This is a genomic window from Bradyrhizobium sp. CCH5-F6 (genome assembly GCF_001556045.1).
Lineage (GTDB): Bacteria > Pseudomonadota > Alphaproteobacteria > Rhizobiales > Xanthobacteraceae > Bradyrhizobium.
Genome location: NZ_LSIC01000188.1, coordinates 1 through 53424, shown reverse-complemented (window position 1 = coordinate 53424; position 53424 = coordinate 1). Strand labels below are relative to the sequence as shown.

Sequence of the window (53424 nt, the reverse complement as noted above, 5' to 3'; positions counted from 1 at the left end):
TGCAAAACTCGCAACAGTCAGCGCGCTAAAGGACACCTTCTCGCGCGTAACCTAAGCCGTTGCCGGTCGAGGTGAAGGTGCCGATGGTCGCCATTGTCGTGTCCATTCAGTTTTCCGGGCCGCCCATCGCGGCCTCGATGGCTGGCGACAGACCGGAGGCGATCGACCCGCACCCCGAAGGGGCCGGCACGCAGTAGAGGGCAGCCAGGGCACGACTTTCTTGGCTTGCGCGAGGAATGGCGCGCAGCGGCCAGGGGAAGAAAGTTGTAACCGGCTGTTGCGGGGATAAGAGCGAGGCGGCGCTCAAGCGACGGCGCCCTTCGGTCAGACATGCCAATCGAGGACGACGTGGGTGTGCCAGAAGAAACGGCCGAGGAAAACGACAATGGCGACCATCGAAACCTTGACCGACGAAACAACCCGATCACCGCTCGCGGCACACATCTTTCAACTACTCAGGCTTACGGGTCGATGCCCGAAATGAGAGGGAAGGCGTGCTACTCTGCCTTCAAGAGAGCCACGCGGCCCGAAAGTGAATCGGGAGGCCGCGAGCGAGATTTGCTCGGCACAGCGAAGACCTGTGCAAAGTCAGAACGTCCTCCTCGAACGACGGCACGCAAGGCCACAATCAGGTGGCGCAGCACGAGCAATGAACGGACTCCGGCCCTCGAGCAGCCAACAAGGCCGGATCTCTGCGCTGAATCACCGGATAGCTAAGGGCCGGCAAGCGCCGGCCCCAATCACGTTATGCGCTCATCATGTATCATGCTGCCTCTTCGACCTCAGCGGCCTTCGGCTGCTGGTCGTGCAGATAGGCGACGGCGCGTTGCGCATGCGCAGCAGCCGAGAAGATAAAGCGCTTCTCACTCGACAAAACTTCCAACCACGATGCGAGGTAGCTTGCATGATCAGGTCGCGGTTCGAGTTCGGGAGAGATCCCGAGATCCGCGCAGAGGAAACAGCTCCCGAGTTCCGCGACATATCCTGACAGTCCAGCCCTTTTTTGAAATTTTACCCTGTTGGGGATGGTGGTGATCATGCCGCCATCTCCTCGGTCCGAGGCTGCTGGGCATGCATCCAGTCAGCCGCCTGCTGGGCTTTGCTGGCGGCGGTGAAGATGGCGCGAGGGTCGTCCTTGAGGAGGCGCAACCAGGATGCCACGTAGGCGGCGTGATCGGGCCTGGGATGATGGGCGACGCCCAAATCCGCCAGGATGAAGGAAGCGGTCAATTCGGCGGTGGCTTCTTCGATCGGCAGCCAATCGCGCTTGAACCGTTCCTGGAAGTTCCGGTCGAGCCGGTGCTTTGCGCCAGTGGCGTGAGCTGCTTCATGTATTAACGTGCCGGCATGGGCGGCTGGGCTCGTGAATGCCGCGTAGTCCGGCATGAAGATCGTGTCGATGTCGATGCGGTAGTGCGCATTGTAATTGCCGGTGATGATCGGGATCTTCAGCGCATCGATGAACTCGCCGACGTGAGTAAGGCGATCGATCTCTGGAAGCTCCTCGATGACCTGAGGTTCGTAGCCATCGACTTGGGCGACATTGAACACCGTGAATGCACGTGCAAAGACGCGGCGACGAACGTCATCGTCACCATCATCTGCATCGTCGTTGGCGGCCGGCTTTGCCTGCTTCCAGAGAACAACCGTCGTTCCTCGTTCGCCCTTGCGTACCTGCGCGCCGATAGCCAGCCATTGCCGATAGGTTCCCCAGAGGCCGTCGGCATAGCCATGAGCTTGCGCAGCGATCCAGAGTGCGAGCACGTTGACGCCGCGGTATCGATTGCCTGACGAGACGTTCTGAGGACGGGTGATGGCAGTGCCGTCGTGATGCCAGGGCATGCGCCATTCGCCGGCGCCAGCTTCGATCGCGGCGACGATCTCGGCGGTGATGCGGGTATAGACATCGGCGCGGTCCGCCGAACTCGATGTATAGGACATGGGAGAATCTCCGCGGCCGGCGGAGCAAGCCTCTCTCACTCCCTCAACCGGCCGCCCGATTCCGGCCCTCCTCGTCCTCTCCCGCCGCCCGACAGGGCGGCCGTCTTTGGTTTTGTGCTGTCTCATCATGATGGGTGTTCCCGTTCGGCCGGGGTCCGTCCCCGGCGGCGGAGCAGCCACCTGCGATGCCTGAAAGCGCGACCGCGCACTCGCAGAGCCGAAGCGATAGCGGAGGACGGCGATCAGCCGTTGCGCGGCCGTGCGGGGCATCGCGCGCTCCGACCTGGCCGGGGCGGACGCCGGCGAGAACCAGCCGGCGCGGCCGCAACCTCAGGTCCGGAGCTCTGACGTCAGTTGCTGCGATCGATATCGTCGAGGACAGCCTCGATGCGTGCGAGATCCTGTTGCAGGGCGGAGCGCTGTAGCGAAGACAACCGCTTCTCTTTGAGGACAGCTCTCGCCTCGTCTGCGGAACGTGCCCATGCTGGCCGGTGCCTGGCGGTGATGCAGGCGTTTGGACACCGTGTCGGTTGGCAAAGCACGGTCAGCGGCATCTTGTTGTTGTCGGCGTTGGTTGCCTGCTTCAGGCACAGGGCGGTCCCGGGATCGAAGAAGCAATCGGCGAGCACGCCGACGTGCAATGTGCGCGCGAGACTGGCGAGCATCGTGCGAAGCCGCGCGCGATCTGCAATTATGACTGGAAGGGGGCTAAGTTCTACCGCTGCAGCATCAAGCGCCTTCGATATGCGTGGTGCCGCTGGTCCGGAAAGCGTCGAACCAACTTGCCGCTCATCGAAGTAAACCAGCAGGTCATCGAGTTGCCCAAGAGCACGCTGGTTCTCGACCTCGGCGCGGAAGCCAGACTTGCTGGAGCCGGCATAGCCCTCGAAGGCCGCGACGGAGGCATGCTTATACTGGATCATGCCGGCGATCGTACCGAAGGGACGGTTGGCGATATGCCATGCAATCGTTCGGCGAAATTGCCGTGTTGTGATTCGCCAAGGCTTGCCTTCGGAACTGTTGGGAATAACCGGCTCGTTGATCGTGCCGAACAGTTCATTGAGGTGATCGCGATAAAGATTGAGCTGGCGTACTATCTCGGCAGAGAGGTGATCCTTGCACACGGATTTAGCGGCCAGGACCGGCCAGAGTGTCGTGAGGCCGCGGGCCGATGCGGCCTGGAACGAGAGGCGTTCCAGCACACCGATGGCCTTGGCGACAGGCTCGATCGTGACCCAATCGGCTGCTTCGCCATGGCTCGATTTGCCTTTGTAGGCAACTGACCGGACGCGATGGCGCATGATCAGGCCATCTTCACTGCGGGATATAGCAAGGCATCCACGCTGCATTGCCTGAACTTCGCAGTCGCGCATGCCGGTCAGATACGCACACAGAATATATGCTGCTGATTGCAGCATCCGTTCTTCCTGGGCGAGCGTCTTGGCGTCGAATCGAGGTCGCCACGGAAGGCCCGTCTCGGGCAGAAGAGAGATGCACGTATCCATGCCGCCAGTCTCAACGCCGAGTTGGCGTATGGCTGCATCGATCAGATCGGGCGCTCCACTCGCAAGCTGAATATGCATCCTCGACTCTGCGCGGGCATCGATCCCGATATGAAGATGAAGCAGGTGCGAGTTGACAGGAGGCGATACGTCCCCTGTATCTGGAAGCCGCATAGTGGCGCCATTGTGAGCGGTCCCCCAGATCGGCACACCGCGCTCTTCACGTCGTCGCCGCTCAAAGTAGTCCATGAGACGCCGGCGCTGTCGGGCACGGCGCTGTTTGCGGTCAAGGGCCTGATCTGATTGAACAAGCTTGGCGCAATGGGTCTCCAATCGATCAAGCTCGTCGCGAGCGGCGAGGATATCGGGCGCAAACTCGGTGACGTAGCGGATCGACCAGGCCAACAGTGGGGCGATGACTTCTTCCGGCATTCGTGGGGTGCGGTTCTCGCGGACGTGACGATAACCAGCGACGCGGGCTGGAGCGCGTCCGCTCCACGGCTGGAACCGCAGCCCTCCGGAGGGAAGATGATCGCGAAAAGCATAGAGGTCGACCGGCACCTCGAGAAGGTGACCGACGATGACAGGCCGTCGGCTGCAACCGGTCTGGAGATGGCGCGCGTAGCGGTCGAGCAATTGCTGATCGATCCGCGAGAGATCGACGGCGCTGAGTTCGCCGCGGACGAACTCGAAGAAGCGACGCGCTCGGTTGAATATCTGCCGAACACAGACAGGCGGGAGCTTCTTGCGATGACCAGGGAGATCGACGTTGAGCCGGGCATAGAGCAGTTCCCGGATTGCTTCGCGGGTACCGATATCTTCGACCGAGCCGAAATGTACGGTGACATGGCAACGGCGGGCGTTCTCGCGAAATACCGCCGGCCCGAGATCCCAGCTTGCATCGCCATAGCGGGACAGGCAGCTCCGATCGAAGCCCTGCTTCAGCGCCGCGGAAGCAAGAACCGGACGGTCATGCAGATCCTGTGGGAGCGGAGCGAGGGCAACTTTGCTCATGGCCGCACCTCGGGCGGAAGATAGAGAGATTGTTGGGTGGCCTCGCTGCGCGCTTGGGCGATCAAACGTTCAGAGAAGACGGGCAGAACCTGTTGTGTGATGCGCGCATGCGCGCGACCGAACTTGATGCTCCAGTCGGCCGCAGAGAGCCCGGCGCGCTCGCCCTCGATAAAGTCGAGAAACGCGAGGATCGCTGGCAGCTTGCGAGCCGTGATGACCGCGTTGCGGCATTCCAGGCAACCCCAGAATGGCTGCGGACAGGGTGAGCCTGCTTCGGCGAAGGGGCTGTTCTGAAAGCCCGCGCACGCCGCGAGCCAGACGTCCTGATCTCCATCCAGGAGCGCGGGAATGTTATTGTTCTGCACAGGGGCGTCAACACCCTCGCGCCAAAGGGACTCGCTGTCGGGTGACAGAACGATCGGTCCTGCGGACGCGACAACATCCGTGAACGCCTCGGCGACGGTGGCTTCATGCAAAGGGCGCAGTGACGGAATATCCGCATAGTGACGAGCGGCGATCTCCGGCGTGTGGCCGACGGCAAAGCGCGCCATGTGCCCTTCGGTCTTGAGATACCAGAGTGCCTTATGTGTTTTGCGCAGCCGGGAGAGAACAAGGTGTAGCGGACGGCGATCGTCGTCGACGATGCCGTGTCCAGCGACCCAGTTGTCCACCAACTGATGCGGGTGATCGATGCCGGACCGGAGCTGTCCTCGCCCTTTATAATGATAGACCCAGAGAGACTCGACCGGAAGAAAGCGCCTTGTAAAGCTCGTCACCTCGATCAGCTTGCGGATCAATCCGCCAGGCGTGCCGAGGCCGCCATCACGAACTCGCAGACGCTTCTGCTCGGCACCACGCGCGCGACGCTTTATGTAGCTGATCTCGATCGTCCCGGACTCTGGGCTCTGCAAACAATCGATGGTCAGCGTCTTGCAGCATTCGATCTCGAGCCCTGTCTCTAATGATAGGAACGTCAGCAGTGGCGGCAGATCGGTTGCGAGCAAATGATGGCGGTTATGGACATCTTCGGAAAAGCTCGAAACCGGCAGGCCCCGTCGCAGGCGCATGAAGTACAGGCGTTTGAAGGCGAGGTCCGAGTGGTCGATCTTGCCTTCAGCGGCAATCCTGGCTTCAACATCGGCGACTGCGCTGCGGAGGTTGGAATCAATGGCTTCGTCGAGCGGACGGCCGATACGTCGGAATATTTTGCCGATATCGGCCCGAGCCGCGTCACGTAGCTGACGAGCGACGAACGGACTATATGCGTCGCGGGGTTGCGACCGTCCTGCGGATTGCGCGCTGGTGTAGCTCAGGCGATGGCGGAGCTTATCGTCGAGAAGGCCGGGTTGATCGGCATCGATAGAGCGCAGCGCCAGAATCGCCTTCGCGAGGACCGTGTGCCGATGGATCGGCGTCATGCCGCCGGCCTCAAGGGAGGCTTCGAATCCGTCAATATCCTGCGCGCGAAGATCAGCCGGCTTCGTGGCATGAGAATGGGCTCGCAGGTATGCGAAAAACTTATGATATGCTGTAATGTGCTGCATGATGGTGCAGCGCGCTCCCAACGCCCCGCCGAGTTCAGCCTGTCGGCGAACAGCGCCGGCAAAGGCTATCGCAAGTGCTCGCGGGCTCAGGCTGGTGAGATCGACCTCGACGATCCCGCCATGACGCGCCTCAATGTTGAAGCGCAGTCCGATCACCTGGTCACCGGCATGAGCTGGAACAACACCATCTGCGGGCACAAAACGAACTGAAGTTCCCTTGCGCGGCCGGCCTCTCATAACGAGCGCTCCGAGGGAAGCAGCGCCAGTAACTCCTCGACGGCGGCATCAACGGTATCGGCGCGCGAAGCGATGTGATCGAGATAGATGTAGGTCGTTGCGAGGCTGGCGTGGCCAAGCAGCCGTTGCACTTGCTGGAGTGGATCGCCGAGGATCTGCCGATATCCTTCGATCGGGCCAGCGGGCAACGCTGCATCTCGAATCCGCTGCTGGATCAGCATCGCGAGCATATGCACGGCAAAGGTATGGCGGAGCTGGTGCGGCGTGATGTTGACGGAAAAGCTGAGAGACCTGCACCGCTCGGATGCCCGGGCGAAGATCACCTCCCAGGAGTTCGGTTGAACCGGCAATCCGACTTCCGTGAGCCACAGCACGGCGGGCTCGCCCGCTGTACCGTCATCATCGCAGACGATGGTCCTGCTGCGCTCTTCGGGGCTCAGCAGATCAAGAACGACGTCACTCCCGTCGAGCAGTCGCAACCGGGAAGCTGACCGCTCCCTGTGAACGAAGATCGGGCGTTCGTACGAGCGCCAGCCGGAGCGTTGTCGGAACTTAGTGACGGCGTGAGCTCGTTCAACCGCGATGTAGGCCCGCGCCTGTTCAAGCAGTCGACCGGAAAGAAGAATCTGGCGACCACGATCGCCCTTCGTCAGCGCGTCCGGCAGATCGAGCCATACCTGTCGAGCTGTTCGCCGATCGACGGCAGCAAGGTCGGATGCAAACAGAAAGGAGGCTTCCTCCAGCCGAAGGCCCGTCGTCACAACGAGGTCGGAAAACAACGCATTGCGAATGCCGTTGCGATCACGCGCTCCCGGCCGCGCTCCGCCATCAGGCATAAGCCCTCTGAGGCCGACGTCCCAAAATACCCGGTAGTCATCGAGCGTGACAAAGCTGACATCTGCTCGACGAGCAGCCGGCTCATAGGCGTCATTGCGGGCTGTAATCTGCGCACGCCGGCCGCCGTATCCTTGCCTCCAAACCGAGCGGTGCGTGAACGGCGCTTCAGGGAGCAAGCCTTCGCGAACGCCCCAACGATAGAGCCGATCGAGACAGGCAACAGCTCGATTCCAGGACGCCGCGGAGATACGTTGGCCGGCCTCCGTCCGGCGACGAACGCGATGATAGGCAAGGACGTCGCGACGATCACCTTGCCATACGGACTTGCCGCAGGCTTCCGAAAGAAAGCGGACCCAGACCAGGACGTCATAGCCATACGCACGAAGGGAGTGCCGTGAGCGGACGCCATTGAGGGGAAGGTCGCGGAAGAAACGATCCAGATCAGGATCGTAGAGTGCCCCGTCCCGCAGGATCATAGGGACGTGTGCATCAAGGCCGTCAGCCGATCGGCGCTCTTGAATGGTGATGTTCGAAGCCGGCGCTACGTTGTCCACAAGTTGTTCAACCTTCCCCCGGACCCCCATCCGGGGAGCCAGCATCAACGAAGGAGTTCAACTTGCCCGGCGCTATCCAGGCCGGCCGTCGCCAGCTATGTGGGAACGCTACGGCCGGCGGTGAGCACCGCAAAGCCGTCCGCCCGCTACGGCGCTATTGGATGGCGCGCGTGCGGACGGCTTTGCTCCACCGAGCTCACCACAAGTGGGGACAAGACCTACCGCCTCCGTCAGTCCTGTTGCATCGACGTAAGCAAGACGCTGAGAGTCGGTGCAGACTGTCAAGATAAGGCAATCAACTCTTCGCGCGCGCGTTCGCTCCGATCCTTGCTGTAACGGCTGAGATCGCGATTAACGCGGTGAGCGGGAGCGGTCCAGTGCACGGTCTCATGGGCTCTGACGGCGACATAGGAGGCGGTGTCGCGAAAACTTTCGATCGTCGGCATCTGAATGTGATCGGACGAGGGCGCGTAAAACGCCAGCGAGCCACCATGCCGAACAATCGCGCCGGTATTGGCAAAGAAAGCGTCGGCGCTCGCGTTACGCTCGATCGTTGATGCGACAGCGGCCGGCCGACCGTAATAATGCTCGGGCAAGCCATCGATTTGATCGACGCAAAACACGGTATAGGCCTTCAGGAAGGGGATATCCCTTTCGACTTCGTCGCCGTGAGCGTCGGTCTCTGTCTTGGTGAAGCGGCTCGCATAACCCACGGTGCTGCCGGTCTCGCCCTTACGGACGTGCGCGCCGAGTTCGCTGGCTTGCTTGAACGTCATCCAGATCGGAGAGCTGAAGCCGCGCGCGACGGCTTCTGACCAAAGCAGCACGACATTGATGCCCGTATAGGGCTGGCCGTTGTGTCGCAGCGGTCGCGTGATGTGGCCTGCCATATTCGCGGTGGCCCAAGGTTGAACCCAGGGGCGCACGCCGCGTTCGAGCTCCGCGACAATGCGGTCCGTGATGCGGGCGTACAGGTCGCCTCGCGTCTTTTCTCCGTTCCTGTTCATTTTAATGACTCCGTTCGGGAGGCCGCGCCCATCGCGGCTCCTCACGGGGGCCGCCAACGCCGGGCCCAAGGTCCGCGCACCCGCAGGGCCGAAGCAGCGCGAAGGACGGCAAAGCCGTTGCGCGGGCATAGGGTCCGGCGCAGGACCACGGACCGGGAGGAGTCGACGATGGCACGCAGCGCGGGCAGGCGCCCTTTGTTGCAGCGGCGGCACGAAAAAAGGGCCGGTTCCTCCAGACCGGCCCGCGAGGTGGCTGCAGTGGAAGAGGCGCGGGGCCGAGGCCCCGCGCTGACAGTTAGTCGAACGCCGACATCTGAGCTTTCGCCGCCTTCCGGCCGACGGTGTCGGTCGTGTTGTCGACAGGACGTTCGAAAGGCTTCCAGGTCTCGCCGACCACTTTTTCATAGGCAGCGACGGCGCCCTCGGCGGCCATGCGAAGGGCGTGAGACTGAACGCCCATGTCGGCGGCGAATTCACGCTTGCGCTGTGCCTGGCTATCGAAGCCGACCGGACCATCGAGGTCCTCATCGCGGCCGTCGTTGGCGAGCTTGGCGGTCGCATCTCGCGCTTCGGTAACTGCGCGGGTGTAGAACTGGCCGGCGCCGTGCGCGGAGCCGACATAAGCGCCGACGATCCTTTGAAGGTGAATCTGCATTGCGCGTTCACTCAGGCCGTCCTTGAGCGCGTCCGCAGTTTCGATGATGAGCCGCTCATGCAGATCACGGATGCCGTCACTGTCCAGGATCGCAAGGCCGAAGCTTTCAGAGATGCGCTGTGCCTGTGCCGAGTCGGGGCAGGCGAGCCGGACCATTTCGAGAGTCGTGCCCTTGCGAAGCGGGATGACGCGGGCGCTGGCGCGAGAGGAACGAGCAGGTTTGGTCATTGGTGAATTCCTTATCTGGTTTCGCCGTCGGTTCGAGCCGGCCCCTGCCGGACCTCCCTTCGGGTGCGGTCGCCGAGCGCCGCCGGGATGAGGGCCGCTTCAAGGTCCGGGGACCGCCAGGCGAGCGAGGTCCGGCTGCGGACAAGCAGGGTCCAGCTTGCTGGGGCCCTGCGCCGGACGCGGCTGGGCCTTGCCGAGATCGGCGGTCTCCGGTCGCTTGCGACTTGGCCTTGAAGCGGACCGCCGGGGGCGCAGACCGCAGCAAACCCGAGGGGAGAGCCGACAGGGTCCAGGCCGGATTGGCGAAACCTTGGAAAGGTTCGAGCCAGCAGATCGCCAGCTTCGCGCCGTGCTCGAGTTATCCGCCTGAGCGGACCGCAAGGTCGGCTTCGGCTCGGCTAGGCCGCAGCACCATGGCGCTTGCCCGGACGACAGTCGGCGGAGCTGCGACATTCGTCCTTGCGATGTGCGCGCTCCGGGTCGTCATGAGCGGGTCGAAACTCCGGCGCGCATCGGGCCCGCAGCGTCTCGATCGCGACATCCTGCCGGGCGAGCTTGCGCGACAGCGCGTCGATCTCCGGCTGGCGCTCTGCGGTGATCGCCGCAAGGTTCGAACGATAGCGTTCGAGGAAAGCGCTGGGGTCGGGCGGCTTGCCGCCACGGTATGCGGACCGCTTGCGGCCAAGCTGCGGAATCAGCGCCGTCATGCGGCGGATGATCTGCCGGTCGATCATGTCGAGCTGGCGCTGCGTCTGGCGCCGTGCCTCTTCCATGCGCGAAAGCTGGGCGAGACGTTCGGAGGAAGCCTTCATGGCGGCGTCCTTCCCTGCCAACCGATGAAGCTCGACGGGCCGGAATAGACCGGGTGGCGGGTCTCATCGACGACAAAGCCGAAGCGGCCAATCCGGTACTCGTCGGACGGGATGAGGAAACGTCGCTCCTCCGTCCCCGCGCCGCGTCTGCCGCCCGGTGTGGCGACGACTTCAACAAAGCCCGGCTGCTGATCGGACGTGATCGCCGACACGACGATCCAATTATCGGTGTGCTCCTTCTCGAAAGCGCGCCGATCCTTCTCACGGGATTCGCCGGGCTGCAGCACGATCCCGAAGATCACCTCCCACGCATCGGGCCAGCTATCCTTGATCGTGCGCTCGGCGCAGCGCCGCTCGTAGCCGGTGAAGAGATGCGGGAAGGTGATCGCCACGATCGCCCAGGCCTCGTCTTCCTCGTACCAGCCGCCCGGCGCGCGCAGTACAGGGTCGACCTTGCGGTTGCGCTCGGCCGAGAGATGGAAGCCGCCGTGGCCCGCCGTCGAATGGCAGACAACGCCTTCCGCATAGACGGTTGCACCCTGCGACGGACCCCATGGCGTGTTCGCATTCGAGCCGATGTCGCGACGGCCGAGCGCACGCTTCTCGCGCTGATGCTCGGCGTTCTCCGCGACCTTTGTCCGAAAGGCCGCCTCGTCGGCGAGCTCGCCGGAATGGCCGTAGAAGTCAGAGCGCTTCCATTCGGCAATCGGCCGGTTGATGCGCCAGCCGGTCGCAAGATAATGGCGGTCGTCGCGTCCCGGCAGCATGGCGAAGGCTGTGTCGCCGACGCGAGCGACGAGATGGCCGTCGCCGCTGCGGCCGAACTCGACCTCGGGAAATTCAGAATTCGAATCCGGCTCGGTGGTGAGCGGTGAGGGCGTAGTCATACGGCCGTCCTCCCCTCCATGACGTCGGCTGCCCGCGAATCGGCGGTCACCTCGTCGAGAACCGCATCCGGATAGCCGTGGCTCTGCAGCCAGCATTCCGCGTCGGCGCGGCTGCTGCCGAGATAGACGAGTTCGGCGTCCTCGCCGGGTCGGTTGAGCACGCGGACCGCACCGATCCTCGGGCGTTCGGTTACGACGAACCTCAGGTCGCTGTCGACCGAGAAGCTCCGGTGGACGCGAAGCACCACAACGCCGCCGCCGCCACAGTCGCCGGCGTGCAGTGTGATAGTGGCGGCGATGATGGTGTTGCCGACGCGGTGTTCTGCCTGCTTGCGGATCAGCCTGCCGCCGCTGTTGCGGTGTTCCCAGGCCGCGAGCTTCTTGCGGTGCCGCTCCGGCGGCCGCGGCGTGCCGTCGGAAAACCGGATGATCGCTCCGAGCGGGACGAGGTCGTAGATCAACTGCGCGGACATGGACGTTCTCCTGTTCATGGGTGTTGGAAACGAAGCCGCCGCCGGCTGGGCCGGCGGCGGGGGTGTCATTCGGATTGTCGATGGCGTGCGGGCTATTCAGCCGCCTCACGGAACGCTTCGTCACCTAAGGCTTCGCCGTCGTCCTCGTCGCCAGCGTCCGGCTCCTCGACCTCGTCGTCGGCCTCATCGGCGGCCGCGACGGCGTTCTTCGCCAGCCAGGCCAGCAAGTTGACCTTGTCCGGAGCGAACAGCGCTGCCGGATGGACAAGGCGGCCTTCCTTGAAGTGCTCGACCAAAGCGGCGCGGGTGTCCTTCACCTTCTGGCGCGGGAGAACCGAGGTGTCCTTGCACGAGCCTTCGAGCGCGGCGCGCGACAGGCACGACAGGAAGTCGTCGGTGCCCATGTTCGGCAAGAAGTTGTCCGCGCCGACCACCTCGCCGGCGACGCGCGCAACGATGCCGCTGTCGGTGCGGTTTTCCCGGCACGAGAGAACCTCAATGAGGACCGAGCGCGCAGCGACGCGCAGCGTGTCCATGTCGAGGACGAGCTTGCCATCCTGATCGAACAGCGTTGCGGCATGGCGCGCAATGCGCCGGTTGCCGTAATAGGTGCCGCCGCTACCGGAATCGACCGAGACGTTCTGGCCCGCGAACGCGAGGATCAGCAGCGCCATCAGCGCATCGTCCTCGACGGGCGCGCGTGCCAGCGCCTCATGGAGGGCGTCCGTTCGGAAGTCGCCGATGATCTCGACGCCCTTGCGCGTCACGTCGGGACGCGGCTTCGAGACCGCTGTGCTCTCATCGGCAGCGTCAGTGCCGGCCGCCGCGCCCTTGTCCTTCGACTTCTTCGCCGCAGGCATGCGGTAATGCACGCTCTGCACACGGCCGTCACGGTCGAGATACATCGCCGTGCAATCCGACTTCGACGGCTTGCCGTAGACGCGCTCCGCCTTCGGCGGCAGCTTGACCTCGCCCCAGTTCGTCGTCTCGGCGATGATGCCGCGCTTCGGCAAGTTGTTCGTCATCCACTCCTGCTGCGCGCCCAGGAACGCTTCGACATCTGTGGTGTAGCGGCTATCCTCGTCCGCCGGCGCGAACAGGTCCTCGATCCACTGGATGCCGTAGGCCTGGGCGAGGTCGTCACCGAAGCTGGCGTGACGAGCGTACATGCGGACCTTGGTCAGGGCCTGCGCCACGCTCCCCCACGACACCTGCGGATCCGCCTTGGAGGGCTTGTGCTTCTTCCAAACCTCCTTCTGCTCATCGTGCGACGCCGAGGCAATGGTGCGGAGCTGGCGCTCGTCGGGCATGTCGCCCTTGGCCATGTGATCGAGCATGATCGGCAGCACGTTGGCGAGCAGGCGGAGCTTCCTGATCTGCCGGACGGGCAGGGTCAATGCGACGCCGATTGCCTCTTCGGTCCAGCCGAGAGCGACGAGACGTTCGATCGCACGCCACTGGTCGACGGGATTGAGTGCTTCGCGCGCGATGTTCTCGATCATCGAGCGCATGGCACCGTTGTCGTTCGCCGCCTCATCGACGAGGACGTCGATCTCCTCGAGGCCGGCGGCGATCGCCTGCTTCACGCGGCGATGACCGGCATTGATGACATAGCCGTTGCCGCCGCCGGTCTGGGGCGTGATGACGGGTGGCTGGACTATGCCGACGGCCTTGATCGTCGCGAGCAGTAGGGCGTCGGCCTGCGGCGTCGACTTCGTCTGGCGCATGCGATCGGGATTTTCGTTCAGCGCACGCGGATCAATCTTGATGAGTTGCATAGGATTTTTCCTGTTCGGGTTCGCGGACCGCGCCTTGCCGGCCCTTCCTCGTCTTCTTCCCGAAGACACCCCCCGGCCCGCGGAGCGGTCGGGCCGGCACAATCGCGGCCGAGCATCCCTGCCAGGCCGGACAAGCAGGGCTAACAGCTCTGCGAAGGACGACGGGCTGGGATCGCGCAGGCGGCGGTTGAGCGTCAGCGTTGCCGGCCTGACCGCTCTGCGAGAGGGTTTTCCCTTCCTCCCTCATCATGCTGCGATTGCGCTCCCGCCCGTGCCCTCCACATCCGTCGCAAGGGCTTGCTCGACATCAGCCAACTGCCGGCGCTTCTCGGCAAGATCGGCTGCGAATGCGAATTCGCCGTCCTCGCGCGACCGGTACGAGGCGAGCCGGCGACGTGCGTCGGCGAGACGCTGGCGATAGCGCTCCCGCTCGCCCTCAAAATCGTCGAGCGCGTGCTCAAGGCGCGAGATCGCACCGAGCGGCGTCACCGTGACCGGCAACTCGATCTCATGCCCGGCGCCGGTGCGGATCAGCGAGGTGCTGTAGCGATAGCCGTCACGGCCGTAACGCTCGCCGGAGTACGCGAGATCGAACCCGCCGATCCAGGCGATGATGGTGTCGCCCTCCTGCTGGAGCTGGACGAGGGTCAGGATTTCCTTCATCAGCGCGCGGCCGGCCTCCTTGCGCTCGACATAGCGCTTGCCGGCCACGGTCGCGGCGAAGGCGTCGCCGGCCGTCGGAACAAGGCGCTCGATATCCTTGCCGACCTCCGCGATTCGGCTCGTGCAGAACGCGATGTCGCGCTCCGCGTCGCGGATCTGCCGACGGACGGCGTGCTGGTCGTCGATATGGGCCGCGCGCAGACGCTCGAGCCGGGCGATGTCGGCTTCGAGCCCGGCCTTTAGCATCAGCCGCTGGTCGCCGCTCGCGATCGCCTTGGCCATCGCGAACTGGTTGGCCTGGCCTTCGCCAAGGTCGTCGAGCCGACGGATCGACGTGTCGCCGGAGAGCGCCGCGGCGATGAAGCGAGCCTTGCGCTCGTTATTCTGCCACATGCTCGCGTCGAGCGAGCCCTCGGTCGCATAGGCGAAGATGTCGATGACGTCGTGCTGGTTGCCCTGGCGCTCGATCCGGCCCTCGCGCTGCGCGATCTGCGACGGCAGCCACGGGACGTCGAGGTGATGGAGCGCCTTCAGCCTGAGCTGTGCGTTGACACCGGTGCCCATCGTGTCGGAGGAGCCGATCAGGAAGCGGACCTTGCCGGCGCGCACATCGCCGAACAGGCGCTGCTTGGCCTCGGACTTCTTGAAGTCCTGCATGAAGGCGATCTCGGACGGGGGCACGCCCATGCGAATGAGCTCGTCTCTGATCCAGCGATAGGCCGAGAAGCCGCGCGTCTTCTCGACGCTGATCGTTCCGAGGTCGGAGAAGATCATCTGCGCGGCGCCCGGCAGCTCGTACGGCTTGCCGTCGGCGCGCACGTAAGTGTTGTCAGACGTCTCCTTCCAGATGCGGAAGGCGTTGCCGACGAGAAGATTCAGCTTGTTGTTCGGCTCGTTATCGCTGTCCGGATCAACCAGACGCAGGTCGATCGCCGCATGCCGCCCATCGGTGATGACCGAGAGCAAAATGTCGTCACCCGGCTCCGGCGGCCGGTCGCGCGTCTCGATCGCCTTGATCCGCGCGTCGAGCAGGACCTGGTAGCGCTTGAACGCCGGTGTCGGTTTTGCCGTCAGGATCTGGCGCTTGCCCGTCGAGATCGCCGGGACCTTCACGTACTGCCGCAGGTCCTCCGGCATCACCACGTCAGCGAAGGACCGGAACATGGCGATCAATTCAGGAACGTTCACGAACGTGGCGAAGCGTGTGACCGGCTTGTATCTGCCGGACGGCTGGAGCTCGAGCTCCGTCGAGACGTCGCCGAAAGTCGAGGCCCAGGCGTCGAACTCGTGGAGTTTGCGATCCAGGAGTGCGCCGTATCCGAGATAGCGCTGCACCGAGAACATCTCGCCAAGCGTGTTGGTGATCGGCGTGCCGGAGGCGAGCACCAGCGCCCGCCCAGGGTTCTTGGTCTCGACGAAGCGCGATTTCACATAGAGGTCCCAGGCGCGCTGCGAGCCGTTGGGATCGACTCCCTTCAACGTCGACATATTGGTCACGAAGGATAGTTTGCGGAACTCCTGCGCCTCGTCGACGATGATCTGGTCGACGCCGATCTCGGAGATGGTCAGGAGATCGTCCTTGCGGGTGGCGAGGGATTCGAGCCGTTCCTGCAATCCCTCCTTCAGCCGCTCAAGCCGCTTGCGCGAGACGCGGTCGTCGCTTTCGACCTTGGTCAGGAGCTGCTCGTAGAGTTCGAGCTCGTCGTGGATCATCCGCTGCTCGAACGCGGACGGCACGCCGATGAAGCGGAAGGCCGAATGGGTGATGATGATCGCGTCCCACGTCGCGGTCGCGGCGCGCGACAGGAAGCGGTGCCGCTTGTCCTTGGTGAAGTTGGTCTCATCGGCGACGAGGATGCGGGCACCGGGATAGAGCGCCAGGAACTCGCGCGCCGCCTGCGCCAGGCAGTGCCCCGGAACGACAAGCATGGCCTTGGCGATCAGCCCGAGCCGGCGCTGCTCCATGATCGCGGCCGCCATCGTCATCGTCTTGCCGGCGCCGACGGCGTGGGCAAGATAGGCCGTTCCCGAGGCGATGATGCGCCAGATGCCGCGCTTCTGATGTTCGTAGAGCACGAAGGCGCCCGAGGCGCCCGGCAATTTCAGATGCGATCCGTCGAAGGCGCGCGGCACGATGTTGTTGAAGCGGTCATTGTAGACCCGCGCCAGCCGGTCGGTCCGATCCGGATCGGACCAGATCCAATTCTGAAAGGCGGTCTTGATCTTCGAGAGCTTCTCCTTCGCCGCCTCGGTGTCGACGACGTTGAGGACCCGACGTTCGCTGTCGCCGTCTTTGATGGTGTCGAAGATCTGCGGGACGGAGGAGTTGAGCGCATCAGAGAGAAGCTGGCCGGCGTGCCGCCGTTCCGTGCCCCATTCCGACGTGCCAGCAGCCATCCAGCCGAGCTGCCGGGCCTCCACGGTCCACGACGCCAGTTCCGGCATGTGGTGAATCCTGATCTCCGCGCCCATCGTTTCCTTAACGAAGGCCACGATATCTGCGGCGGGAATCCACGGCGCGCCAAGGCGCGCGGTGATGTCCGAGGGTCGGAGGTCGGCAGGCTGCACCTCCTGCAGCGCCCTGACGTTGCGCTCATAGGCCGGATCGAGCGCTGCCGCGGCCTCCGCCGCCGCAAGCTTCGACCGGACCGCGCCGGACAGATAGGCGTCCGCCGTCTGCCACGAGCCGTCGGCCGGATCGCGGAAGATGGCGCCGCCGAGGTCGGCGATGACGTGGTCCGCGTCGCGGTGCACGAGCTCCGCGATATGGCCGGGATCGACATGGCCGCGCTCGTTGAGTACGACGGCTAGCGCATCGGCGGCGCTGGTGATGACGGGCGGCGCCGGCGGAGCGATCACCCGCTCGGTGAAGATCGGACCCGGCTTCGCCGTGTCGGACTCGAGGTCGTAATCTTCGATGGAGGCCACCAGCCAGCAATCCGGATCGTCCAGGAATGGCTGGAGATTCGGCCTACGGTGCGTTTCGCGGACCTCACCGGTCTCGTCGTCCTCGGCCGTCGACACGATGGTCGTGTTGATCGGCCCGAAGGTGCGCACGAAGTTCGACCACACGATGCGCAGCCTGACCTGCGCGTCCTTCCACGGCCGGTCGAGCTCCTGACATTTCAGCACCTCGCGGACCGCGTCGCGGATCGGGATCAGCTTCTGGATGATCCGAGCGTGCTTTTCCGGAATGCCATCGGCGCCGCGGCCCTTGCGCACTGAGACAGCAACCGGCTTCCCGTCGAGGATCTGCATCAAGCCATGCCGGCTATCGAGCAGATAGCTGCCCTCGCGCGCCATGAGGCTCGCCGGGCTCTCCGACTTCGCTGACGCGGGCTCGTGCTCGCCGTCAGAGACGATCACCTCCGGTTCGCCGTCATAGATTGCGACCGGAAGGAGGCCAATCGCGTCGTCCAGCGCGGTCGTGAGATCCTCGCCGTCACTCGGCACACAGGTGTAGGTCTCGCCAAACGGGCCGGAGGTCAGCGCGTGCGCGCCGAGCACAAGGTGGCGATGGCACGCGAACCAGCGGTTGACGCGAATTGGGCCCTCGTCCTCGGTCGCCGGGCGCACCTCGTCGAGCTCGAGCCACGAGAGGTCGCCTTCGGGCTCACCCTGCTTGCGCCGCCGGAAGAACAGGATGTCGACCACGACGTCGGTGCCGGCATCGGCGCGGAAGCTACCTTCAGGCAGGCGAATGGCACCGAGGAGATCAGCGTGCTTCGCGATCAGCGCGCGCGCCGAGCCATCCGCCTTGTCCATCGTGCCGTGCGATGTGACGAAGGCGGCGAGCCCGCCCGGCTTCAGAAGCTTGATCGCCTTGACGATGAAATAGTCGTGGAGCCGCAGACCGAGCGAGCGCAGCGCGCGGTCCGAGCGGACGGTGCGATCGGAGAAGGGCGGATTGCCGATCACGAGATCGAATCGTGCCGGCAGCTCGGTGCGCGCGAAATCGCCGGTGACGATCCGCGCCCGGGGCTGCAACAGCCGCGCGATGCGCGCTGTGACGGGATCGAGCTCGACGCCGGTGACGTGGGAGACCTCGCGCAGATCCGGCGGCATCAGCGCCGGAAACAGGGCGGTGCCGATGCCGGGCTCGAGCACGCGGCCGCCGCGCCAGCCGAAGCGCAGCAAACCCGCCCACATCGCCTGGACGATGAACTCCGGCGTGAAATGGGCATACTGCGTACAGCGCGCCAGCGAAGCGTAGTCAGCCTCATCGACCGCATCCTGCAGATTGGCCCCGATCTCGTCCCAGTCCTTCGCGAATTCGGCTTCGCCCGGTCGGCGGAAAACGCCATTGGCGAGCTCTGAGGCGCCGAAGCCGGTAAAGCGGATCAGTTGCCGCTGCTCCTCGTTCGTCGCGGGGCGCTCCTCGGCCTCGATCTGTGCGGCTAGCCGAACTGCGGCAATGCTGTCGCGGGCGCGCTGTTTCCAGCCCTTTGCGAGGCCGCGTTCGCCGGAAAGATAGAAACTGTCGCCGCACTTGCGGGGACCGTCCTCGGAGCGCCGCGCCGATTCGATCGCCGGCCTTACCGAAGCCGGCGTCGACGGCGGCGGATCATCCCCATGGTCGTCAGCGCCGCCGAAACCGGCGGCGAAGGCTGTGACGCCGAGGCCGAGGCTGGAGGAAAGGGCGGTATTGCCGAAGAGGTCGAGGGTGAATGGATCGTCATGCGCCATGGGAAATGTCCTCCAGTTGGGCGCGCGCCACCGTCCGCCGGCGCGGGCTGCGACGGACGGCACGGCGTTGCGGGAGTTGATGAGCGGGCCGGCGCCAGGCCGGGTGCTGAAATGCGATGCCCGGCGCGAGGCCGGGCTGCCGCGGGGCGGGGAGGGGAGGTCAGGCTAAGCCGCGACCGTCGCCGGCAGATGGCGGAACTGCACCGGCAACTTGGCCGCGATCTCTGCCTCGGTGAGGTCATCGAGCAGCTTCAGGACCGTGCCGCTCTGGCCGGTATAGACGAGTACGGTGCGGCGGCCGCGCATGGCAAGCGGCCAGCGCTCGCCGGCATAGCCGCGATAATCGTCATGCGTGCTCGACCAGATGTGCTCGAGCCGCTCGTCGCGCGTCATCGCGCGCACGGGCCGTGACTCGCGCTCGATGATCGCCGCCTTCATCCGCTCTGGCGACAGCCGATCGGAAAGATCGCAATAGCCATGGAACCAGCGCCGCCTTCCGTCGATGGCAAGCGCGAAGAAGATGCTGGTGACGCTGCCCGTCATGAATTCGCGCATCGCGAACATGTCGGCGCGCATGAACAGCGGTGGCAGGATCTCGAGCATGTAGTCGTGCTCGCGCTCGTTGACCTCAAACCACTCTCCAGCGAAGAGATGCTGGCCTACACCTTCGGCCATCGCGGGGTCACCACGATGGCGGTTGAATAAGCGGTGCATCTCGTGGCGCGTCGCAACGCCCTCGAAGACTTTGCGGATGCTGGGGGAGGTGTGCATGGGCGGCTCCTCTTGGCCTGGCCGGACTGACAGCGCGAGCGATCCGCCTGATCTCTTCGTCACTTCAGTCCTTCATCACACCTCCTCGCCGGCCGCATCGAAGATCCGGCGGGTCAAGGGCCGCGGAACGCGGGCGAAGCTTCACCCTTGACGCGCCGGTCGCGCATGCGGCAGCGCTCATTCCCACTTCATTTCCTCTCCCTCATTGTTCGATCTCCTTTTCCTTTGCTCAACACCAAGGCGTCAGAGAACCACTCATGCGGAGGCCTTGGTGCGGCGCCGCCACGCAGCCCGCGCGTCGCTCTCGCGCGCTACATCAAGAGTTAGCCGTCAGGCCCTTAAATCCTCATTCCAGTCGCCCGCGCACGGCCGCAATCGGTCATACCGCGCCCTTGCATCCGCCGCGACGACGCGAACACGGTCGGCGTAGATGTCGCCTTGCCGATTGTTGTCGGTTGCTGCCACGAGCCAAGCGCTGGCGCGCTCGGCGAGGCCGCGAATGGCGTCATCGGTCGCGGGCGACCAACCGCCGCCGGTGCTGACATAAAGGGTGTCAGGGCGCAGGGCCTCGATCGCGGCGAGGCTCATGGCATCGATGGCCGCCTCGGTGATACAGATCCGCTCGGACTCCCCCGGCCCGAAGCGAAAAAGCTTCTTGCCGCCGTTCGTGGCGAAGCCCCGCCATGCCGGTCCACGCTCCTCCCAGCCTGTGAGCGCTCCAGCAGAATCGATATGCGCCGCCCACATGCTGCCTTGGGGACCCTCTCGCAACCGGTCGCTGGCGACCGCCTGCTTCACGATGTCTGCTGGCAGTCCGCGCTCGCCGGTGAGATAGCGCCAGGCTGGCGAACCGGGGCGCGGCCTGAAGCGATGTCCCCACCGCTCTATAATGGACGCAAGGGCCTTGGGCCTTTCCGGGTGCTGCCATGCTGGTGCGCTTGGAACGAAGCCAACCACATCCGCAACACGGTCACATGCCTCGACGAAACCGTCGGCGCCGAGGTGTTCGGCAAGCGAAAATACGTCCCCTTTTGCCGGCGACAAGGGATCGAACCAGCCGCGGCCCTGGTGGATGACGATGATGATGTTGCTGTCGCGGCGATACTTGATCGCGCGCCGCGTGCTTTCCTTGACGTCGACCTTCCAGCCGTCTTTCTCCAAAAGGGCCGCGCAGCCAACCTTTTCTCGCAGCTCTTCAATTTCTCTCTTGTCCATTGTCTGCACCGGCGTCGCGCAGGCGACGTCCGGTCCCTCCTTCTGTTGGTCTCACCTGTTCCTAGCCTTGCGGCACATCCCCGACCGGCCGCGAAGCCTGCCGGGCGCAAGGGCGCGCGGACAAGCTGTCGAATTTGTCAGATAGCTGGGCGCGGCGAAGCTTCCCTTGCAGCCGGCATGGCGCCAGCGGCAGCCGGTCACCCGGCTCAATGAGCCGGGCACCAGGGGTCGTATTCATGGTTATGCGGATGTGAGCATAACCATGATTATGATCCATGGGAGATTATGGACAGCTCCGACTGAGAATGCCTGGGATAGCGCAGTCCGGCTCGAAGCCGGACTGCGCATAATCACAGCGATTGGAGGAAAGCCATAAGTTGGTCCGGTGGTTGATATCGTGCCGGTGCAGCCGTGATCGGCTGGAGCCGACTCAAAGCGGCCTCTTCATGGCGAGATCTGCCTCCAAGTAGATGTGCGTCGTGCTCGGATCCTCGTGTCCGAGCCACAGCGCGATGACGGTGATCTCCACGCCCGACTGTAGCAGGTGCATCGCTGTCGTATGGCGGATCGTGTGTGGCGAGATTGCCCGTTCAGCCAGGGGCGGGATCTGGCGCGCTGCCTGCGCGACTGCCAGTGCGAGTCGCTGAGCCGCCCTGGACCGCGATAGCCGGCCGCCTGCTTTGCTTGGGAACAGATACCCCTGTGGGCCGGCGTCTTGCAGATGGCGACGCCACTGCCGGAGTGTAGCGGCCGTCGCCTTCCAGAGTGGGACGCTCCGTCGCTTTCTCCCCTTGCCGTGGAGATGAGCGACTGGCGAGACATCCAGCACCACGTCGCCAGCCCGGAGGTTGATCGCCTCGGAGATCCTGGCTCCGGTGTTGTAAAGGAACGTAAACAGGGCCTGATCGCGCCGCCCAGCCCATGTTGCGCAGTCCGGCGCCGCGATGATCGCGTCCATTTCAGCGCGGGACAGGAAACCGAGTACAGGCTTGTCGTGACGCTTCTGCGGGACGGCAAGGCTGCGCTCAATGACCGCAAGCACGGTCAGATCTTCGTGGGCGGCATACTTCAAGAACGTGCGGATCGCCGACAGGCGCGCGTTACGGCTCCGTACGCTGTTCTTCCGCTCGCGCTCGAGGTGATCGAGGAAGGCGAGGATCAGCGTCGCGTTCAGGTCGGCGAGGGCGAGGTCGGTCGGCGCTTTGCTTATCGCCTTCTCCGCGAACGCGAGCAGCAGCTTTGAACGTGTCGCGGTAGGCCGCGACCGTGCTGGGACTGACTGCACGCTGTTGGCGCAGATGATCGACGAAGAAGCGCTGGAGGAGCATCGGGAACGAGGGGATCATGTCAGTCACGACCCGCCTCCCCGCACTGCGGTACAAGCGCCTCGAAGCGATCGCCGGCCAGCGCCATGAGCTCGGGCACAGCCTGCAAGTACCAATAGGTGTCGCCGAGATTGACGTGGCCGACGTAGGTCGAGAGCGCCAGCATTGTGTTGTCAATGTCAGCGCCTTCGGCCTGCCAGAGCATCAGCCGCCGGCAAATGAAGGTGTGCCGCAGATCGTGGATACGGATGAACCGATGGCCGCCGCGCGGCACGATGCCGAGGTCTGCCGTCAGCCGGAGCCACGCGCGGCGCACGGCCCCGTAGCCCAGAGCTTCACCGCTGCGCTCGTCGAGAAAAAACGGCGCAGAATGGTCGGTCGCGCCGAGCCTCGCTCGGGTGCGCAGGTAATCTCGCAAAGCTGCTGACGCGGTCGGGTGCAACGGAACCATGCGTGTCCTCCCGAATTTGGATTGCTTCACCGTGATCTGCGTTGCAGCCTCGTCGAGCTCTCCGCAGCGGAGACACAGCGCCTCCGAAATGCGCAGACCCGCCGCCGCAAGCAGACCAAGGAGCGTCGGGAACGTCGCCGGGCCGGCACCGAACACTGGCGGAAGAGCACGCGCGGCTCCGATGATCGCGTTCACCTCGTCCGGTGTGAAGATGTGTGGCGCTAGGCGGCGCTTCGAGCGCCCGAAGGGTGAGCCTTCGGGGAAGGTGGTTCCTGACTCGGCACCAGCCAGATGACGCGCAAATGGCCGGAGTACGTTGAGCCGCTGCGCCCAGGTGAAGGGATCGGCATGCATCGCCTCCTCCTTCGCCCAGCGCAGCACGAGGGCGGACGTGAGCGGACCTTGGTGGCCGCTTGCGTCGGCGAAGCGGGCGAAGGCGAGCGTGAGATTGCCCGACCGATCCAGCACGAATCCGAGGCGGCGGCGCTCGGCGAGGTAGGCCTTGGCGCGCGCGAGCATTGTGACGGGGGTGCTCATGCGGCCGCTCCAGGCCAGGGCAGCGCGACGGCCGACAGCCGCGTGATGTCAACCCGCGCATAGCCCGCGGAGGTGACGATGCTTCGGTGACGTAGAACGTCAGCGATCTGCTTCATTGGCACGCCGCTGTTGACCAGCCGGCTTGCGAGCGTGTGACGGAGGATGTGAACGCGGCTCCGGTCCCAGCCCAGCCGGGCATAGTCGGCGTGAAGCGTCTTCTGCACGACACGTCTACCAACGGGCTCGCCGAGCGGCGCGACGTGGCGGACGAACACTTCTCGTTGGGCGGTTGCCGGCCGCTCGTGGAGGACATAATCGACAATCGCTTCGCCGGTCGCGAGCGAGAGCGGGAGTACGTCGGACCGCCGGGCCTTGCCGGCAGGCACCCTTACGATGCCTTCCTCCCAGTCAATGTCATCAAGGGTTAGTCGGATGACCTCGCTCGAACGCAAGCCGAGATCGGCCAGGCAGCGCACGATGGCGTAGCCTCGCCGGCGCGACGGACAAGGCCGGTCAAACGCCGAGAACAGCTGCTCGACATCGGCGGCCGACAGGGCCTCCGGGAGCTCGGCATCCCGCCAGAATGCCGGGCGCGGCACCGCTTTGAGGAGATGAGCAACGTCGTCGCCGAGCAGTGCGCGATAACGGAGATAGCAGCGGACTGCCCCACCCATGACACGGATCGTGCTGGTGCTCCAGCCGGCGTCGCCAAGGACGAAGGCGCGAACGGCATTGGGCGTGATGACGCTCAGATCGATCGGTTGTGTGCTAAACTGCTCCCGGAGCAGGCGTCGAATGATGCGGCGGCGGTGATCGCGCGTGCCCTGCGTCAGTCCCCAGATCTCGTTCATTTTAGCGTCGAACTGGGCGAGCTCCACCTCGATGGCGTTGGGTGCTGGAGACGCGACAATGCAATGCATGCGCAGAACGCGCAGCAAATTGTTAATCGCCGCCCTGTTGAGGATGAGGCCACGCGGGACCGGGGGCTCGCATGAGCAGATCGCCAGGTGGCCGGTGAGGAAACGGCCGATCCGAGCCTCGTCGATGTTGCTTGGTCCAGCGTCTTCACTGTGCAACCAGTCGCCGAAATGAAGAGCACAGGCGGTATATCGACGGCGACGCTTAGCTCCGTAGCGGCCGCGAGCGAGGTAATCCGTATAAAGGCCCATGATGGGCCAGAGAACATTGTCCGGATCTTCGGTCCTGAGAAGGCGTCGGGATATGGGCATGCTCGATCTCCGTCGTTGGGAGTTTGAGCAGGCCCTCGGATTATGTGCAGTTCAATCGAAGATGCGCCGAACGATAGGCTCGGCACATCAAGGATTTGTCTCGGGCGACAGCCTTAGCTGTCCATAATCTCCCATGGATCATAATCATGGACGATGGCGTCCTGGTCGCCCTCGTATTCGCTGGAGACCATCACACCGAATTCGTTCTCAGCCTGGAAAAGGATGACCGGCACCATCAGCGTGCGGGCCAGATCGAAGGCGTGGTTCTGAGCGAGGGCGAGATTGTGCGACATCGAAAGGCTCCCGTCTTGCGGCGGGGACCATCCCCGCTCGACAGGCGCCGACGTGTTCGGGGGCGGTCGCGGTCACCTCGTAGGCGAAGCCGAAGAGGTCGCACGCTTGCGTAGCGAACCCCTTGCGGGTTGATCGTGGAAGGCCGCACCAGAACCAAGGAAAGCCCATTCGAGAGCGGGGCTGGTCCTTCTCCGAAAGCATCGTGTGCCGCACTGCACATCTTTCATCCGCGGGCCCTTGCCGACCAGATCGCGACGCGAGAACAAGTGTGATCCTTGTTGTTGAAGCAGCGAGGCGCGTTCGATGCCTACGAACGAGCGTGGGTCAGCTTGACAGGCGTGGGTTCGGAGTTAGCGCGGCGAGAATAGCGCTCGTTTGGTTTGCCCTACCGGATCGCTGCACCGGGCAGAGCGTGAATGAAGAGCCAGTATCGGCAAGACTTAGTCTGATCGGCGTGGCAAGCGATTGTGTTCGGCAAGATCGAAGAAGCGGGTGAACTCACCTTGAAAGGTCATAGCCACGGTCCCGGTGGGACCATGCCGCTGCTTAGCTATGATGATCTCTGCTTTGCCGCGCGCATCGCTCATTTCTGTTTCCCAAGCGAGGTACTCGTCGGTGCCGGGCTTCGGCTCCTTGTTTTTGAGATAATATTCTTCACGAAACTCTTGTTCAATCGAGCCAGACTCGCGGAGATCTGAGAGTTGCGGGCGTTTTTCATCGCGGTTCTCGACCAAGCGTGAAAGCTGGGATAGCGCAATGACTGGCACATTAAGTCCTTTGGCGAGCGCTTTTAGGCCGGTCGTAATCTCAGTGATCTCCTGCACGCGGTTCTGCGCCGCACGCGGTGACTTGCCCTGCATGAGCTGGATATAGGACAATAATGAGGTGCAGTCCTCGTTGTCGTTTCAAACGGCGCGCGCGGGCCGCGAGTTGAGCGATGGAGACGGCGCCAGTTTGATCGATGAGGAGCGGCAGACGCCGCATCCTTTGACGGCAATCGAGCAGCTTACCGAAAGCTGCCTCGTCGATGTCGCCACGCCTGATATTGGAGGACGGGATCTCCGTCTGCTCCGAGATTACGCGAGTGGCGAGTTGCTCCGACGACATCTCCAGAGAAAAGAAAGCAACGACGCCACCAGCCGCGGGTTTAGTCGAGACACCGACTTGCTGTGCCGCATCGTAGGCGCTGGCAACATTGAAAGCTATATTGGTGGCTAGAGACGTCTTTCCCATGCCGGGCCTACCAGCAATGATGATGAGGTCCGTTGGCTGAAGGCCTCCCATTTTTGCATCGAGGTCCTTGAGGCCGGTTGCGAGGCCAGAAAGCCTGCCATCGGACTGGTACGCTTGCACGGCCCGATCAATGGCGCTGTCGAGTGCGGTCTCGAACGTCTCGAAGCCTCCGCCATAGCGCCCCGTTTCGGCGATTTCGTATAGTAGCTGCTCGGCATGCTGAATCTGATCTGCTGGAGCGCAATCGATGGGTGCTTCAAATGCGCCATTGAGCATGTCCTCGGCGATCCTGATCAACTCACGTCGCACGGCTAGATCGTAGACCGTCCGGCCGTAATCGACCGCATTGATGATCGTCGTCGCCTCCGCGGCCAAGCGCGCGAGATACTGCGCCATCGATATTCCAGCCACATCAAGAGTGGCGGGAAAGAAGGTCTTCAGCGTGATCGGATTGGCCACCTTGTTCGAGCGGATCAGCTCGCTGATCACCTCAAAGATGCTCCCGTGCAGCGGCTCAAAGAAATGATTCGCCTTCAGGAAATCCGCAACACGATGAAAGGCGTCGTTGTTGATCAGCATAGCACCGAGCAGCGCTTGCTCGGCTTCGATATTGTGCGGCGGCTGGCGGTACGGAGGAGCCTCTGACGGCGTCAGTTTGAAAGCGGCTTCTGCCATGTTGGTCCCCCATCCACCCGATGTTGAAATGCAGGACCTACGACGAACAAGGGATCATGCAGGGGATAGGTAACGAATCGCCCCCCAGCGAGGAAGTGTACCGCCAATAGGGGTAAAACCAATCGATTCGCCCCTTCCAGATCGGGGCAGAGTTTGTTGGTTGGGCCGCTCGCCCGTTCGCGTCAGGGATGGCAGCCCGTAAGGGGGAAGACCCGCTCGCGGGGCTTCAGCGCAGCCTCCAGCCCGGCCCGCAGGGCGACGCCCGCTTTCTTCGCAGTCAGAGGCGCACAACAGCCGATATATTATCCGAGACCGGTCGTTGCGCACCCTCCATGCCTTTCATCACCGGTATTAAAATTCTGAATCGATAGGCCTGATCGATTCGATAACTTAATTGGACGGCGGTTTCGACAGTTGCGATTCTTGCGCATGTCCGAACTCACGGTGCCATACCTCGTGCTCCAACGGTGCGATCCGGCCCGCAATATGGCCAGATTCTATGTCCTCACGATCGAACCGACTCTGTTCGGTGATACGGCGTTGGTGCGCGAATGGGGGCGTCTCGGCAAACGCGGCCGCCGGCGGATGGATCTTTTTGCCGGGAAGGTCCAGGCCGTCGAAGCGCTCGAGGCTTGGCTGGTCCGCAAAAGACGCCGTGGTTATGTTCCAAAGAATCCCGCGCCTTGAATGCAACCACCCAACCTACCATCCTGATTGAACCGTCGATCTTGGAACTTCTTACAAGCGGGACAGCTATTTTGCGCATTACGGGAGCAATCCCTGCCGAAACGCGAGCGCCACAGCGTGGGGAAGGGTTGATGCAGCAAGATTTCCCCTTGCGTTGTCCAGATGGAACTTTACGCCGCGTGAAGAAACACCAAGAAGATCCGCGATGTCCTGCATCGTCTTGCCATCTGAGATCAAGGCGAGGCACTGCCGCTCGCGCTGAGTCAAGGGGCTTACCTGCTTCCCGTTTGGGGACGTGCGTTCAACTCTGGAGGCGCTCACATGCGCATGGTAGGTGAGACCCAGCCTTTCCAACATGTCCTGCGAGCTCTCGATGAAACGATCGAGTCCCAGGCTGCGCTCGTCAACCGCCAGCGTAAACGCCGCGAACTGGTTCTGACTCGAGGGAATGCGAACCGTCAGGCCAGTCCTGATCTTGAAGCTGAGCGCATCGTCAAACAGACGGCGCTCTTTCGCTGATTTTGCACTTCGCGCTTCACGTCCATCCCACAGGAACACCCGGCTCGTGTTTCGCGGTTCCTGAAGAACGGGGTCGATGTTGTGATACCCTTCCCGAAAATAGTGGCTGGTCCAGCTCTTCGGATAGGAAGAGATCAGATTGGGGCCATTGGCGCGCTGACCAAAATAAGCGAACCACCGGAATCCCAGGGCATGCGCAGCTCGTTCCGCGACACGCCGAAAATCATCTTCCGTATGGGCAGCGTGCAGACAATCGACAAATTCATCGCATGCTCTTTTGACATCTTTCATTGCGCCACTTCAGTCGCTTCTTAGTTCCCACAACGCGAACAATCTGACGATTCGCGTTTCACGTGCAGGCGTGTATTGCGACGTTGCGGCAGCTTTGCGGCAAGAACGATTCCAAACACCCCCTGTCAGAACTGACAGCGCAACGCCGTGACCGTGGCTGCTTTCTTGATCTCGAAGCTGTGATTCGTAAGTTTGAGGTTAAGAATGAAGGTCATTGTGCGTAGCCGTCCGGCACTCCTGCACGACTCCGAACTAACGCTGGGAATGCATCGCCTGCGAGGGCGCGTGTTCAAGGATCGGCTCGACTGGGACGTCTCTGTTTCCAACGGACTGGAGATCGATCAGTACGACACCTTCAAGCCGACATATCTGCTGGCACTCGAGCGGACCGAGGTCGTGGGTTGTGTTCGCCTGCTGCCGACCACTGGGCGCAACATGCTCGCCGATACGTTCCCGGTGTTGCTGGATGGCAACCCGGCGCCGAAGGCGACGACGGTTTGGGAGAGCTCGCGCTTTTGCGTTGACACAAAGACTGTTGCGGCAACAGCAGAGAATGGTCTGCGCAAAGCGACGTTCCTGCTGTTTGCAGCCATGATCGAATGGGGGCAGCAACGCGACCTTCAGGCCATCGCAACCGTCACTGATCTGCGCATGGAACGCATCCTGCGCCGGGCCGGATGGCATCTCGATCGCCTCGGCACGCCTCGTCAAATCGGGCCGACCAAAGCCGTCGCTGGATTGCTGCCCGTCACCGATAAGGCTCTCGACGCGATCCGAGCGGCCGGGCAGATCTCAGGGCACGCAATTGACGCGCCATCAAGCTTGGCGATCGCGGCCTAACATCGAACGTCCTCAGCTCCTGACAAAAAGGCTCTCGCCATGGATCCAGCAGCATTCGCGGCTCTGGTCGAACAATGCGCCCCGACGGCAATGGTCCGGCCGCTGACGGCCATCGTGCGGCAGGCGAGCTCGTTCGAGCCGCTGCTCATCACGAGCGAAGGGCGCAAACCAATTCCGATTCAAGCCACCGATCGTGACGAAGCCATCCAGCTCGCGACCGAGGCCATCGCCGCCGGCCAGCAGGTCCGAACCGGGCTCGCTCAACTTGATGCTGAGGAAACAAAGAAGGCCGGGCTGACGGCTACCACGACCTTCGATGCGTGCCAGCACATTGCTGGCCTTGGCAGATTGTTCGACGCGCGACTGCAAGCGGCGGGCATAAAAAGCGCAAACCGCGACGAGGCGATAGCGCACGTTGTCGCAAGTTTCTCGGCCAAGGCTCCCAGCCAAGCGCCCGAGCCTCGCACCCAACCGATGCCATCTGCCGATGGTGATCGCCCCACCGGCGATACGACAATCAATCGACCCGCAGCCTCTACCAGCGAGCGCCCACGTTGGGACGTCTATCGCTCCGGACTAGGCACGTCAGCCTTTGTTTACGAACGATGAGAACGCCGTCTTTTCCTCTCAACACCACAGGCGGTCCGGACCGGGGCCGGCTGCATTGCCAATCGGAGCGCTGCCATGACTTCTCCTCTTAAACACTCCGCTGCCCTGCTTTGCATGGGGGCCGTTCTCAGCATCGCGTTGGTTGAGCCGGCGCTGGCGCAGACCGCGAACATCGAAGGCGTGCTGCAGAACATCGTCAACATGCTGACCGGCAACGTCGCTCGGCTGCTGGCGACGCTGGCGGTCATCATCGTCGGTATCGCCTGGATGTTCGGCTATCTCGATCTGCGCAAGGCCGCCTATGTCGTGCTGGGCGTCGCCATCACGTTCGGCGCCTCCGAGGTGGTCTCGACCTTGACTGGGGGTCATTGATGGTCGAGGCCGCGCGTCTCACGGAGGACACCTTGTTCCTCGCCTGTACGCGTCCCGCCATGGTTGCCGGCGTCACGATGGAGGCCATGGCTCTCAACGTGATGTTCTCCTGCATCCTCTTCCTAGTGGCCGGGAGCATCGTCTACGGCTTCGTTGCGATTCCGATCCATGGTCTCTGTCGCATCATCTGCCGACACGACCCTAACATGTTCCGGATTCTAATCGCCTGGATCGAAACCCGTGGGCGCGCGCGCAACGCCGCCTTCTGGGGCGGCTCGTCCTGCACGCCACTCAAGCTCGTTCGGCGATATCGAACAAGGGACGTCGGTTATGCGCAATAGGGCGCTTAAAACCCGGGAGATCGAGCCCAACGTCTACCTGCCGTTCGGCCGGCATGTCACCGACACAGCGATCGGTCTTACAACCCGAGCCCTGCTGACTGTGATCCGGATTGACGGCACCTCGTTCGAGACTGCCGAGACGTCGGATCTGAACGATCTGCATGCTAAGCTGAATCTGACCCTGCGCAACGTTGCAGATCCGCAACTCGCCCTCTGGAGCCACCTGGTGCGCCGCCGGACATCGGTCTATCCCGACGGCGCCTTCCGGTCGACCTTTGCGACGGCACTTGACGCACAATATCGCCAACGACTTTGCAAGGAAGCGCTATTTCGCAACGATCTGTATCTGACCCTGGTTTGTCACCCCGGCCGCACGGCGACGGATACGGCGGCCGCGTTCTTTCGGCGGGTTGGCCGAAGCGTAGGGAACTCCGCCGAGGTCGACAGCGCGGCCCTGAAGCGGCTTGACGATGCTACGCGAGATATCGTTGCGGCACTCGATCGTTACGGAGCCCGCGCGGTCGGCTTGTTTGAGCGCGACGGCATCACCTTCTCAGAACCGATGGAGCTGCTCCACGCGCTCGCCTCCGGGGAATGGATGTCGATGCCATTGCCGCAAGGGCCGATCGGTCCTGCGCTCTATTCGAATCGCGTCATCTTCGGCCGCGAAGCCCTCGAGATCCGCGGGGCCGGTGGATCGCGATTCGCTGGCATGTTCGGCCTCAAGGAGTATCCGGCATCCACCCGGCCCGGCCTATTGAACGCGCTGCTGTCGGCGCCGTTTGAGCTCATCGTCACGCAATCATTCGCGTTTTTGGCGAAGGCGGACGCCAAGACGGTGCTGACGCGCAAGCAGAACCAGCTGGTCTCGGCCCAGGATCCGGCCGCCTCACAGATCGACGAGCTCTCTGACGCGCTCGACGATCTCGAATCCAACCGGTTCGTGCTTGGAGACCATCACCTCTCGCTCTTGGTCTACGCAGATACGCCGTTGCAGCTGCAGGATCATATGAGCGTGGCACGTCGCGCACTGGCCGATGCGGGTGCTGTGATCGCACGAGAAGATCTTGGACTTGAAGCCGCCTATTGGGCGCAGCTTCCTGGCCTATTCAAATACCGGGCACGCACTGGCGCGATCAACTCGCGGAATTTCGCGGCGTTCTCGCCGTTCCACACCTATCCGACCGGGCAGCCAGCGGGGAACCATTGGGGACCGGCGGTAGCGATGCTCAAGACCGCATCCGGCTCACCCTTTTACTTCTCCTTTCATTACGGCGACCTCGGCAACACCTTCATCTGCGGTCCCTCAGGATCCGGCAAAACCGTCGTGCAGAATTTTCTGCTGTCTCAGGCGGAGCGGTTAGGTGCGTCCTACGTTTTCTTCGACAAGGACCGTGGCGCCGAGATTTTCGTGCGCGCCGCCGGTGGCACCTATCTGACACTCCACAATGGTACCCCGACCGGTTGCGCGCCACTCAAGGCGCTGGAGCTGACGCCAGCGAATCTTTCCTTCCTGGGCGAACTGATCCGAAAACTCGTCACCCCGGACGATCGCCCGCTGACGGTGATCGAGGAGGAAAGGATCGATTCCGGACTGCGCGCGCTCGGTCAATTGCGCCAGTCGGAGCGATCGTTCGGGACACTGCGGGCTTTTCTCGGACAGCAGGACCGCGAGGGCATTGGTGCGCGGCTCGAGCGATGGTGCCGCGGCGCTCCCTTCGGCTGGGTGCTCGATGGCGATCACGACGCCATCGGCCTCGACGCCCGGTTCATTGGTTTCGACATGACCGATCTCCTGGATCATCCCACGGTGCGCACGCCGCTGATGATGTATCTGTTCCATCGCGTGGAGCGGCTGATCGACGGCCGGCGCCTGATCATCGACATCGACGAGTTCTGGAAGGCCCTTGGAGACGAGGCATTTCGTGATCTCGCCAACAACAAGCTGAAAACCATCCGCAAGCAGAACGGCGTCATGGTGTTCGGCACGCAGTCGCCACGCGACGCGCTCGCCTCGCCGATCGCGCATACCATTGTCGAACAATGCCCGACCCAGATCTTCCTGCCGAATGCGCGGGGAACACGCGCGGACTATGTCGACGGCTTCCATCTGACCGACACGGAATTCCGCCTGATCAAGGAGGAGCTCGCACCCGAAAGCCGGCGCTTTCTGGTCAAACAGGGGCACAACTCAGTGGTGGCGGAACTCGACCTCGGCGGCTTCGACGACGCGCTTGCCGTCTTGTCGGGGCGTACCGAAACGGTCGAGCTGCTTGATCGCATTCGCAAGCAGGTCGGCGACGACCCCGCGCGATGGCTGCCGGTATTTCACGGTGAGCGAAGGAAAACGCAATGATGGTCCAACGTAGGCCGACGGCTCTCGCCTGCCTGTCCGTTGTCACCCTGCTGACGGCCTCACCGGCCGGGGCGGAGATCGTGTTCGACCCAAGCGTCTATGCCCGGCAGTTTGAGCAACTGACGGAGCTGAAAAAGCAGGTCGATACCCTGACATCACAGCTCAAGGTCGCACAGGATCAATTGAGCCAAGCCAAGCAGCTTTATGACAGCTTCAACAAGCGAACCAACGCCAACGACATCGGCGCGCTCTTGAACACACCACAGTTTCGGAAGGTTCTGCCCCAGCAGTTCTCGGACATCGAACGGCTCGTCACGGGGCAGGGCGGCGGAAATTTTGCCGACGCCATCGACCACTATCTTTCGCAGAACCGCGCGTATGCCGGCAACAGCGGAAACTCGTACTACCAAAGCGAGCTCGACCGGATCGCCCGGCAGGCGGGCGCGAAGCACTCCATGGGCCAGGCGGTGTACGACACGGCCTCGCAGCGCATCGATGCGCTTGAGGAACTCAGGGCTCGCATCAGCTCGGCGAGCGACGCCAAGGAGATCCTCGATTTATCCGCGCGGCTGCAGGCCGAACAGGCGCTGCTGCAGAACGACGTGCTCCGAATGCAGGGTCTGGCGATGATCCAACAGGCCCGCATGGACATGGATGCTCAACGAGAGCGGGAGAGACGGCGACAACTGGTCGATGAAATGAGGGCGGCCCTGCAATGAAGACGAGCCTTGCCATTGTTCTCCTCACCGTCGCCGCGACCCTTGCGGGCTGCAACGACGTCAACAAAGGTCAAGAAGCAAAAACTGTCGGCTGGTTCTTGGATCATCGGGATGAGCTTGCGATAGCTCTCAAGGCGTGCCGCGATAATCCGGGCGAGCGCAGGAACACTCCCGACTGCATCAACGCCAATGAAGCCCGCAAGAAGGCCTTCGTCAAAGAGATGAAGGACGCCCTGAAGTAAGGACCGCCACGATGGCTGTAAACGTCTTCGACAGTTTCCTGAAGGAGTTTGAGCAACCGATCACGGCATTCGTGTCGACCTCGGTCTCGAACCTCGCCACCTACATCGACGGACCACTTCGCACCGCCGTAATGCTCTATGTTGTTCTCTATGGTTTTGCCGTGATGCGCGGCGCGATCTCCGAACCAATTATGGAATTCGCCTGGCGGGCGATGCGGATCGTGGTCGTCGTGCTGCTGGCAACGAATTCGAGCGCTTTTCAGCAATACGTCACCACCCTGTTCTTCGATTCCTTGCCAAAGGAGATCGGCAATGCGCTGGCGGGCTCCGGGCTGAATACCAGTTCCGGGGCTCCCTTCGATCAACTTCTCTCCAAAGGGATCGACGTCGCTAATAAGATCTACGATCAAGCAGGAATAACCGACGTGGCGCCGGCACTGATTGCGGGCATTCTTCTCGTTTTTGTAGCAGTCGGTTCTTTCTTGCAGTTTGCTATCCTGCTCTACGCCAAAGTAGGTCTTGGCGTCGTCATCGCGCTCGGCCCGCTCTTCATCGCACTGGGCCTATTTGAGGCAACCCGCCCGTTTACAGAAGCCTGGCTTCGGCAGCTCGCGAACTTCGTGATCCTGCTGGTCCTGGTGGTCGCTCTGGTCGGCTTGATGCTGACTACTGTCAGCGGCTTCATCGACAGGTTCGCGGCCAACGCCGGGACGGCGGGTGAGATGGTGGTGGCCGCGGTCGCCATCAGCGCAGTGCTGGGTCTGTCAGGATACATCTCACTTCAATTGCCGACCATCGCGGGCGGTCTTGCCGGGGGAGGGGCGTCTCTGGCAAGCCGACTGGTCACGAGCCCAATGATCGCCAATGCCACGGCCGCCGCCGGAGGTGCCTATGCCGGCGCCCGGTGGTCGGCCGGCCGCGGCCTCGCTGCACTCAGAGCCAGCCGTCAAGGCGGCAGCATGCGGCGCGCTCAATCGCGCGGCGCGACGGCGGCCTAAGCAAAAAAGGTCGCCAGAAGAGGCGACAGATAAAACAGGGGCATCAGAACGATGTGGCGTCGACTATTCATCATTTGCGTCATTGCATGGCAGCTTGGGGGCTGCGCGAACTGGTCAAAGGGGCCGCCCTCTTGTGATGGCCTGGCTCGGCGGCCGCTCAATCGCTCGCTGTGGGATTGGGAGGCCGGCGCACCACCGGCGACGCCGGAACCGCAAGCTTCGCCGTCCGCACCTATCATCCGGAAGGGCGAAGGCAGTCCGTCAGCACCTTCGACCCATCTCGCCGCGTCCAGCCATTCAGCCGATATTGCGGCCTCTTACCGCGCCTGTGGCAAGGAGGCGTGAGATGGTCGGGCATGATGACCTGAAAAGCTATTTCGACAATGCGCGGCGATGGGAACAGGACCTGTTACTCTCGGCCCATCGCTCGCGGCGAACAGCGTGGGTGGTTGCCGCTGGCGCCTGCGCCTTGGCGGTGGCCTCAGTGGGTGCGGTCGCAGCGCTAGCGCCGCTGAAAACGGTCGAGCCGTTCGTCATCCGGGTCGACAATGCGACCGGCATTGTCGACACCGTCTCCGCCCTTAACTCGAACCCGGCGCGCTACGACGAGGCCGTCACCAAATATTTCCTTGGGCGCTACGTTCGCGCTCGGGAAGGCTACAGCTATCCGGAGGCGGAAGCCAATTTTAGGACGATTTCGTTGCTTTCGGGGCAGGGCGAACAAGCCCGCTTCGCAGCCTGGTACCGCGGCTCCAATCCCGAAAGTCCGCAGGTCGTTCAGGGCCGCTTTGGCGTTGCCACGGTCCGGATCAAAGCGATCTCTCTCCTAGCCGACAATGTGGCGTCTGTTCGGTTCATGAAAGAGACCCGCAAGGGCGAGGAAACCCACATTACTCACTGGGTCTCGACCCTGACCTTCTCTTACGCCAACGCACCGATGTCGTCCGCCGACCGTCTGATCAATCCGCTCGGCTTTCTGGTTTCGGAGTATCGCGCCGATCCGGAGGTCGTGCCATGAAACGTTTCGCGATTTTGATGACTTTAGCTCTCGGACTTGCCGGACCCGTGCTGGCCCTGCAACAGCCGACGCCGGGCCAACACGATGCGCGCGTACGCACCGTGACCTATGATCCAGCCAATGTGGTCCGCCTCAACGGCGTCATTCGCGCCTCTACCCAGGTGGTCTTTGCCGATGACGAGGAGATTGCGCATGTTGCCATCGGCGACGCCATCGCATGGGAGGTCGCGCCCGCGGGTTCGATTCTCTTCCTCAAGCCGCGCGAAAAACATCCATCGACCAATCTGCAGGTCGTCACCACCCGGGCCGACGGGCGAAAGCGTTCCTATCAGTTCGAGTTGTCGATCGCCGAGACGACGCTCGCGGACAGCTACTTCGTCGTCCGCTTTGCCTATCCCGGCGACGAGATCGAGCGCCGGCGCGTCGAAGCGGCTGCCCGGGGCGCCGAGCGGGAAGGCGCACTGATCGATCAGACGTTTGACCTGCATCATGCCTATGGTGCGCGCAATTGGCGATTTTCGGCCCAGGGCTCGATCGACCTCGAACCCGAAGCCGTCTTCGACGACGGCAAAGAGACGACCTTCCGCTTCGCTGGCAATCGCGAGATCCCGGCGATCTACCTGATTAACTCGGACGGCTCTGAAAGTCTGGTGCCTAAGGATGTTCGCGGCGAGCTCGTGGTGGTCCACGCCACGGCTCGCGAGTTTCGGCTGCGCAAGGGCGAGACCGTGCTCTGCATCTTCAACGAAGCCTTCGATGCTGTCGGCGTCAATCCCGGCACCAACACCACGAGCCCCTCAGTCGAGCGGCGGGCGAAGAGGTCATCTCCAACCCTTAAGGCGCGATGAGGCGGGTGCAACATGACCGAGCTTGAACATGAGACGCTTGCCGGCGAACGCGGAATTACTCCGGTGGGAGGAGGGGACAATGGTCGAACGGCGATGCTCAAGCGCGGCTTCGGCGCGCTCGCGCTCACCGCATTCGCCTTCCTGATTATCTGGGGAACCTGGAAAAGCGATAAGCCGGTCAGCGAGTCCGCCCGCAAGCTCATGATCCGCCAGGCGGCGGCGTTCGAGCCGGCCGCGGAAGCGCCTGCCGCGCCCATCACCACGGCATCCATTCCGGTCGCACCTATCTCAGCCACGCCGGCGGCCCCGGCGCCGGCTCCCGACCAGATGCTCGAAAGCGCGCGGCGCGCGCCGGTGCTGGCCTACAATCGGCCGGTCGCATCGGGACGTTCGGCCCGTGACGTCCCGAGTGCAGGTGTCCCCGTTGATCCCTATGATTTTGGACGGGCCGAGCCACGCAATGAGCTTGCAGACAAGCTGAAACCTACTCCGATCGAAGGCGTCCGTGCAGCGCGGCTTCCCAATCGCAATCTTCTGGTCACCCAGGGCACGTCGATCCCTTGCGTGCTGGAGACCGCGATGTCGTCGGATGTGGCCGGCTTCGTCTCCTGTGTCGTGCTGCGCGACGTGATGTCCGATTCGGGCAACGTTGTGCTCATGGAAAAGGGCACACAAGTGGTCGGCGAATATCGGGGCAATGTCCGGCGCGGCTCCAAGCGGATGTTCGTGCTATGGGCTCGCGCCAAGACGCCGACGGGTGTCATCGTGGCGCTGGCCTCACCCGCCACAGATGCGCTCGGCCGCGCGGGGTTCGACGGCGACATCGACACGCACTTCTGGGAGCGCTTCGGCTCGGCGCTGTTGTTGTCAATCGTCGGCGATGCCTCTTCGATCGGACGCCAGCAGCTGCAAGACGGCTCGATCCAGATCAACAACACGGCTGGCGCGACCAACACGGCCGCCGGCATCGCCGTCGAGCAGTCCATCAACATCCCGCCAACGCTGAGTAAGAATCAGGGCGAGCTGGTCAATATCTTTGTCGCGCGCGACCTCGATTTCTCGTCGGTCTACCAACTCAAGCGGATCGAAAGCCGCACCCAGATTCTCGACCGCACCCTCCCCGGAGGCATCGTCGGGCCGGCTACGGTGACAAAATGAGTCAGGTCGCATCCATCGGACATGATGGCGGGCGTCTGGTGCTGGCGCGCTATCTCGAGCCGCTGGCTCCTTACCTCACGGACGACACCCTGACCGAAATTGTCGTCAACCGTCCCGGCGAGATCTTCGTGGAAGGGCCTGACGGTTGGACCCGGCATCAATCGGAAGCCCTTACGCAAACTTACCTCTCTCATCTTGCAACCGCAGCCGCAAGTCACACCCGCCAGGACATCGGGCCGGAATATCCGGTGCTCTCGACCAGCCTAATCGGCGAGGAGCGCTGTCAGATCGTTGTGCCACCCGCCGTCCCTGGTGGCATGATCAGCCTCACGATCCGCAAACCGTCAACGCTGACGATGAACCTGGACGCTCTGGAGCGGGTAAGACTGTTCGATGAGGTCCGCTCCGCCAGTGACGAGCTGGACGCTGACGAGCATCGACTGCTCGCCCTGAAAGAGGCCGGCCAATGGCGGGAGTTCCTTGAGCTGCCGGAACCCGCCGCAATATCCTGATCTCGGGGGCGACGGGTTCCGGCAAGACCACTCTGTCCAAGGCACTGATTGCCGCGATCCCGGCGCATGAGCGGCTGATCACCATCGAAGACACCGCCGAGTTGGTTATCCCGCATCAGAATTGCGTCCGGCTGCTCTATGCTAAGGATGGGCAGGGAGTAGCCAAGATCGGCCCGCGCGAACTGCTGGAATCGTCCTTGCGGATGCGGCCCGACCGCATCTTGCTGCAAGAGCTGCGCGACGGCACCGCCTTCTTCTATCTCAGGAACGTGAATTCGGGGCACCCGGGATCGATCACGACCGTTCACGCGGACAGCGCCCGCCTTGCCTTCGAACAGATGACACTGCTGGTCAAAGAGAGCGCGGAGGGACGGGACCTCCACCGCGACGATATCCGCTCCCTCTTGCTGCACCTGGTCGATGTCGTCGTCCAGATGCAGAAGCGGAACGGACGTTATCGTATATCGGAAATCTACTATGACCCCGTTCGCAAACGCGACCACGCCCGTTAAGGCGGCCCAGGGCACGGCGCTCGCGCTCGGGGCCGCCGCAGTCTTTCTGTTGGTCGCCTCGAACGTTCTGCTGCTTGGGCTTAGACTTCACGATGGCGGCTTTCACTGGTCGGAGATCGCCACAGGCTGGCCCCGTTACGGGGAGGACCCGCGCTTCGACCGTTGGCTGACGCTGTCGACCCTCGCCGGCCTGATCGTGGTCTTTGGCCTGCTCGGCGCCGTCCTCCGGCACCGGCCGCCTCCACTTCACGGCAAGGCCCGTTTCGCCTCCGAGCGCGAGATCGGGGCCGCCGGCCTGCGATCCAAAGAAGGCCTACTGCTCGGCCGAAAAGATGGAAAAATGCTTTGTTTCGGCGGATCGGAACACGTCCTCCTTTATGCCCCGACGCGCGCCGGGAAGGGTGTCGGCTATGTTATTCCAAACCTGCTCAATTGGCCGGATTCGGTTGTTGCCCTCGACGTCAAGAAAGAGAACTGGGATCGTTCGGCAGGCTTTCGCGCCGCCCACGGGCAGGAAGTCCATCTGTTCGACCCACTCGACGAGACCGGTCGCACCGCACGTTACAATCCCCTGGGCTATGTGCGCAGCGACCCCGCCGATCTCTACGACGATCTGCAGCGCATTGCAGTGATGCTGTTTCCAGCTGAAAGCCGCGGTGATCCCTTCTGGTTCGAGGCAGCTCGTTCATCCTTTGTGGCGATCGGCGGCTACGTCGCGGAAACGCCGGGCTTACCATTGACGATCGGCGAGATCCTGCGCCAGCTCTCGGCAACCCAGAATCTCAAAGCCCACTTCGACAAGATCATCGCCGACCGCAAGGCCGGTCCTTCCCCGCTGTCCCGGCACTGCATCACGGCGCTGAACGACTTCCTCGCAGCCTCCGAGAACACGTTGAACTCGGTCCGCAAGACCGTAACGGCACGGCTCGGCCTCTGGCTCAATCCTCGCATCGATGCCGCAACCTCGAGCAATGATTTCGATCTGCGGCAGCTGAGGCAGCAGCCCATGTCGATCTATCTCGGGGTCACGCCTGATAATCTTGACCGCATGGCGCCGCTATTGAACCTGTTTTTCCAGCAGGTGGTCGATCTCAACACCCGGGAGTTACCCGAACAAAACCCCAAACTGGCTCGCAAACTCCTGCTCTTGCTCGACGAATTTCCGGCGTTGGGCAATGTGAATGTATTGGCAAAATCGGTTGCCTTCGTCGCCGGGTACGGCATCCGTCTTCTCACGGTGGTCCAGAGCCCGGCGCAGCTCCGCGCGATCTACGGGGTCGATGCTGCGCGCAACTTCATGACCAACCACGCCGTGGAGGTCGTGTTTGCCCCGAAGGAGCAGGACGTAGCGAATGAGCTCTCGGAGCGCATCGGCTACGAGACTGTGAACGCCCGCAGCCGCAGCGGACCAAAAGGGCTGGCGATGCGCGCGATCAGCGAGACCGTTTCCGAGCATCGTCGCGCCCTGATGCTGCCGCAAGAGCTCAAGCTTCTTCCGAAATCCAAGGCCTTCATTCTCGGCACCGGCATTCCGCCAATCATCGCCGACAAGATCATCTATTACGAAGACAAGTCTTTTCTGGAGCGATTGCTGCCGGCGCCCGTCCCAGAACTGCCCAAGGGGCGTTCAAATGCGCTGCTGGACGCTGAACTCAAGGAGCTGCGCTCTGAGATTGCCGAGCTACGAGCAGTATTCCGAAAACGGCCAATGACCGACGAGGAGGTGGCTGATCCCTCCACGATTCCTGCCGAGGCTAGTTTCGATTTCGGGGACGTGGATGTCGATCTCGAAGGCCTATCCGAAGACGACCTCAAAGCCTGGACCCTGAAATACATCGACGCTCAGGTCATTCCGCCGGCGCGGCGGACAGGCCGCAAGCAGACGAGTGAGCAGCATGAACGACAGGCATGACGCGAGCGAGGAATTCAGCCTGGAGCGGCAACGTCGCGCGGGGCGCGTTTCCGCCCGAGAAAAGGGGGAAGACGAGATAGCAACAGCCCCCAAGAAGCCTTCATCCCCGGAGGTAACAGATAGTGCATTTCCGGACCGTATCCGGCGGAAATATTACGTAGTGGCCAGTGAATCCGAAAAGGATGGTTCTGATGCGCGGCTCTATGCCGATGAGCGGAAAGAGTACCTCGCGTTCAAGGCCACTGATGATCGCTTGGTTACCCGCATAGCAGCCGCGGAAGTGATCCGGGACATGGTCAGCGTGGCACAGCATCGCCAGTGGGAGGCAGTTCACGTCCGTGGCTCAGTAGAGTTCCGGCGGGAGGCGTGGCTCGAGGCTAGCGCGCGCGGAATAGAGGTGCAGGGCTATCAGCCAAACGAGCTTGATCGTCAGGCGCTTGCTGACCGACGAACGGCATGGGATCGAGCCCACGCCCGGACCAACGACGTAAAGACTCGCTCGGACTCCGGCAAGTCATCTCTAGGGGATAGGCTCGATTACGACAAGGGCGTTTCCGGGCGTCTGATGGAGGTCGGTTTTGGCCCGTATCGCAACCGCGCCGACGCGGAGCCGTCCACCTATGTAGCCATCGAACTGGATGATGGTCGGCGACATCAGGTGTGGGGCGTCGGCGTTGTAACTGATGTCGCAGACAGTGGCGCCAGGCCTGGCGACCGCATCTCTCTGCGAAGGGATGGCGTCGCACCCATCATCAGGTCGATCAAGTCCATAGACGCCGCCACAGGAGCCGCTGGCATTGAACGGCGCCAGATGTGGCGCAACATGTGGAAGGTGACGGTGGAGGAACGCCGTGCAGACCGAACGGCGGCCGCGCATGATTCTGACCTGCTCGCGGCCCAATCCCAGATTGTCGTCATCAACAAGCTTGTCGAACGCGCTCTGCCGAACGACGAGAATGCTCGCCAGAGCATTATGGCCTTCGCCAAGGAGCGCATCGCTCAGCACCTCGAGAAGGGGCATTCGTTTGCGCGGGCGACAGTCATGGAGCCTGTTCGAGAGCGTCATCAAGCAGGCCGCGGCGGGGAAATGGTCGCTGAAAGTCAGAGTGGCGAACGCATGAGAATGCAAGAGCGTGAGCGTTGAATGCGCGGGCTCACACATTCGATCATCTTCTACTCGGCATCAAGTCATAGCGCCGCGAGCGGTCAATCCGTCATTTAGGCAGAATCATCGGCTCGCGCTTTCTCAGCAACTATAGGCCCGCAGAGCTCATACGGCCGTCGCGACGAATCGCTCGAAGCACTGGAATCAAACTCCTAAGGTGGGGGTTCGAGCCCCCCGCTACGCCGCGCCACGATTTCCCCCGCCAAACTACGACTTTCTACGATTTCGTACTCCTGATGGTTAGGCGGTTTACGCCCGCGGGCGCAAACTGAGCTAGTTGCCGAGCGGTGATCAGGCAATCACGTTGAACGCCCTGATCGTCGCTATCCTCGTCCTGTGCATCGCAGGGTGGGGAGCTATACACGCTTTCTATGTCACCAAGAACTCAGCAGTGAGGATAGACTCCCGCCGCGTCCGCGCTACGCTACGGAACGACACCAGCTCGGGAGCCGTACGCATGTCCATTTCCGCATGGATTATTCTCGCCGTCGTCGTGGTCATCGTGCTGTTCGGGTTTGTGAGCTACAATCGGCTCGTTGCGATGCGACAGCAGTGCAATCAGGCTTTCGCCGACATCGATGTGCAGCTCAGGCAACGCCACGACCTTATCCCGAATCTCGTTGAGACCGTGAAGGGCTATGCCAGCCATGAGCGTGACACGCTCGACGCGGTGGTGCAGGCGAGGAACGCCGCGGTGGCGGCACAGGACTCAGCGACAGGGGCAGAGGCCGAATCCATGTTGGGCGGTGCGTTGCGCCAATTGTTCGCGTTGGCGGAGGCTTATCCGAGCCTCAAGGCGAACAGCAATTTCCAGCAACTCCAGAGCGACCTGACCAAAATAGAAAACAGGCTTGCCGCAGCGCGCCGCTCATTCAATGCCATGGTGCAGAGATATAACAGTATGATCCAGCAATTTCCGGTCGTGCTGTTCGCGCGCGCTCTCGGCTTTGCACCGCACGAGTTCTTTGGCCTTGGCGATCAACGCCGAGCGGTCGACGAGGCGGCACAAGTGAAGCCTTGACTGACAAGCAGACAACCCCATCTGGTCAACTCGCGGTGACGAACTCGCGGACTAATCCTTTACAGCCTCGATGCTTCTCACGATGTCGGGGTAAATGTTTTCAACGCGACGCAGTCGGAAGCCTGCCCTTTGCACATTCGCGACGGTATCCCGATTGAGCTCCGGCCCGAACCGTCGCGTCAGTTGCGACATGAGGTCCATCATGATGCCGAGCGGGCCAATGGCCGTGCTGCGGACGTGTTCGAGCATCAAAATTCGCCCGCCCGATTTCAGAACGCGGTAAAGCTCCCGCAAACCCGTGATCGGCTGAGGTACTGAACAGAACGTAAAAACTGTGGCGACGGTGTCGAAAGTCGAGTCCGGATAATCGAGGCTGTGAACGTCAGCTTCACGAAGCTCGATTGTCCCGTTGTAGGTCGCAGCTTTGATTTTGGCCCGCGCTAGCATCTTGGGGCTGATGTCGATCGAGACGATGTGCATGCCAGGCGGAAAGAACTTGAAATCGTTGCCGGTTCCGGCCGCGACATGCAGCGTCTTGCCCTGCGCCTTGGCAAGCAGCCTTTGCTTTTCCAACCCGAGACGCTTGTTGTCGACCGCGCCAAAGAAGTCGTAGGTCCGGCTGGCGCGATCCCATTTCTCCTGCGTTTGAACATCCATGGCAGGTTCCGTCAGTCCCTGGCCTCCATCACTGTTCCTCGCAACGCATAACTATAGAGCTTTATGGCGGCGGTCACTACAATTCCAAAAAATGCTCCGACGACGATTGCGGCGCTTGTCGTGCGCGAGCCAGCGGCCATCGAGTCGCGCATTGCGAATAACATGCCACCATACATCACATCCCTGTCAGTGATCCCGGCACCATAGTCTCAACAATACCAAGCATCGGCGCGAGCAAGTAGCTCAGGAGCAGCGAGACGATCGTGCCAAGGCCCATCCCGAGCAGCATTGCGACCACCAATGTCCGTTCCAGGCCAGATCACAAGGCGAACGAGCAGCGCGGTTGCCATGCCGATCACCGCGCCCGCCACATAGTCACCTATTTGGAACAGCATTGTTCTCTCCTTAAGGACAGAGCACAAAGCATGTCCACTCTGCACGCGAACCATGTGCGTGCGTCGCTGACGGACGTCATCATCGCGCAGATCGACCGCCTAATCGGGAGGGAAGATAGTCGAACAAAGCGACCATCCCAAGTATAGTTATAGTGGTGTGAGACTGGCTGTCGTCGCCGCCACGGCTCGCGCCTGGTGCCGTTGGCGGCGAGCGCGTTACCGCTTGAGAAAGCGGGCGGACTAGCCTCAAAAGAAGTTGACCTAGAGCGGAATTAGAACGCCTCAAATTGCGCCGACCCGAAACAGGCGGTAGACCATCGTCGGATCCAACCTTCAACTTGGCATTCCGTGAGTCTGCTATCTTTACTGTCGCGTCTCGCAGTGATTGCCATGCTGGTCGCTCTGGTGTTCTGCGGCGCAGCGAGGGCCACGACGAGCGATGTCGAAACCACGTGGCGACTGTTGGATTACATCGCGGTGGATTACGCCGGCGCCGTGTCGCATGGGTCGGTCTCAAGTCCTTCCGAATATGCCGAGCAGAACGAGTTCGCGGCGACGATTGCCGCAAAGGTCCGTGCGCTCCCGCCGAAGCCGGAACGGCAAGCGCTTGCGACGGAGGCCGCCCGCCTGCAGCGCGCCATCGCAGACAAGGCTGATGCCGAGCAAGTCGCAGGTATAGCGCGCGGCCTGGCGGCGGCGTTGCTGGCGGCCTACCCAGTGCCGCTGGCGCCGAACAAGGTTCCGGACTTCACACGCGGTGCGACGTTATTCGGCCAGAACTGCGCCGCCTGCCATGGCGAGGCCGGGGACGGCCATGGACCAGATGCCGTCAAGCTTGATACGCCGCCCATCGCGTTCACGGACGCCGAGCGCGCTCGCCAGCGCAGCGTGTTCGCGCTCTACCAGGTGATTACCCAAGGTCTCGACGGAGCCGCGATGCCGAGCTTCGAGGGTCTTCCGACCGATGATCGTTGGGCTTTGGCGTTCTACGCCGGTCATTTCGCCTTCCCCGATCCCGCTGTGGCCGAAGGCGAGCGGCTGTGGAAGCAGGACGCCTCGCTTCGCCGGCTCGTTCCCGATCTGAAGACGCTTGTCGGCACGACGCCCGCAGCGCTCGCGAGCAAGATCGGACAGGACAAGGCCGACGCTCTCATGGTTTATTTGCGTCGTCATCCCGAGGCGATCACGCAGCAGCAGGCCGGATCGCTGTCCCTGGTGCGCAGCCGCCTGACCGAGAGCCTTGCCGCCTATCGTGCGGGAGACCGCCAGCATGCGGGCGAACTGGCCTTGTCTGCCTATCTCGATGGATTCGAGACGGTCGAACCGACGCTGGGCGCGCGTGATCGTACGCTTATGGAGCGGATCGAGGGCGCGATGGGCGACTACCGCGCCGCTATCCAGAGCGGAGAAAATGCCGATGCGCTCGCCGATCGCGTGCAGGTCCTCGACGAACTTTTTGACGATGCGGAGGCATCGCTTTCCCCGGACGCCGCGAGCGGCCTGTCAACGTTTCTCGGGGCGGCGACGATCCTGCTGCGCGAGGGACTGGAAGCGCTGCTGATCGTGGTTGCGATGATCGCCTTCCTCCGCAAGGCCGAACGGACGGAGGTCATGCCCTACGTCCATGCGGGTTGGGTGGGTGCGCTCGTCGCCGGCTTCGTGACCTGGGTCGTCGCGACCTGGGTGATCGGGATCAGCGGCGCGAGCCGGGAGCTGACGGAGGGGTTCGGGTCGGTCTTCGCCGCTGTCGTCCTGCTCTCGGTTGGCATCTGGATGCACGGCAAGGCACAAGCCGACCAATGGCAGCGCTACATTCGCGAAAAGATGGCGAAGGCGTTGTCCGGCAGTTCGGCCTGGTTGCTGTTTGGGCTTGCTTTCATCGTCGTCTATCGAGAAGTGTTCGAGACGATCCTCTTCTACGCGGCGCTGTGGAGCCAGGGAAACGGCGCTACGGTACTCGCCGGAGCACTGAGCGCGTGCGCGGCGCTGGCGGTCATCGCGTGGGCCATGCTGCGCTATAGCCGCCGGCTGCCAGTCGGCAAGTTCTTCAGTTACAGTTCGTGGCTCATGGCGGTTCTGACGGTCGTGCTGGCCGGCAAGGGTATCGCCGCCCTGCAGGAGGCCGGCATCGTCAGCATCGCGCCGCTACGCTCGGTGCCACGCATCTCGTTGGTTGGTCTATTCCCAACCATGCAAACGATCGCGGCGCAGGTACTCATGACGGCGGCTGTAGCTATTGGCTTCGCCCTCAATCGGCGAAGGGCCGCATAGGATGGAGCCTTGGGAGTGGCAGTGGGCAGGATGACAAAGCTGCCTGAATTGTGGACCGGCCGGCCCGTTGACACGTCAGGCCGCGCGGTGCCTTCAGGCTAAAGATAACAGACAGATGCAGCACCCGCCGCTTTAAGCCATGCATATGAGGTGGCCGAGCCGGTCGAACCGTTGGAGGTTCACACCTTTGAATGCGGGGTGTGGCGCAGCGACCATAGCTCCACAGCCGCGAGGCCAGCAATGATTAGCCCAATGGCAAAGTGCACATTACTCGCGCTGACGTCCCCATGGAAGCCGAGGATCCACGGGCAGATCGCGATCCACAGGCCAATAGTCAGGATGATCCATTCTTCCTCTTCAAAGATTTCGGGCATGGGAACGGCTTCGAAGAGATCGGCGATTGAAAACATCGCTAGAATAGTTATCGCGGCACCCGCCATCCAGGACGTGTGCCAGCCGAAAGCCGAGCTGAACCCAAATAGCCACGGTGACGTGAAGAGCAAAACACCCATCGTGAGGTTGATCAAATCAACCACAGCTTCGGTAAACTAGCTCGGTTGCCGCACGCGGGCCATCTTGGCACGCCACAATCTGTTATTTGATGCCACAATACTCCTGCGACCCACTAAGTAAATACATTCTGACTGCACCGCCTCGACCTGATCTAGGTTCCAATGCTGGAACCGCCGGAGCTGAAGGGATGACGACCGCAATCGGAATTAACCCGGCAGTACCACGATCGGTCGCCGTGCCTGTTTTCCAGCAGGGAAGCAGTGATCGGCGCTCCAAGACAGACTGCGATGGTGACCGCTTAGAAGCCGGGCGTGAGCGGACTGGACTTGCCGCAAAGGACTCGTGAGGACTACGCAGGCTGCCGAAGCGAACAACCAAACCGAGACAGGAAGCAGTTTACCATCGCAGCATCTTCGGCCCGAGGACTGCGCCGGCGAGGGCGCATAGCGCCAGCGTTCCACTGTACCAAAGCGCAATGTAAGGAAACTGGTCGCCGGTGCCATGAAGCGCATACGCGGTAGCACCCATCCCCCCGGCAACCAGGCCCGCCACAGCGCCGGACCGCTTCAAATCGGTAGGAGCTCCTCTGCGCAGAGCCCAGACAAGCGCCGCGAATGGCGCCGTCGCGAGGATTGGGATGGAGAAAAGGCACTTCCGCCACTCGTGCCCCATCAGCATTGCTTCCCAATCGGCCGGGGGAACGAGAAGGAGATTGATAACTGCGAGCGTGCAGAGAGTGGCAAAAGGCAAGGTCGCGAGCGCGAGGTATTTCGATCCGTGCTCAGCACCGGGGCGGGCTAACCGCAACAGCCAAGCCAATCCGACCAGCACGACCGTTGACGCGAAGGCGAGTTTAAACAGCAAGAAAAGAACCGATCTTGTGCGATCAAGATCGGTGCGGAAGCCATACAGCAGGGCTGTCGCGATGATCGCTGCAGCAAAACCGAAGCCCACCGAAAGAGCAACGCTGCGCGTCAATTGGCGCCTGTCAACCGGCTGCAAGCGAGCACTAAGCAGTTCAATAAGCTCGGCAGTACGCATGACACGTCACCGATCTGCTTTCGTATGTGCCAGTTATTTCGTCGCAGATCGCCTCGCGGTTACACACTCACACCGTTTTGATCGCTTCCGAAGCATTGCCTACCAACGCAATATCCGAGGTCCAAGCGCGCCGCCGGCCAGGGTGCAGAGTATGATTGTTCGCCCGTACCAGAGGGCAACAAAGGGAAAACTGTCGTCGGTGCAGTGCAGCGCGTACGCGACGGCACTGATGCTACCCGCCACCAGACCGGCCAAAGCGCCGGTCCTCGTCAGATTGGTCGGCGCGGCCATTCGAACCGCCCACATTACAATCGCGAAGGGCACGACCGCGATGATCGGAATGGATACGAGGCATTCGAGCCAGCCGTTACCCATCATCATTTCGTCCCAATGGGAGGGGGGCGCCGACATCAGGGTGACGCCAGCGGAGGAGGCGCCCAACGAGGCGCTGCACTTCGTCGTAGCTCAGCGTCTCTGGCTCGCCGACCAGCAGGGTCGATTCCTTTGGCAGTTCGCCTCGCTTGGCGATCAATGCAGCAAGCGCGTCCGTGACGTCATCCAAATGGACGGAAGCTTGACCACGGCGGATGTCACCTGGAAACAGGTGGCTGAGCCATTGCCGCTCGTAGATGCGCGCAATCTGTTGCGACAGGAACGCCGAGTGGCAGCGGTCGTCGTAGACCCCAGCGAGCCGCAGCAGGACAACAGGAATGTTGCCGTGCTGCTCTCGGATGAGAGCCTCGGTTTCGACCTTCGACTGCGGATATGGCCAGCGCGGATCGATCGGGGATTCCTCGCTGATCCGCTGGCCAGGATCGGTCGGCGCGTGCACGAGCATCGTGCTCGAAAAGACGAACTGTTCGACCTGAAAATTCTTGAGCTGCTCCAGAAGTCGTTCAGTGCCCCGTACGGTGATCTGCTCATATAACGGACTGTGCTCGCCGGAGAGGTCGTAGTACGCGGCCAGATGGATCACGGAGCAGATTCGATCGCCGTAGGCGATGCGCACGCGCTCGAATGCGGCCTCAATTGCATCCTTATTCGTCAGATCGATGCAGACACACTCGGCAGCAGGCGGTGGTGTTCGACTTGCGATCTTGTCGAATCCGACGAGTCTGAAACGCCCCGCAAGCTTGTTTACGAGGGCTGACCCGATGAAGCCGCTGCTTCCCGTGATCATCACCGTGTCCAGGGGCGGCATGCCAATCTCCTTTGGAGCCGATGCGTAGTGGTGTGCTCAGCCTCCAATCCGTCGCCCTGATCAGGTGGATCAAAGCGAGCGCTCTCCGAAAACCCCGCCAAGCAGTGCCGGGGCTTGCTCGGAGCAGTCACAATCGCGTGACGGGTTGGGCGATGAACAAGCAATCTGCCGGGTCGTTCCGTTGAGCCTAGCGTTTGAGCCCGTGAGGTGAGCTCCGGCCGATATGACCATTCTGCCGGCCCTGCCAAATTGTCGTCGGGTTTGTGCGCCTCGGTCACAGAGGCGAGCGCAACGAATGGGCAAACCAATGAGCATCGCTGAAGCGGCTGCTGCTGATCGCACGCACGTCACTCTTCCGATCGAGGGAATGAGCTGTGCAACCTGCGTGGGGCGCGTCGAAAAGGCCCTTTCGGCGCTCCCGGGTGTGCAGGCCACCGTCAATATTTCGACCGAGCGTGCCGACATTGAGTTCGATCGCAGGCAATTGACGCCGGTTGCCCTTGCCCAAGCGGTCGAGCAGGCGGGCTACGAGTTCCCCGCGAGACGCGCGAACTCGCCATTTCCGGGATGACCTGCGCCACCTGCGCCGGCCGAGTCGAAGCGGCGCTAAAGCGCGTATCCGGAATCACCCGGGCCGAGGTCAACCTGGCGAGCGAGAAAGCGTCGGTCGAGGGGATCGCCGGGCTGTCGCGGCCCTCCGATCTGGTCGCCGCGGTCCGGCAGGCCGGATACGACGCCGAGCTTCTGACAGGCAACCGAGGACGCGACCGGGCGATCGTTGCCGCCCACGAGTGGCGGCTGCGGCGCGAGACGCGGCGGATCGTCGCCGCAGTTGTGTTGAGCGCGCCGTTGCTGCTGCCGATGCTCGGGATCATGCTGCCGGGCTGGCTGCAACTTCTGCTCGCAACGCCAGTTCAGTTCGTTATCGGCTGGCGCTTCTATGTGGGCGCTTGGAAGGCGTTGCGCGCCCGCACCGGCAACATGGATCTGCTGGTCTCGCTCGGCACGTCGGCCGCCTACTTCGACAGCCTTTACCTGATGCTCGCCGGGCCTGCCGGCACACACCTCTACTTCGAAGCCGCAGCGGCGGTTATCGCCCTGATCATGGTGGGACGCTGGCTGGAAGCGCGCGCCAAGCGCTCCACAACCGCCGCCATCCAGGCGCTGATGTCGCTGCGGCCCGAGCGGGCGCGCATCGAACGCGAGGGCGGCGACATCGAAATGCCGGTTGCGGACGTGGCAGTCGGCGACGTCATCATCGTGCGTCCCGGCGAACGCATCCCGGTCGATGCGGTTGTGCTGTCCGGGCGGAGCGAAGTCGACGAGAGCTTGTTGGCTGGAGAAAGCCTGCCGGTGGCGAAGCAGACTGACGACAAGATCACCGGCGGCTCGATCAACGGCAGCGGGTTGTTGCGGGCGGAGACGAAGGCCGTCGGTGAACAATCGATGCTGTCGCGTATCATCGCCCTGGTCGAGCATGCCCAGGCGAAGAAGCCGCCAATCCAACGTCTGGTCGACCGCGTCTCCGCGGTGTTCGTTCCGATCGTGCTTGCCGTCGCGCTTACGTCCTTCCTCGGCTGGTGGCTGATAGCCGGCGACGTGACCGCTGGGGTCGTCGCGGCGGTATCGGTCATGGTGATCGCCTGTCCATGCTCGCTTGGCCTTGCCACTCCGACGGCGCTGATGGTCGGCACTGGCGCAGCCGCCAGAGCTGGCATCCTGATTCGGGATGCCGAGGCGCTCGAACGAGCGTACAGGCTCGAAACCATTATTCTCGACAAGACGGGAACGGTGACCGAAGGCAGGCCTGCCGTGACCGAGATGGTCGCCTGCGACGGAGACGAGGACCAGTTGCTCGGGCTCGCCGCCGCCGCGCAGACCGGCAGCGAGCACCCGCTGGCCAAGGCGGTGCTGACGAAGGCAAAAGATCGCGAGCTGCCGAAGCTGATCGATTTCCAGAGCCACGCCGGCCTGGGGCTGACGGCCAACGTTGATGGTCGGGTGATTGTCATCGGCAATCGCCGGCTCATGGCCAATCACCATGTGAGCCTTGAGCCGCTCGCAACGCGGGCTGTCGAGCTCGAGGAGCGCGGTCGCACCGTGATGTGGGTTGCCGAGCTTGCGCCGGCAGTGCGGCTGCGCGGAATCATCGCCGTTGCCGACCCCGTGAAGCCGACCGCGCGCGAGGCGGTGCGCCATCTGCGCGAAATCGGCGTCGACACCCTGCTGCTGACCGGCGACAACGAACGGACGGCTGCGGCGGTAGCCGCTCAGCTTGGGATCGACCGCGTGCTCGCCGGCGTGCTGCCGTCAGAAAAGGCCGCCGAAGTGCAGCGCCAGCAAGCGCAAGGCAAGCGCGTCGGCATGGCCGGCGACGGCGTCAACGATGCGCCGGCGCTCGCCGCCGCCGATGTCGGGATCGCAATGGGCACCGGCGCCGATGTCGCGATGGAGACCGCGGGCATCACGCTGATGCGCGGCGATCCGCTGCTGATCGGTGATGCCATCGCGGTAAGCCGCGCCACCTATAACAAAATCCGGCAAGGCCTGTTTTGGGCGTTCATCTACAATGTCATCGGCCTGCCGCTTGCTGCCTTCGGGCTCCTGAGCCCGGTCGTTGCCGGCGCGGCGATGGCGCTCTCGTCGGTTAGCGTGGTCACAGATGCCTTGTTGCTAAGACGCTGGCGACCGGCTGCGACCGGTCGACATGCAATGCGCTCGGATCAATCGCTCGCACCAGCCCCGCAAATTGGAGGATCGTGAGATGGAGCCGATGACGATCGGGCAGGCCGCCCAGCGTTCCGGGGTGCCGCCAAAGACCATCCGCTATTATGAGAGCGTCGGCTTGGTCGGCCCGGCGGCTCGGGGAGAGAACAAGTACCGCGCATACAGCGACAAGGAAGTCGAGGTCCTGCGCTTCATCAACCGGGCGCGAGGCCTGGGTTTTTCCCTTAGCGAGATCGAGCAGCTGCTTGCTCTCTATCGCGATCGCAATCGACCGAGCCGCGAGGTAAAGCGCCTCGCGCTGCTCCACATCGACGATCTCGACCGCAAGATTGTCGAGCTCGAGACCATCAAGCAGGCGTTGCAGCACCTGGCGGAGAAATGCCGCGGCGATGACAGGCCTGACTGTCCGATTCTTGATGATCTTGGGTCAGGAACTTCGGCACCAGTCACGGCATCGGCACGAGACCGCCTTCTATCTTCGCACAGTGCAACCATCAGACGCCCAGGGAAGAGACCATAGGAGGTCGACAAGAAATGGCGGCCATGCACTGCAGGTCATTGCTTTGCAGCCGCGCTCGCAGCGATGCCATCCTCAACTGTTTGATTCGAAATCAACCTTCCCGCGCGGGAACGGCGATATGCCGCACAGGCAAAAGATTGAATGCTTGGTTGTTCTTTATGTTGCGGGCGAGGTGTTGGCGAACGACCAGCTAGGAAGCACATGACAGACCGGGATGTGCGGCGCGCCGGGAAGACGGAGTCCGGCAACTGTGAGCGACGAGGTTATGAGTCAATATCGCGACTTTGTGCAATACTGGCCGTATGCAGTGCTCATGATCTTGTTGGTGTCGTGGGCTCTCTACCATTTCGTTGCCCCGGCCGATCGACGCGAATGGGTGGGTGCAGGTCTGCTGCAGGCCTTCATTATTGCACTCTACGGCGAAATGTACGGCTTTCCTCTGACAATCTACCTGCTTACGGGTTTTTTCGGTTTGGACATTCCGCTGGCCCACGTTAGCGGGCATCTCTGGGCAACGCTACTCGGCTACGGGAGCGTTGGCGCACTGGTGGAAATGGCGCTTGGCGTCAGTGTGATGCTGGTGGGCGCGCTTTTGATTGTGAAGGGATGGGTGAAGATCTACTTCGCCGCTGGTCGCCTTGTCACCGATGGCGTTTACGGGCTGATGCGGCATCCGCAGTACACGGGCATCTTCCTGGTCATCCTTGGGCAGCTCATTCACTGGCCAACCATTGTGACGCTGCTGCTCTCGCCGGCCATCCTCGCCGTTTATGTACGTTTGGCGCACCGGGAAGAAGAACAGCTCGTTGAACGGCTCGGCAATGCATACCGGCAGTATCGCCAAAGCGTGCCAATGTTCGTACCGAGAGGTGTTGCGCTCAAGTCAATGTTCACCGCCGGCTAAGATGCCGCGCGGCGTTTGCAATGAACTGATGCGGCACGAAAGCCGACTGTTCGGTGGACAATGGCCGACATGTATGCGGAGAAAACCGAGCCAGCCGTTGCGACTTCCACGTGTCGATGGCTGCCGTTGGCACCGAGAAGCGGCCCGCACTGCTTCACCGTTGCCCAACAAGCGAGTCTGATCCCTTCCAACATCGCCGTTGATCGGCGAAATCAATTTTGGGTGGAGTGATCGCCTTTTCACATTCGTTAATTGCTTGCTCCAGGATGCCGACGACATCGGAAAAACGATGCAACCTTCTTCGAACGAATCGCCCCACATCGCGAATTCGATGTCGATCTGAAAGCCTCCTTGTCCCGTGGCGCAGAAAAGTGTCGGGAAAGGACCAATGATGAATCCGATGTGCGTATCGCGGCGACCGGCGCGCCTGAGGCCTGCGCGCAGCTGCTGAATCAGCCGTGCGACCGCTTTCGGCTGACAATTCTGATCCAATCTTCGGTACATCAACATCAGCCGCCCTCCCACCC

44 protein-coding genes and 5 pseudogenes are annotated in these 53424 nt (G+C 62.5%); 22 read left to right on the top strand and 27 right to left on the bottom strand.

All coding sequences use genetic code 11. The annotated features are described in order from the left end of the window. Positions 1-763: 763 nt before the first annotated feature. The 4 genes and pseudogenes from AX729_RS32475 to AX729_RS32460 form a co-directional block, all read right to left on the bottom strand. Positions 764-979: pseudogene (locus tag AX729_RS32475) on the bottom strand (zincin-like metallopeptidase domain-containing protein); the annotation flags it as partial. A gap of 56 nt (positions 980-1035) precedes the next feature. Further along, entirely contained in the window at positions 1036-1941 is a 906-nt protein-coding gene (locus tag AX729_RS32470) for an ArdC family protein (protein ID WP_057195716.1), read from the bottom strand. A 350-nt stretch (positions 1942-2291) separates the two neighbouring features. Next, positions 2292-4457 carry a hypothetical protein gene (locus AX729_RS32465; protein ID WP_057195715.1) on the bottom strand — a complete coding sequence of 722 codons (2166 nt, stop codon included), beginning with the start codon at positions 4455-4457 and terminating at the stop codon, positions 2292-2294. Beyond that, on the bottom strand, positions 4454-5875 hold the full coding sequence (locus AX729_RS32460; protein WP_230646921.1) for a hypothetical protein: 1422 nt from the start codon (positions 5873-5875) through the stop codon (positions 4454-4456). Before AX729_RS32460 ends, AX729_RS32465 begins: the two co-directional genes overlap by 4 nt. Between AX729_RS32460 and AX729_RS41425 the strand changes: the two genes are divergently transcribed. Continuing rightward, a complete protein-coding gene (locus AX729_RS41425) occupies positions 5861-6211 on the top strand; it encodes a hypothetical protein (protein WP_230646920.1) in 351 nt (116 codons plus the stop codon). The genes AX729_RS32460 and AX729_RS41425 overlap by 15 nt on opposite strands. A gap of 23 nt (positions 6212-6234) precedes the next feature. Here AX729_RS41425 and AX729_RS32455 read toward each other — a convergent pair whose 3' ends face one another. The 15 genes and pseudogenes from AX729_RS32455 to AX729_RS32385 all read right to left on the bottom strand — a co-directional run bounded on the left by AX729_RS32455 (position 6235) and on the right by AX729_RS32385 (position 26548). Beyond that, complete coding sequence (locus tag AX729_RS32455; RefSeq protein ID WP_061028179.1) at positions 6235-7659, bottom strand: tyrosine-type recombinase/integrase; 1425 nt, start codon at positions 7657-7659, stop codon at positions 6235-6237. A 260-nt stretch (positions 7660-7919) separates the two neighbouring features. Beyond that, a pseudogene (locus AX729_RS32450) lies at positions 7920-8636 on the bottom strand (ArdC family protein); the annotation flags it as partial. A gap of 295 nt (positions 8637-8931) precedes the next feature. After that, positions 8932-9519, bottom strand: coding sequence for a hypothetical protein (locus AX729_RS32445; protein ID WP_036029591.1), 588 nt, complete (start codon positions 9517-9519; stop codon positions 8932-8934). A gap of 398 nt (positions 9520-9917) precedes the next feature. Next, positions 9918-10331, bottom strand: a complete 414-nt coding sequence (locus tag AX729_RS32440; protein ID WP_057196775.1) for a hypothetical protein — start codon at positions 10329-10331, stop codon at positions 9918-9920. Beyond that, entirely contained in the window at positions 10328-11218 is an 891-nt protein-coding gene (locus tag AX729_RS32435) for a DUF7007 domain-containing protein (protein WP_057196774.1), read from the bottom strand. The genes AX729_RS32440 and AX729_RS32435 overlap by 4 nt, the downstream gene beginning before the upstream one ends. Further along, positions 11215-11691: a UCP036055 family protein gene (locus tag AX729_RS32430; protein WP_057196773.1), complete on the bottom strand. Its 477-nt coding sequence runs from the start codon at positions 11689-11691 to the stop codon at positions 11215-11217. Before AX729_RS32430 ends, AX729_RS32435 begins: the two co-directional genes overlap by 4 nt. Positions 11692-11783: 92 nt before the next feature. Then, a complete protein-coding gene (locus AX729_RS32425) occupies positions 11784-13469 on the bottom strand; it encodes a ParB/RepB/Spo0J family partition protein (RefSeq protein ID WP_057196772.1) in 1686 nt (561 codons plus the stop codon). A 246-nt stretch (positions 13470-13715) separates the two neighbouring features. Further along, positions 13716-18818: a helicase-like domain-containing protein gene (locus AX729_RS32420; protein WP_057196771.1), complete on the bottom strand. Its 5103-nt coding sequence runs from the start codon at positions 18816-18818 to the stop codon at positions 13716-13718. Positions 18819-18983: 165 nt separating this feature from the next. Next, the gene (locus AX729_RS32415; RefSeq protein ID WP_057196770.1) at positions 18984-19589 is read right to left on the bottom strand and encodes a DUF1419 domain-containing protein; all 606 of its coding nucleotides are present in this window, start codon (positions 19587-19589) and stop codon (positions 18984-18986) included. A gap of 330 nt (positions 19590-19919) precedes the next feature. Beyond that, on the bottom strand, positions 19920-20804 hold the full coding sequence (locus AX729_RS32410) for a DUF3991 and TOPRIM domain-containing protein (RefSeq protein ID WP_057196786.1): 885 nt from the start codon (positions 20802-20804) through the stop codon (positions 19920-19922). A 430-nt stretch (positions 20805-21234) separates the two neighbouring features. Continuing rightward, a complete protein-coding gene (locus AX729_RS32405) occupies positions 21235-22089 on the bottom strand; it encodes a tyrosine-type recombinase/integrase (RefSeq protein WP_230646671.1) in 855 nt (284 codons plus the stop codon). Between the two features lie 62 nt (positions 22090-22151). Then, positions 22152-23099, bottom strand: a complete 948-nt coding sequence (locus AX729_RS32400) for a tyrosine-type recombinase/integrase (protein WP_057196769.1) — start codon at positions 23097-23099, stop codon at positions 22152-22154. 14 nt (positions 23100-23113) lie between these two features. Then, positions 23114-24346: a tyrosine-type recombinase/integrase gene (locus tag AX729_RS32395; RefSeq protein ID WP_057196768.1), complete on the bottom strand. Its 1233-nt coding sequence runs from the start codon at positions 24344-24346 to the stop codon at positions 23114-23116. Between the two features lie 113 nt (positions 24347-24459). Beyond that, entirely contained in the window at positions 24460-24639 is a 180-nt protein-coding gene (locus AX729_RS32390) for a hypothetical protein (RefSeq protein ID WP_057196767.1), read from the bottom strand. Positions 24640-25080: 441 nt separating this feature from the next. After that, positions 25081-26548, bottom strand: a pseudogene (locus tag AX729_RS32385) (replicative DNA helicase). Between the two features lie 429 nt (positions 26549-26977). On the opposite strand from AX729_RS32385, the gene AX729_RS32380 reads away from it, so the two are divergent. Then, positions 26978-27235, top strand: coding sequence for a WGR domain-containing protein (locus AX729_RS32380; RefSeq protein ID WP_057196766.1), 258 nt, complete (start codon positions 26978-26980; stop codon positions 27233-27235). Positions 27236-27313: 78 nt separating this feature from the next. Here the strand turns inward: AX729_RS32380 and AX729_RS32375 are convergent, their stop codons facing one another. Beyond that, a complete protein-coding gene (locus AX729_RS32375) occupies positions 27314-28045 on the bottom strand; it encodes an autoinducer binding domain-containing protein (RefSeq protein WP_057196765.1) in 732 nt (243 codons plus the stop codon). 204 nt (positions 28046-28249) lie between these two features. Here AX729_RS32375 and AX729_RS32370 point away from each other — a divergent pair, with 204 nt between their 5' ends. From AX729_RS32370 to AX729_RS32300, 15 genes and pseudogenes are all read left to right on the top strand, one after another. After that, the gene (locus AX729_RS32370) at positions 28250-28885 is read left to right on the top strand and encodes an acyl-homoserine-lactone synthase (RefSeq protein WP_057196764.1); all 636 of its coding nucleotides are present in this window, start codon (positions 28250-28252) and stop codon (positions 28883-28885) included. Positions 28886-28924: 39 nt separating this feature from the next. Beyond that, positions 28925-29494, top strand: a complete 570-nt coding sequence (locus AX729_RS32365; RefSeq protein ID WP_061028178.1) for a lysozyme family protein — start codon at positions 28925-28927, stop codon at positions 29492-29494. A gap of 75 nt (positions 29495-29569) precedes the next feature. Then, positions 29570-29866 (top strand): TrbC/VirB2 family protein, encoded by a 297-nt coding sequence (locus AX729_RS32360; RefSeq protein ID WP_036029551.1) that lies wholly within the window; start codon positions 29570-29572, stop codon positions 29864-29866. Beyond that, positions 29866-30207: a VirB3 family type IV secretion system protein gene (locus AX729_RS32355; RefSeq protein ID WP_057196762.1), complete on the top strand. Its 342-nt coding sequence runs from the start codon at positions 29866-29868 to the stop codon at positions 30205-30207. The genes AX729_RS32360 and AX729_RS32355 overlap by 1 nt, the downstream gene beginning before the upstream one ends. Beyond that, positions 30197-32563, top strand: a complete 2367-nt coding sequence (locus tag AX729_RS32350; RefSeq protein ID WP_057196761.1) for a VirB4 family type IV secretion/conjugal transfer ATPase — start codon at positions 30197-30199, stop codon at positions 32561-32563. Before AX729_RS32355 ends, AX729_RS32350 begins: the two co-directional genes overlap by 11 nt. Continuing rightward, the gene (gene virB5 / locus AX729_RS32345) at positions 32560-33282 is read left to right on the top strand and encodes a P-type DNA transfer protein VirB5 (protein ID WP_057196760.1); all 723 of its coding nucleotides are present in this window, start codon (positions 32560-32562) and stop codon (positions 33280-33282) included. The genes AX729_RS32350 and virB5 overlap by 4 nt, the downstream gene beginning before the upstream one ends. Next, positions 33279-33524 carry an EexN family lipoprotein gene (locus AX729_RS32340; protein WP_057196759.1) on the top strand — a complete coding sequence of 82 codons (246 nt, stop codon included), beginning with the start codon at positions 33279-33281 and terminating at the stop codon, positions 33522-33524. The genes virB5 and AX729_RS32340 overlap by 4 nt, the downstream gene beginning before the upstream one ends. A gap of 11 nt (positions 33525-33535) precedes the next feature. Continuing rightward, positions 33536-34522: a TrbL/VirB6 family protein gene (locus tag AX729_RS32335; protein ID WP_057196758.1), complete on the top strand. Its 987-nt coding sequence runs from the start codon at positions 33536-33538 to the stop codon at positions 34520-34522. Between the two features lie 346 nt (positions 34523-34868). After that, positions 34869-35540 (top strand): VirB8 family type IV secretion system protein, encoded by a 672-nt coding sequence (locus tag AX729_RS32330; protein WP_057196757.1) that lies wholly within the window; start codon positions 34869-34871, stop codon positions 35538-35540. Next, positions 35537-36388, top strand: coding sequence for a P-type conjugative transfer protein VirB9 (gene virB9, locus AX729_RS32325; protein WP_057196756.1), 852 nt, complete (start codon positions 35537-35539; stop codon positions 36386-36388). Before AX729_RS32330 ends, virB9 begins: the two co-directional genes overlap by 4 nt. Positions 36389-36400: 12 nt before the next feature. Next, entirely contained in the window at positions 36401-37546 is a 1146-nt protein-coding gene (gene virB10 / locus AX729_RS32320; RefSeq protein ID WP_057196755.1) for a type IV secretion system protein VirB10, read from the top strand. Beyond that, positions 37543-38570, top strand: a pseudogene (virB11, locus tag AX729_RS32315) (P-type DNA transfer ATPase VirB11). The gene virB10 and the pseudogene virB11 overlap by 4 nt, the downstream one beginning before the upstream one ends. Beyond that, complete coding sequence (locus AX729_RS32310; protein ID WP_057196753.1) at positions 38536-40482, top strand: type IV secretory system conjugative DNA transfer family protein; 1947 nt, start codon at positions 38536-38538, stop codon at positions 40480-40482. The pseudogene virB11 and the gene AX729_RS32310 overlap by 35 nt, the downstream one beginning before the upstream one ends. Continuing rightward, the gene (locus AX729_RS32305; RefSeq protein WP_057196752.1) at positions 40466-41626 is read left to right on the top strand and encodes an LPD7 domain-containing protein; all 1161 of its coding nucleotides are present in this window, start codon (positions 40466-40468) and stop codon (positions 41624-41626) included. The genes AX729_RS32310 and AX729_RS32305 overlap by 17 nt, the downstream gene beginning before the upstream one ends. A 478-nt stretch (positions 41627-42104) precedes the next feature. Then, positions 42105-42668: a LemA family protein gene (locus tag AX729_RS32300; protein WP_057196785.1), complete on the top strand. Its 564-nt coding sequence runs from the start codon at positions 42105-42107 to the stop codon at positions 42666-42668. A 51-nt stretch (positions 42669-42719) separates the two neighbouring features. Here AX729_RS32300 and AX729_RS32295 read toward each other — a convergent pair whose 3' ends face one another. Together AX729_RS32295 and AX729_RS40800 are read right to left on the bottom strand one after the other, a co-directional pair. Beyond that, positions 42720-43325, bottom strand: a complete 606-nt coding sequence (locus AX729_RS32295) for a class I SAM-dependent methyltransferase (RefSeq protein ID WP_057196751.1) — start codon at positions 43323-43325, stop codon at positions 42720-42722. 209 nt (positions 43326-43534) lie between these two features. Continuing rightward, positions 43535-43720 (bottom strand): hypothetical protein, encoded by a 186-nt coding sequence (locus tag AX729_RS40800; RefSeq protein ID WP_197433731.1) that lies wholly within the window; start codon positions 43718-43720, stop codon positions 43535-43537. Between the two features lie 390 nt (positions 43721-44110). On the opposite strand from AX729_RS40800, the gene AX729_RS32285 reads away from it, so the two are divergent. Further along, on the top strand, positions 44111-45991 hold the full coding sequence (locus tag AX729_RS32285) for a cytochrome c/FTR1 family iron permease (RefSeq protein ID WP_057196750.1): 1881 nt from the start codon (positions 44111-44113) through the stop codon (positions 45989-45991). A gap of 179 nt (positions 45992-46170) precedes the next feature. Here the strand turns inward: AX729_RS32285 and AX729_RS32280 are convergent, their stop codons facing one another. From AX729_RS32280 to AX729_RS32265, 4 genes and pseudogenes are all read right to left on the bottom strand, one after another. Then, complete coding sequence (locus tag AX729_RS32280; protein WP_230646668.1) at positions 46171-46527, bottom strand: SPW repeat protein; 357 nt, start codon at positions 46525-46527, stop codon at positions 46171-46173. Between the two features lie 373 nt (positions 46528-46900). After that, positions 46901-47545, bottom strand: a complete 645-nt coding sequence (locus AX729_RS32275; RefSeq protein WP_057196749.1) for an NrsF family protein — start codon at positions 47543-47545, stop codon at positions 46901-46903. Positions 47546-47644: 99 nt separating this feature from the next. Further along, positions 47645-47959, bottom strand: a pseudogene (locus AX729_RS32270) (DUF1109 domain-containing protein); the annotation flags it as partial. Next, positions 47913-48725 (bottom strand): NAD-dependent epimerase/dehydratase family protein, encoded by an 813-nt coding sequence (locus AX729_RS32265; protein WP_230646673.1) that lies wholly within the window; start codon positions 48723-48725, stop codon positions 47913-47915. The gene AX729_RS32265 and the pseudogene AX729_RS32270, both read right to left, overlap by 47 nt. A 328-nt stretch (positions 48726-49053) precedes the next feature. On the opposite strand from AX729_RS32265, the gene AX729_RS41420 reads away from it, so the two are divergent. From AX729_RS41420 to AX729_RS32245, 4 genes are all read left to right on the top strand, one after another. Beyond that, positions 49054-49317 carry a heavy-metal-associated domain-containing protein gene (locus AX729_RS41420; protein ID WP_057196747.1) on the top strand — a complete coding sequence of 88 codons (264 nt, stop codon included), beginning with the start codon at positions 49054-49056 and terminating at the stop codon, positions 49315-49317. Further along, positions 49314-51509 (top strand): heavy metal translocating P-type ATPase, encoded by a 2196-nt coding sequence (locus AX729_RS32255; RefSeq protein ID WP_230646667.1) that lies wholly within the window; start codon positions 49314-49316, stop codon positions 51507-51509. Before AX729_RS41420 ends, AX729_RS32255 begins: the two co-directional genes overlap by 4 nt. Before the next feature lie 10 nt (positions 51510-51519). Further along, on the top strand, positions 51520-51993 hold the full coding sequence (gene cueR / locus AX729_RS32250; protein WP_082528977.1) for a Cu(I)-responsive transcriptional regulator: 474 nt from the start codon (positions 51520-51522) through the stop codon (positions 51991-51993). Between the two features lie 250 nt (positions 51994-52243). After that, positions 52244-52897 carry a methyltransferase family protein gene (locus tag AX729_RS32245; RefSeq protein ID WP_230646666.1) on the top strand — a complete coding sequence of 218 codons (654 nt, stop codon included), beginning with the start codon at positions 52244-52246 and terminating at the stop codon, positions 52895-52897. On the opposite strand, the gene AX729_RS40180 is transcribed toward AX729_RS32245, so the two are convergent. Next, on the bottom strand, positions 52877-53424 hold a 548-nt coding region (locus AX729_RS40180), incomplete at its 5' end, for a hypothetical protein (RefSeq protein WP_210183201.1). The two genes, AX729_RS32245 and AX729_RS40180, sit on opposite strands and share 21 nt — an antisense overlap.

Bases quoted from the DNA above. Each gene is read 5' to 3' on its own strand.
- AX729_RS32410 (WP_057196786.1), bottom strand. From the start codon at position 20,804: ATGGACAAGAGAGAAATTGAAGAGCTGCGAGAAAAGGTTGGCTGCGCG.
- AX729_RS32460 (WP_230646921.1), bottom strand. From the start codon at position 5,875: ATGACGCCGATCCATCGGCACACGGTCCTCGCGAAGGCGATTCTGGCG.
- virB5 (WP_057196760.1), top strand. From the start codon at position 32,560: ATGATGGTCCAACGTAGGCCGACGGCTCTCGCCTGCCTGTCCGTTGTC.
- AX729_RS32365 (WP_061028178.1), top strand. From the start codon at position 28,925: ATGGATCCAGCAGCATTCGCGGCTCTGGTCGAACAATGCGCCCCGACG.
- AX729_RS32355 (WP_057196762.1), top strand. From the start codon at position 29,866: ATGGTCGAGGCCGCGCGTCTCACGGAGGACACCTTGTTCCTCGCCTGT.
- cueR (WP_082528977.1), top strand. From the start codon at position 51,520: ATGACGATCGGGCAGGCCGCCCAGCGTTCCGGGGTGCCGCCAAAGACC.
- AX729_RS32420 (WP_057196771.1), bottom strand. From the start codon at position 18,818: ATGGCGCATGACGATCCATTCACCCTCGACCTCTTCGGCAATACCGCC.
- AX729_RS32470 (WP_057195716.1), bottom strand. From the start codon at position 1,941: ATGTCCTATACATCGAGTTCGGCGGACCGCGCCGATGTCTATACCCGC.
- AX729_RS32360 (WP_036029551.1), top strand. From the start codon at position 29,570: ATGACTTCTCCTCTTAAACACTCCGCTGCCCTGCTTTGCATGGGGGCC.
- AX729_RS32395 (WP_057196768.1), bottom strand. From the start codon at position 24,346: ATGCCCATATCCCGACGCCTTCTCAGGACCGAAGATCCGGACAATGTT.
- AX729_RS32445 (WP_036029591.1), bottom strand. From the start codon at position 9,519: ATGACCAAACCTGCTCGTTCCTCTCGCGCCAGCGCCCGCGTCATCCCG.
- AX729_RS32455 (WP_061028179.1), bottom strand. From the start codon at position 7,659: ATGGGGGTCCGGGGGAAGGTTGAACAACTTGTGGACAACGTAGCGCCG.
- AX729_RS32465 (WP_057195715.1), bottom strand. From the start codon at position 4,457: ATGAGCAAAGTTGCCCTCGCTCCGCTCCCACAGGATCTGCATGACCGT.
- AX729_RS32425 (WP_057196772.1), bottom strand. From the start codon at position 13,469: ATGCAACTCATCAAGATTGATCCGCGTGCGCTGAACGAAAATCCCGAT.
- AX729_RS32430 (WP_057196773.1), bottom strand. From the start codon at position 11,691: ATGTCCGCGCAGTTGATCTACGACCTCGTCCCGCTCGGAGCGATCATC.
- AX729_RS32390 (WP_057196767.1), bottom strand. From the start codon at position 24,639: ATGTCGCACAATCTCGCCCTCGCTCAGAACCACGCCTTCGATCTGGCC.
- AX729_RS32370 (WP_057196764.1), top strand. From the start codon at position 28,250: ATGAAGGTCATTGTGCGTAGCCGTCCGGCACTCCTGCACGACTCCGAA.
- AX729_RS32310 (WP_057196753.1), top strand. From the start codon at position 38,536: ATGACCCCGTTCGCAAACGCGACCACGCCCGTTAAGGCGGCCCAGGGC.
- AX729_RS32305 (WP_057196752.1), top strand. From the start codon at position 40,466: ATGAACGACAGGCATGACGCGAGCGAGGAATTCAGCCTGGAGCGGCAA.
- AX729_RS32285 (WP_057196750.1), top strand. From the start codon at position 44,111: ATGCTGGTCGCTCTGGTGTTCTGCGGCGCAGCGAGGGCCACGACGAGC.
- AX729_RS32400 (WP_057196769.1), bottom strand. From the start codon at position 23,099: ATGCTCGCGCGCGCCAAGGCCTACCTCGCCGAGCGCCGCCGCCTCGGA.
- AX729_RS32255 (WP_230646667.1), top strand. From the start codon at position 49,314: ATGACCTGCGCCACCTGCGCCGGCCGAGTCGAAGCGGCGCTAAAGCGC.
- AX729_RS32340 (WP_057196759.1), top strand. From the start codon at position 33,279: ATGAAGACGAGCCTTGCCATTGTTCTCCTCACCGTCGCCGCGACCCTT.
- AX729_RS41425 (WP_230646920.1), top strand. From the start codon at position 5,861: ATGGATCGGCGTCATGCCGCCGGCCTCAAGGGAGGCTTCGAATCCGTC.
- AX729_RS32415 (WP_057196770.1), bottom strand. From the start codon at position 19,589: ATGCACACCTCCCCCAGCATCCGCAAAGTCTTCGAGGGCGTTGCGACG.
- AX729_RS32350 (WP_057196761.1), top strand. From the start codon at position 30,197: ATGCGCAATAGGGCGCTTAAAACCCGGGAGATCGAGCCCAACGTCTAC.
- AX729_RS32375 (WP_057196765.1), bottom strand. From the start codon at position 28,045: ATGAAAGATGTCAAAAGAGCATGCGATGAATTTGTCGATTGTCTGCAC.
- AX729_RS32300 (WP_057196785.1), top strand. From the start codon at position 42,105: ATGTCCATTTCCGCATGGATTATTCTCGCCGTCGTCGTGGTCATCGTG.
- AX729_RS32330 (WP_057196757.1), top strand. From the start codon at position 34,869: ATGGTCGGGCATGATGACCTGAAAAGCTATTTCGACAATGCGCGGCGA.
- virB10 (WP_057196755.1), top strand. From the start codon at position 36,401: ATGACCGAGCTTGAACATGAGACGCTTGCCGGCGAACGCGGAATTACT.
- AX729_RS32435 (WP_057196774.1), bottom strand. From the start codon at position 11,218: ATGACTACGCCCTCACCGCTCACCACCGAGCCGGATTCGAATTCTGAA.
- AX729_RS40800 (WP_197433731.1), bottom strand. From the start codon at position 43,720: ATGCTGTTCCAAATAGGTGACTATGTGGCGGGCGCGGTGATCGGCATG.
- AX729_RS32380 (WP_057196766.1), top strand. From the start codon at position 26,978: ATGTCCGAACTCACGGTGCCATACCTCGTGCTCCAACGGTGCGATCCG.
- virB9 (WP_057196756.1), top strand. From the start codon at position 35,537: ATGAAACGTTTCGCGATTTTGATGACTTTAGCTCTCGGACTTGCCGGA.
- AX729_RS32275 (WP_057196749.1), bottom strand. From the start codon at position 47,545: ATGCGTACTGCCGAGCTTATTGAACTGCTTAGTGCTCGCTTGCAGCCG.
- AX729_RS32440 (WP_057196775.1), bottom strand. From the start codon at position 10,331: ATGAAGGCTTCCTCCGAACGTCTCGCCCAGCTTTCGCGCATGGAAGAG.
- AX729_RS32265 (WP_230646673.1), bottom strand. From the start codon at position 48,725: ATGATCACGGGAAGCAGCGGCTTCATCGGGTCAGCCCTCGTAAACAAG.
- AX729_RS41420 (WP_057196747.1), top strand. From the start codon at position 49,054: ATGAGCATCGCTGAAGCGGCTGCTGCTGATCGCACGCACGTCACTCTT.
- AX729_RS32295 (WP_057196751.1), bottom strand. From the start codon at position 43,325: ATGGATGTTCAAACGCAGGAGAAATGGGATCGCGCCAGCCGGACCTAC.
- AX729_RS32335 (WP_057196758.1), top strand. From the start codon at position 33,536: ATGGCTGTAAACGTCTTCGACAGTTTCCTGAAGGAGTTTGAGCAACCG.